This window comes from Burkholderia cepacia, from assembly GCF_001718835.1.
Classification (GTDB): domain Bacteria; phylum Pseudomonadota; class Gammaproteobacteria; order Burkholderiales; family Burkholderiaceae; genus Burkholderia; species Burkholderia cepacia_F.
Genome location: NZ_CP013444.1, coordinates 1611897 through 1669567, shown reverse-complemented (window position 1 = coordinate 1669567; position 57671 = coordinate 1611897). Strand labels below are relative to the sequence as shown.

38 protein-coding genes and 4 pseudogenes (2 of these 42 cut by a window edge) are annotated in these 57671 nt (G+C 66.7%); 19 read left to right on the top strand and 23 right to left on the bottom strand.

Going from position 1 to position 57671, the window contains the following annotated elements:
• From WT26_RS27540 to WT26_RS27530, 3 genes are all read left to right on the top strand, one after another.
• A protein-coding gene (locus tag WT26_RS27540) for a hypothetical protein (protein WP_069274398.1) crosses the window boundary here: on the top strand, nucleotides 1–905 show its 3' end. Its footprint begins 1357 nt before the window's first position; 905 of the gene's 2262 nt are visible here — the last part of the coding sequence; its start codon lies beyond the left edge, outside the window; the stop codon is at nucleotides 903–905.
• Nucleotides 906–1001: 96 nt separating this feature from the next.
• Nucleotides 1002–5306 carry a WGR and DUF4132 domain-containing protein gene (locus WT26_RS27535; protein WP_231130526.1) on the top strand — a complete coding sequence of 1435 codons (4305 nt, stop codon included), beginning with the start codon at nucleotides 1002–1004 and terminating at the stop codon, nucleotides 5304–5306.
• A gap of 171 nt (nucleotides 5307–5477) precedes the next feature.
• On the top strand, nucleotides 5478–6323 hold the full coding sequence (locus WT26_RS27530; protein ID WP_059490433.1) for a lysophospholipid acyltransferase family protein: 846 nt from the start codon (nucleotides 5478–5480) through the stop codon (nucleotides 6321–6323).
• Nucleotides 6324–6391: 68 nt separating this feature from the next.
• Here WT26_RS27530 and WT26_RS27525 read toward each other — a convergent pair whose 3' ends face one another.
• The 3 genes and pseudogenes from WT26_RS27525 to WT26_RS36500 all read right to left on the bottom strand — a co-directional run.
• A complete protein-coding gene (locus WT26_RS27525; protein WP_063901390.1) occupies nucleotides 6392–7786 on the bottom strand; it encodes a cytochrome P450 in 1395 nt (464 codons plus the stop codon).
• Between the two features lie 19 nt (nucleotides 7787–7805).
• Nucleotides 7806–8930: a sterol desaturase family protein gene (locus tag WT26_RS27520; RefSeq protein ID WP_069271257.1), complete on the bottom strand. Its 1125-nt coding sequence runs from the start codon at nucleotides 8928–8930 to the stop codon at nucleotides 7806–7808.
• 257 nt (nucleotides 8931–9187) lie between these two features.
• A pseudogene (locus WT26_RS36500) lies at nucleotides 9188–9346 on the bottom strand (IS5/IS1182 family transposase); the annotation flags it as partial.
• Nucleotides 9347–9650: 304 nt separating this feature from the next.
• Here WT26_RS36500 and WT26_RS27515 point away from each other — a divergent pair.
• The 15 genes and pseudogenes from WT26_RS27515 to WT26_RS38630 form a co-directional block, all read left to right on the top strand.
• On the top strand, nucleotides 9651–10178 hold the full coding sequence (locus WT26_RS27515; protein ID WP_059953764.1) for a sigma-70 family RNA polymerase sigma factor: 528 nt from the start codon (nucleotides 9651–9653) through the stop codon (nucleotides 10176–10178).
• An 11-nt stretch (nucleotides 10179–10189) separates the two neighbouring features.
• Nucleotides 10190–11200, top strand: a complete 1011-nt coding sequence (locus WT26_RS27510; protein ID WP_069271256.1) for a FecR domain-containing protein — start codon at nucleotides 10190–10192, stop codon at nucleotides 11198–11200.
• A gap of 324 nt (nucleotides 11201–11524) precedes the next feature.
• The gene (locus tag WT26_RS27505) at nucleotides 11525–13900 is read left to right on the top strand and encodes a TonB-dependent receptor (protein WP_069271255.1); all 2376 of its coding nucleotides are present in this window, start codon (nucleotides 11525–11527) and stop codon (nucleotides 13898–13900) included.
• A gap of 410 nt (nucleotides 13901–14310) precedes the next feature.
• Entirely contained in the window at nucleotides 14311–16473 is a 2163-nt protein-coding gene (locus WT26_RS27500; RefSeq protein WP_230461760.1) for a TonB-dependent siderophore receptor, read from the top strand.
• A gap of 143 nt (nucleotides 16474–16616) precedes the next feature.
• Nucleotides 16617–17687: a TauD/TfdA family dioxygenase gene (locus WT26_RS27495; protein WP_060215530.1), complete on the top strand. Its 1071-nt coding sequence runs from the start codon at nucleotides 16617–16619 to the stop codon at nucleotides 17685–17687.
• 7 nt (nucleotides 17688–17694) lie between these two features.
• The gene (locus WT26_RS27490) at nucleotides 17695–18741 is read left to right on the top strand and encodes an ornithine cyclodeaminase (protein ID WP_080419562.1); all 1047 of its coding nucleotides are present in this window, start codon (nucleotides 17695–17697) and stop codon (nucleotides 18739–18741) included.
• Complete coding sequence (locus WT26_RS27485) at nucleotides 18735–20117, top strand: alanine racemase (protein WP_069271253.1); 1383 nt, start codon at nucleotides 18735–18737, stop codon at nucleotides 20115–20117. The genes WT26_RS27490 and WT26_RS27485 overlap by 7 nt, the downstream gene beginning before the upstream one ends.
• A 2-nt stretch (nucleotides 20118–20119) precedes the next feature.
• A complete protein-coding gene (locus WT26_RS27480) occupies nucleotides 20120–21157 on the top strand; it encodes a cysteine synthase family protein (RefSeq protein WP_230461759.1) in 1038 nt (345 codons plus the stop codon).
• A complete protein-coding gene (locus WT26_RS27475) occupies nucleotides 21154–22530 on the top strand; it encodes an MATE family efflux transporter (protein ID WP_059800977.1) in 1377 nt (458 codons plus the stop codon). The genes WT26_RS27480 and WT26_RS27475 overlap by 4 nt, the downstream gene beginning before the upstream one ends.
• The gene (locus tag WT26_RS27470; protein ID WP_230461758.1) at nucleotides 22527–23612 is read left to right on the top strand and encodes a FecCD family ABC transporter permease; all 1086 of its coding nucleotides are present in this window, start codon (nucleotides 22527–22529) and stop codon (nucleotides 23610–23612) included. Before WT26_RS27475 ends, WT26_RS27470 begins: the two co-directional genes overlap by 4 nt.
• Nucleotides 23609–24676, top strand: a complete 1068-nt coding sequence (locus tag WT26_RS27465) for a FecCD family ABC transporter permease (RefSeq protein WP_230461757.1) — start codon at nucleotides 23609–23611, stop codon at nucleotides 24674–24676. The genes WT26_RS27470 and WT26_RS27465 overlap by 4 nt, the downstream gene beginning before the upstream one ends.
• Nucleotides 24673–25536: an ABC transporter ATP-binding protein gene (locus WT26_RS27460; RefSeq protein WP_060153652.1), complete on the top strand. Its 864-nt coding sequence runs from the start codon at nucleotides 24673–24675 to the stop codon at nucleotides 25534–25536. The genes WT26_RS27465 and WT26_RS27460 overlap by 4 nt, the downstream gene beginning before the upstream one ends.
• Complete coding sequence (locus WT26_RS27455) at nucleotides 25523–26506, top strand: ABC transporter substrate-binding protein (protein ID WP_059957375.1); 984 nt, start codon at nucleotides 25523–25525, stop codon at nucleotides 26504–26506. The genes WT26_RS27460 and WT26_RS27455 overlap by 14 nt, the downstream gene beginning before the upstream one ends.
• 32 nt (nucleotides 26507–26538) lie before the next feature.
• A complete protein-coding gene (locus tag WT26_RS27450; protein WP_069271252.1) occupies nucleotides 26539–26937 on the top strand; it encodes a ParB N-terminal domain-containing protein in 399 nt (132 codons plus the stop codon).
• 111 nt (nucleotides 26938–27048) lie between these two features.
• Nucleotides 27049–27144, top strand: a pseudogene (locus WT26_RS38630) (plasmid pRiA4b ORF-3 family protein); the annotation flags it as partial.
• Between the two features lie 52 nt (nucleotides 27145–27196).
• Here the strand turns inward: WT26_RS38630 and WT26_RS38625 are convergent.
• From WT26_RS38625 to WT26_RS27415, 7 genes and pseudogenes are all read right to left on the bottom strand, one after another.
• Nucleotides 27197–28059, bottom strand: a pseudogene (locus WT26_RS38625) (ISNCY family transposase); the annotation flags it as partial.
• 201 nt (nucleotides 28060–28260) lie between these two features.
• Nucleotides 28261–29670 carry an ISNCY family transposase gene (locus tag WT26_RS27440; RefSeq protein ID WP_059918601.1) on the bottom strand — a complete coding sequence of 470 codons (1410 nt, stop codon included), beginning with the start codon at nucleotides 29668–29670 and terminating at the stop codon, nucleotides 28261–28263.
• Nucleotides 29671–29903: 233 nt separating this feature from the next.
• Nucleotides 29904–31388: an ISNCY family transposase gene (locus WT26_RS27435; protein ID WP_069275159.1), complete on the bottom strand. Its 1485-nt coding sequence runs from the start codon at nucleotides 31386–31388 to the stop codon at nucleotides 29904–29906.
• A gap of 201 nt (nucleotides 31389–31589) precedes the next feature.
• Nucleotides 31590–31871: pseudogene (locus tag WT26_RS27430) on the bottom strand (GNAT family N-acetyltransferase); the annotation flags it as partial.
• Nucleotides 31872–32297: 426 nt separating this feature from the next.
• On the bottom strand, nucleotides 32298–32915 hold the full coding sequence (locus WT26_RS27425; RefSeq protein WP_059953880.1) for a GAD-like domain-containing protein: 618 nt from the start codon (nucleotides 32913–32915) through the stop codon (nucleotides 32298–32300).
• Nucleotides 32912–37492, bottom strand: a complete 4581-nt coding sequence (locus tag WT26_RS27420; protein ID WP_069274397.1) for a polymorphic toxin type 15 domain-containing protein — start codon at nucleotides 37490–37492, stop codon at nucleotides 32912–32914. The genes WT26_RS27425 and WT26_RS27420 overlap by 4 nt, the downstream gene beginning before the upstream one ends.
• On the bottom strand, nucleotides 37489–38445 hold the full coding sequence (locus WT26_RS27415) for a hypothetical protein (RefSeq protein ID WP_155774700.1): 957 nt from the start codon (nucleotides 38443–38445) through the stop codon (nucleotides 37489–37491). Before WT26_RS27415 ends, WT26_RS27420 begins: the two co-directional genes overlap by 4 nt.
• Between WT26_RS27415 and WT26_RS37670 the strand changes: the two genes are divergently transcribed.
• Nucleotides 38444–38737: a hypothetical protein gene (locus tag WT26_RS37670; protein ID WP_155774699.1), complete on the top strand. Its 294-nt coding sequence runs from the start codon at nucleotides 38444–38446 to the stop codon at nucleotides 38735–38737. The genes WT26_RS27415 and WT26_RS37670 overlap by 2 nt on opposite strands.
• Nucleotides 38738–38803: 66 nt before the next feature.
• Here the strand turns inward: WT26_RS37670 and WT26_RS27410 are convergent, their stop codons facing one another.
• The 13 genes from WT26_RS27410 to tssM form a co-directional block, all read right to left on the bottom strand.
• Entirely contained in the window at nucleotides 38804–39427 is a 624-nt protein-coding gene (locus tag WT26_RS27410; RefSeq protein WP_069274395.1) for a hypothetical protein, read from the bottom strand.
• Between the two features lie 74 nt (nucleotides 39428–39501).
• Entirely contained in the window at nucleotides 39502–41775 is a 2274-nt protein-coding gene (tssI, locus tag WT26_RS27405) for a type VI secretion system tip protein VgrG (RefSeq protein ID WP_069274394.1), read from the bottom strand.
• The gene (gene tssH, locus WT26_RS27400; protein WP_069274393.1) at nucleotides 41772–44432 is read right to left on the bottom strand and encodes a type VI secretion system ATPase TssH; all 2661 of its coding nucleotides are present in this window, start codon (nucleotides 44430–44432) and stop codon (nucleotides 41772–41774) included. Before tssH ends, tssI begins: the two co-directional genes overlap by 4 nt.
• 12 nt (nucleotides 44433–44444) lie before the next feature.
• Nucleotides 44445–45533 (bottom strand): type VI secretion system baseplate subunit TssG, encoded by a 1089-nt coding sequence (gene tssG / locus WT26_RS27395; RefSeq protein ID WP_069274392.1) that lies wholly within the window; start codon nucleotides 45531–45533, stop codon nucleotides 44445–44447.
• Nucleotides 45530–47401, bottom strand: coding sequence for a type VI secretion system baseplate subunit TssF (tssF, locus tag WT26_RS27390; protein ID WP_069274391.1), 1872 nt, complete (start codon nucleotides 47399–47401; stop codon nucleotides 45530–45532). Before tssF ends, tssG begins: the two co-directional genes overlap by 4 nt.
• 4 nt (nucleotides 47402–47405) lie before the next feature.
• Nucleotides 47406–47954, bottom strand: a complete 549-nt coding sequence (gene tssE, locus WT26_RS27385) for a type VI secretion system baseplate subunit TssE (protein WP_059732615.1) — start codon at nucleotides 47952–47954, stop codon at nucleotides 47406–47408.
• A gap of 16 nt (nucleotides 47955–47970) precedes the next feature.
• Nucleotides 47971–48462 carry an Hcp family type VI secretion system effector gene (locus tag WT26_RS27380; protein WP_027791618.1) on the bottom strand — a complete coding sequence of 164 codons (492 nt, stop codon included), beginning with the start codon at nucleotides 48460–48462 and terminating at the stop codon, nucleotides 47971–47973.
• Nucleotides 48463–48533: 71 nt separating this feature from the next.
• Complete coding sequence (gene tssC / locus WT26_RS27375) at nucleotides 48534–50042, bottom strand: type VI secretion system contractile sheath large subunit (RefSeq protein ID WP_059522066.1); 1509 nt, start codon at nucleotides 50040–50042, stop codon at nucleotides 48534–48536.
• Nucleotides 50035–50589 (bottom strand): type VI secretion system contractile sheath small subunit, encoded by a 555-nt coding sequence (gene tssB, locus WT26_RS27370; protein ID WP_059522067.1) that lies wholly within the window; start codon nucleotides 50587–50589, stop codon nucleotides 50035–50037. Before tssB ends, tssC begins: the two co-directional genes overlap by 8 nt.
• A 55-nt stretch (nucleotides 50590–50644) precedes the next feature.
• A complete protein-coding gene (tssA, locus tag WT26_RS27365; RefSeq protein WP_069275158.1) occupies nucleotides 50645–51691 on the bottom strand; it encodes a type VI secretion system protein TssA in 1047 nt (348 codons plus the stop codon).
• A 55-nt stretch (nucleotides 51692–51746) separates the two neighbouring features.
• The gene (locus WT26_RS27360) at nucleotides 51747–53837 is read right to left on the bottom strand and encodes a serine/threonine protein kinase (RefSeq protein WP_069274390.1); all 2091 of its coding nucleotides are present in this window, start codon (nucleotides 53835–53837) and stop codon (nucleotides 51747–51749) included.
• Nucleotides 53838–53857: 20 nt separating this feature from the next.
• Nucleotides 53858–54574 (bottom strand): type VI secretion system-associated protein TagF, encoded by a 717-nt coding sequence (tagF, locus tag WT26_RS27355; protein ID WP_081333770.1) that lies wholly within the window; start codon nucleotides 54572–54574, stop codon nucleotides 53858–53860.
• Nucleotides 54556–57671 carry the 3' portion of a type VI secretion system membrane subunit TssM gene (tssM, locus tag WT26_RS27350; protein ID WP_059522070.1) on the bottom strand. 514 nt of this gene lie beyond the right edge of the window, so 3116 of the gene's 3630 nt are visible here — the last part of the coding sequence; its start codon lies beyond the right edge, outside the window; it ends in the stop codon at nucleotides 54556–54558. The genes tagF and tssM overlap by 19 nt, the downstream gene beginning before the upstream one ends.

Genomic DNA, 57671 nt, shown 5'->3' with positions numbered 1-57671 from the left:
CGCCGGATCTGGCCGGCCGCCGCGTCGCGGGTTTGCCGTTGCGGCAGATCGCCGCCGGGCAGGTCGTCACGAAGACCGCGAAGCGGCGCGCGAACGGTGCGGTCGACATCGCGGCCGGCGTACGGCAGACAGGCGTGCTGCCGCTGTCGCCGACATCCTGGGACGATCTCGTCGCACCGATCCGCCAGCCGGGCATCGCGGCGCTCGTCGCGCACCTGCGTGACGCGCTGCCCGACTTCGTGCGGCCGAGACAGGCGGCGAACGGCGCGGCGGCAGGCGCGGCCGGGTCGCTGCACGTGGTCGCGTTCGAGCCGATGGTCGTGCGGTCGGTCCATTGGGATGCGGCCGCCCAGGTGCTGCACGCGCGGCTCGCGCAAGGCGAAGGCGGGACGGCCGATGCGGGCGGCAACGATGTGCTGCACCTCGCGCTGCCGCATCGCGCCGTGGCACCCGGCGCGGTCGATGCGCTCGCGCGTGCACTGTCCGGCGAATGGGGCGCGTTGCGCGCGCTGGCGGGCACCGTCCGGCTGCATGCGGGCACGGCCGTGATGCGGCCGCTGGCCGTGTTGACCGCGCAGCGCGCCGTCGTGCTGCAGACCGAAGCGACGGCGCCGCAACCGCTGCCGCTGGCCGGCGGCAGAGCGTCGTTGCCCGCGCTGGTCGCGCTCGCGGAGGACACGCTGGCGCTGCTGGCCGAGTGGCTGCGCCAGGGCATGCGCCATCAGGGCGGCGGCGCGACCGAGCGTGCACTGGCGCAGGCCACGCGGCTGGAGCGGGCCGGCCTCGCGCACGCGGGCCGGCTGCTGCGCGCGCTGGCCGACGGCCTGCGCGGTGCGCAATCGGCGTCGATCCTGGCGCAACTGGGTTCGCTGACGTTGCTGCTGCTGGGCATCGTCGAGCAATGACGGCAGGACCGTCGAACGGGCGAGCAGGCGGCGCCCGACACCGCGAGTCGTCGTGCAGGCTGCACGGACCGCGGGATGAATCAACGAGAGGGCGTCATGGCTGCGTTGCGGCCGTGGCATGCAGGCGCGGCATCGTGCCGCGTCGTCGATCCGAGCGAGAGGGAACGGATGCGTCGTTTTGAACTGATCGAAGGCAATTCCAGCAAGTTCTGGGAAGTGGAGCAGGAAGGCTCCGGGCTCACCATCCGCTGGGGCCGCATCGGCACCGCGGGCCAGAGCCAGACGAAGTCGTTCGCGGACGACGCGAAGGCGCGCGCCGCGCTCGACAAGCTCGTCAAGGAGAAGACCGGCAAGGGCTATGCCGAAGTCGCGGTAGCGGCCGGCGCCAGCATCGGCGTGACTGCCGCCAAGCCGCCGGCCGTCGCGCCGTCGGCAGATGCGGCGGCGGGCGCGCAACCTGCGACGGTGAATGCCGCGAATGGCGCGCCGGCCGCGCCGTCGGCCCAGCCGGCCGCCACGGCTGCCGCATCGGCGCCGGCATCGACGGACTCTTCCGCTCCCGCACCCGTGCCGCCTGCGGCAGCCGAAGGTTTCGACGCGCAGTGCGAGCGTGTCTTCGAGACCGTGCGCGCGCAGATCGCGAACGGCGACATGAAGCCCGGCGAGACGTTGACGGTTGCCGTGATCAAGCGCCGCTACGACGTCGGCGACCAGGGCGCCGCGATGGCGTTCGACCTGCTCAAGTCGCGCCACCTGCTGCGTGGCTGGGGAGCGTCGGCCAGCGTGCACGAGCACGCGCAGGCGGCTGCCGTGGCGCTCGGCGAGTGGGCGGCGTCCGAGGCCGCCGCGCCGGTGCCTGCCGCGCCCGCGGTCGCCGACACCGGCGCACCGCCATGGCTGATGCACGGCGATCCCGTGCGGCTGTCGCCGCAGATCCTGCGCGAAGCCTATGCGTCCCGCCGTTTTCCCGTCGCGGTGACCGTGCTCGACGTGCGCGCGGCGTGGCTGAAGATCGAAGGCAAGGACGGGTACTCGATCGACATCGGCGCGACCGATGCGGCGCTGCGCCCGGCCGCCCAGCGGATGCTCGACCGGCTGGCCGCGCGTACGCCGATCGCCGGGCCGGTGGCGGACGCGCAAGCCGACGCCGTGCTGTTCGCGCTGGCGATGACCCTGGGCGACTATCACGGCGAAACCACGATCGGCCGCCCGGTCGCCGACTACCTGGTCGCGCAATACGGATTGGCGGGCGCGATCGACGTGCTGCTCGACGCGTTGAAAATCCAGGTGCACGCCGATTACGACCGTCAGGCGCAGCGCCGCCTCCATCGTTTCTCGACGACGGTCGAAGGCCCGGTGCGCGGGAACTGGCGCGGGCCGATCGTCGGCGGCGAGGCGGCGCTGCGCGAGCATCTTGCCGCGGCGAGCGAGGCGGACTGGCAGGTCTGCGTCGACAGGATCGAGGCCGCGTTGCCGGCGCTGCACCCGACCCGCCAGCCGATACCCGCACTGCTGTTGCCCGATGCGCCGCAGCTGTCGAATGCACTGGTGCGCCGGCTGGGCGCCGAACGCGACGTGCCCGAGACGCTGCACTGGATGTTGCTGACCGCGACCGATCCCGACGCGATCGCGATGGCGGGGAGAATCCGTCCGAACAGCTATGGCCGCGAGTTCTGGGGAATGTCGCGGATGGTCGCGACCGTGCTGCGCGAGCGCGGCACGGCCGCGTTCGACGTGCTCGAACGCGGCGCCGCCGCCGACGAGGCGGGCGACGGGCTCGCCGCGATCGGCACGCCCGACGCGGTGGCTGCGCTGGCGAAGGTCGCGAGCGGTTCGAAGGGCGCGCTCGCGCGCCTGTCGCTGTCGCTCGATCGCTGGCCGCTGGCGGGCGTGGTCGCGCTGTCGCGGCTCGTGGCCGCGGGCGGCAAGGATGCCGGGCTGCTGACGCCGAGCCTCACGCGCCTGTTGCGCGCGCATACGGTGCACGTCGACGGGCTGCGGCCGTGGCTCGACGCACCGGCCCAGGCCGTGATCGACAAGCTTCTCGCGCTGCTGGCCGGCCCGGCCGAGGTCGCCTCGGCCGAGGAATTGCCGGGTGTGCTGGCCGCGCCGCCCTGGCTGGCCGCGCGGCGGAAGCGGGCGGCTGCGCTGACGCTGGAGCCGCTCGAACTAGCGGCGGTCGAATGTTGGGACGAAGCGAAGCGCAACCAGGCGAAAACGCCCGACCAGTGGGAAGCGAAGCGGCTCGCCGCGGCGTCGAAGGACACAATGATGCTGATCGACGGCCTCGGTTTCGACGCGAGCAAAAAATACTACGGGCCGCTCGGCGAGGCGGCGGCGAAGGCGATCCGGCAAGGCGACGCGCCGGCGTTCGTCGCCGCGTGGCGCGCGATGATCGACGAGCGCAAGCGCGAGCGTTACTTCTGGTACTGGCTGCGCGCCGAGTACCTGACGCTGCTGCCGGCCGCGATGGCCGTCGACATCTGGAACGCGGTGGCGGGCGAACACAGCACGGCGGGCGTGAACCTGATGATGGCGACCTTCGGCCTGCCCGCGTTGCCGGGCCTCATCGCAACCGTGCGCAACAAGCCGACCGAGAATTTCGGCTACGCGCTGAATTACGGCGCCGTCGAATGCGCGCCGATCGCGGCCCGCGCGTTCGCGAAGCTGAAGACCTTGCGCGAGGACGGCCGTGCGTGGCTGCTGAAGTTTCCGGAGCATGCGGCCAGCGGCCTGATCGCACCGTCGCTCGGCAAGCCGGGCGAAGCGCGCGACTGCGCCGGCGCGGCACTGCGTTTGCTGCAGGCGAACGGCCACGAGGCGTTGCTGATCGACGTCGCCTCGCGCTATGCCGACGACGCGGTGCCGCAAGCGGTGCGCGCCGTGCTCGACGAGAGCCCGCTCGACCGTTTTCCGACCAAGCGCGGCAAGCTGCCTGAATTCTGGCAGCCGCGCGGCTGGCGCCGTCCGGTGCTGAAGAACGGCAAGGCGCTGCCGGACGACGCGCTCGACCATCTCGGCCAGATGCTGACGTTCCCGACCGGTGAAGGCGTCTACGGCGGCATCGACGTCGTGAAGGACGCGTGCACGGCGGAGTCGCTGGCCGATTTCGCGTGGGACTGCTTCAACGCATGGCTCGATGCCGGCGCGCCGGGCAAGGAGGGTTGGGCGCTCACCGCGCTGGGCCTGTTCGGCAACGACGACACCGCACGCAAGCTGACGCCGCTGATCCGCACGTGGCCCGGCGAATCGGCGCATGCACGCGCGGCGACCGGCCTCGACGTGCTGGCCGCGATCGGCAGCGACGTCGCGCTGATGCTGCTCAACGGCATCGCGCAGAAGGTCAAGTTCCGCGCGCTGCAGGATCGCGCGCGCGAGAAGATCGAGGCGATCGCGGAAGCGCGCGGGCTGTCGCCCGAGGAACTGGAGGACCGTCTCGCGCCGGATCTCGGGCTCGACGAACAGGGGACGATGCTGCTCGACTTCGGTCCGCGTGCATTCCGGGTCGGCTTCGACGAGACGCTCAAGCCGTATGTGCGCGAGACCGGCGCCGACGGCGTGGCCGGCGCGCGGCTCGCGGATCTGCCGAAGCCGAAGAAGACCGACGATCCCGTGAAGGGCAAGGAAGCGGTCGAGCGCTTCAAGCTGCTGAAGAAGGATGCGCGCACGATCGCGAGCCAGCAGGTCGCGCGGCTCGAGGTGGCGATGTGCGGGCGCCGCCGCTGGACGCCCGAGGTGTTTCGCGCGTTTCTCGCCGAGCATCCGCTCGTGCGCCACCTCGTCCAGCGCCTCGTGTGGGGTGTGTACGAAGTCGACGACGGCGGCAACTTCGGCGGCACGCTGAAGGCTTGCTTCCGCGTGGCCGAGGACGGCACCGCGGCGACGGCCGACGACGATGTGTTCACGTTACCGGAAGGCGAGACGATCCGCATCGGCGTGCCGCATGCACTGGAAATCGCACCGGCCGATGCCGCCGCGTTCGGGCAGGTGTTCGCCGACTACGAGTTGCTGCAGCCGTTCGCGCAGCTCGGCCGCGACGTGTACCGGCTGACCGACGACGAGCGCAACGGGCTTCTGCTCGAACGCTGGAAGGGCGTCAAGGTACCGACCGGCCGCGTGCTCGGGCTCGTCAACAAGGGCTGGCGGCGCGGCGAAGTGCAGGATGCCGGTTGCATCTGGTATTTCACGAAGCCGCTCGGCGCGGGCAAGGTGATCGAGCTGTCGCTCGACCCGGGGATCATCGTCGGTTCGGTCGACATGTATCCGGAGCAGGCGCTCGGCGCGCTGCAGGCCGGTTCGCCGTCGAACTGGGGCGGCGTTCGCGAGCCCGATGCGCTGTCGACGCTCGACGAGATCTCGGCGAGCGAGTTGATCCGCGATCTGGAAGGGATGCGCGAATAGCCCGTGACAGGCCGAACGGAATACCGACCTGGGATTTTACTTTCGTATCCGTGTAATTTTTGCAACGCGATCTGAGCCCGCCGCCGCGTTGTTTCTCGCGAAATCGCGAGGCGTACGGAACAGATTTTTTAACGAGTTTGATTTTTTGTGGATTCGCCGGACTTGAGGAGCATGGACACACTTATCGAACGGGCCTACACGACGCAGCGCGTTCAATTCTCGTATGCGGGGCAAGTCACCACGCCGTTCAGGCGCTTCTTGATCGAAACGATCGAGCGCCTGACAGCGCGTGCGAAGCTCGAACACCTGTACCGGCAGAATCGTTTGAATCCGGTCGAAGGCGAGAGTTTCTGGTCCGCCGCCGCTCGTTTGCTCGATCTCGATATCCGCTTCGACGCCGCCGCGCTCGCGAGTGCGCCCGCGCAAGGTCCGCTGGTGGTTATCGCCAATCATCCCTATGGCGTGCTGGATGGCGTCACACTCTGCTGGCTTGTCGAGCGGTTGCGCCCCGACTTCCGCCTGCTGGCGAGTTCGGTGCTCATGCAGGCGCCCGAGTTGCAGCCCTGGCTGCTTCCGGTCGATCTTTCGACTCGCGAATCCGCGCGCGCCATGAACATCGCCACGCGGCGCAAGGCGCTCGAGCACGTGCGCAACGGCGGCGCGCTGATTGTCTTTCCCGCAGGGCTGATCTCCGTCTCGCCGGATCGCGCCGGTCGGCGGCGCGCGATCGATCCGCCGTGGGGCACCTTTGCCGCGCAGCTTGTGCGCCGCACTGGCGCCACGGTGTTGCCGGTCTATTTCCATGGGCAGAATAGTCGGCTCTTCCAGATCGCGAGTCACATCGACAGGACGCTCAAGCTCGCACTCATTTTCCGCGAGGTGGGCGCACGTATCGGGTCGTCCGTCACGGTGAGCATCGGCGCACCCGTGCCTTTCGCACAACTCGCCAACGGCCGTGGCGATCGCGCATTGATCGACGAATTGCGTGAGCGCACTTACTCGCTTGCCGACGACTGAGCGTGAACGAAAAAAGGGCGTGCAAATGGTGGTGTGCGCGAAGACCCGAGAGCAGGCTGGGTCGGCCATCACGGCCGGCCCGCTTGGCGCGTGCTGATGCGCATCATCATGCCGTGCTGCGGGCGCATGGCCACCCGCACCTGAGGCATGACGCGATGGCCCGGAACCAGATCGAAGCGAAAACGGCCGAGTAGGCAACGCAGGACCACCAGCATTTCGGTCATCGCGAAGCTCATGCCGATGCACACGCGCGCGCCCGCGCCAAACGGAATATACGCATGGCGTTGGATGTTTTCGCGCGCGGTGCCCATGAATCGCTCAGGATCGAATGCGTGCGGGTCGCTCCAGAGCGTCTGATGGCGATGCAGCACGTACGTTGCAACAGTGACGATCGTGCCTGCCGGAATCGCCACGCCGGACAACGTGTCGTCTTCGTGCGCGATTCGGCTCATCATTGGAATGGGTGGATACAGGCGCAGAGTCTCCTCGATCACCGCGCGCGTTACGGGCAGATCGGTGAACGCCGGGCCTTCGTGCGCGTGCGCGTCGATTTCGGCCTCCACGCGCGCACGCCAGGCGGGCGACTGCGAGAGCAGATAGAGAATCCACGTCAGGGCATTGGCGCTCGTTTCGTGGCCCGCGCCGATGAACGACACGATATTGTCGTGCAGTTCGCGCTCGCTCATCGCTTGCCCCTCGGCGTCGTGCGCGCTCAGCAACAGCGTAACCAGATCCTGGGGCGCGGGCGCGCCGCGTTCGAGCAGCGCGCGACGCTGCCCGATCATCTCGTTGACAACGCGCGCGGCGTGCTGCAGTGATTTACGCCCCGTGAGGCGATTCAGGCGCGGTAGCCAGTCCGGCAAGCCGACGAGATCGAAGTAGTCAAGCCGTCCGAGCGTTTCGAGGTAGTGCGCGATGGCCTGCTGGAACATCGAAGGCTCGCACGCGAGTCCCTGGCCGAACAACGTGTGCTCGAGGATTTCAAGCGTGAGGCGGCCCATTTCAGTGGCAACGTCTAGCGTGTGTTCGCCGCAGGCGCGCGAGACTTGAGCGATGCGCTCCGCGCATTGCTGCGCTGCTGCCGCCTGTGCAACGGCGAACGCCTTGACCCGCTGCGGCGTGAAGAGCGAGGCCATCATCTGGCGCTGTCTGCGCCATGCATCGCCATTCGACGTGATGATGCCAACACCCAGTGCCGGGCGCAGCAGACGCAGTTGCAACTCGTTTTTCTCGTAGTTGCGCACGTTGTCAACGAAGATGCGACGGATCGCGGCGGGGTCGTTGACCAGCGCACGTCGATCGACGATGGTCTTGCGAAGCTGCATCGGCAGGCGGAAATCGTCTTCACACCAGATCTCCAAAGGATTGCGGCGAAGCGTGAGCAGCAGCGCGAAGGGGCCGAGCGGTGACTTGTGAGGCGTCGGCGCAGGGGGGTAGAAACGCGTGGGTGAAAGCAGGTTCATCTACGAAGGGCGAAAGCGTTCAGCGCTGCGGCAGTCGGGCGGACGCCGCAGCCTTGCGCGCGAACTGGATCATGCCGAAGACGCCGTGCACGACAAACAGCACGAGGAGCGCGGCGGGCACGGTGTCGCTCATCGTGCGATCGCCGTGTAGCAGCGCGGGCAGCGCGAACGCCAGCGCGCACCAGGCGGGCAGCGCCCAGCGCTTGCCGTCGCAATGCGCGCCGAGCGCAATCGTGCCGGCCAGCGTGCAGCCCATCAGCATCCAATGCAAGTCGGAGTGGGCGTCATGCTGCGTATTGAGCCAGCAAATGAGCATGCCATAAAGGAGCAAGCCCCCGCTGGCCACGAAAACGGCGCTCACACGCGCCGGTGAGCAATGTTCGCTGGCTGGCCACCTCGCGCCCGCGAGCTGCAGTAGCGGTTCGTGACTCGCGCGCAGCGGGTTGCAGCTGTTCGCGATGCCATCGACGCCGTAACGGGCATCGACGTGATCGTCGTCGTTGCGGGTGAAGGTGCCGAAGATTTTGTCCCACAGAAGAAAGGTGCCGCCGAAGTTGCAGTTGAAAAACTGCGGCTCGGCGCGATGGTGCACGCGGTGATGTCGCGGCGTGACCAGAAAGCGGTCCAGTACGCCCGCCGACCGCACGAGGCCGCAATGGTTGAAGAACTGGACAGCATAGTGGAACGACGAAATGGCGACATAAATATCGAGCGGCAAACCCAGAACGGCGAGCACGCCGGTGAACGGAAAATCAGTGAGCGATGCATACCAGGAATTGCGGTTACACAGCGAGAGATTGAAGTTCTTGCCCTGGTGATGAACGACATGCACCGCCCAGAGCAGCCCGAATCGATGGTGCGTGCGATGCCGCCAATAAAAGCAGAGATCCCACGCGAACAGCGCAAAAGTCCACTGCGCTGCGCGCGGCAGGCGGTCGATCCAGTGCAGGTTTAGATGGGCGAGAACGGCTGCGTAGGCCGCGATTTCGACACCACGGAAGGCCCACATCAGGATATGGCCAGAATTGAGGTTGAAGACGAGTTCCGGCCAGACCGTGTGTTCGCGGCGCATCATTCTCAGCAGGAGTGCTTCCGCGAGAATCAGGCCGCCGCCCACGGCACAAGCGATGGCGGATGGACTCATGCTGGACAATACCCCGGTGTTGCAAATGTCATGGCTTCACGAATCTTGCAGCAGCGAATGTACGCAGAGAGGAGCGGCGCGATGCATGTTTTCGTGACTACGGCGCGCAAAGGCGAACATGCGATTATAAGCAACGAAGCTGTTGAAAATGCAGGACTTCATGTAGGCCACGCTTGAATCGCTCCTTCCGCATCGCTTCAGCCTTTGTTGCAAAAAAGGCCGCTGCTTCCTGGTGTACGTAAATGTCCGAATCTTGACGGATTCTCCAGCCATTGCCAGAGCACGTCTTCGTCCGACAGGTCGAATGCTTGCTGCAAGTACGGCGGCCGCGGCGACGTTGCCCGCCGACCTCAGTGCGGCACGAATCTCGTGCTCATCGCCGCGCCAAGCCGATTCCAGTCAATCAGATCGAGCAGAATCTACGAACTTCTACACACGCTGCGCGTTGTACCGCGTGCGCGGGCAGCGCGGCGACTGCCGGAGACGAGGTGTGCCGCATCGAGCGGCTGACGGGCGAGAGTTTCGTATCGGTCACTCCACATCGGACCCTAAAAGGCCTGCTTGCGCTTCGAACAGCGCACGCCGACGAACGACTAAGGCATCGATACGGTCTCGTCAGATTGCCAAGGAGTTGCAAGAAATATGGAAAGTGGTTTATAAATGCAAATGATTCGCATTTTCCTTACGATCTACAACCGTTGATGTTGAAAGGGTTGTTACATGACCGCCGCCCAGCTCGCCTTGCATCAGGATGTGCACACCCTTTACCGTGACCACCACGGCTGGTTGCAGGGCTGGCTGCGAAGACGGCTGGGTAACGCCGTCGATGCCGCCGACCTTGCTCATGACGCGTTTCTCCGCCTGATCCTCAAACCGGCCCCCAAAGGCTTCGACGGCCCTGCCGAAGCGCGTGCCTATCTGCGCACGATGGCGCAGGGGATGTGCATCGACCTGTTTCGCCGCCGTCAAGTCGAGCAGGCGTGGCTGGATTCATTGGCTGCGCTCCCCGAGCCCTGCGAGCCGTCTCCCGAGTACCGCGCGATCATCATCGAAACGCTGATGGAAGTGGGCGAGTTCATCAGCCGGTTGCCCGAGAAGGCGAGGAAGGCGTTCATCATGGCGCAGATCCATGGCTTGCCGAGCCGCGAGATCGCCGGCGAACTGGCTGTCTCGGAGCGCATGGTGCAAAAGTACCTCGCACAGGCCATGCTGCATCTGGCGCTGCTCGACGCCGGACTGACTCACTGACTCACTGACGCATGGCGACGCCTTCCCCGTCCGCCGCAGAGAGCGGCGTCCAGACGGATTACGAGAGCCTTGAGCAGGCCGCCCACTGGTATGCCGCGCTTTATGCCGACGGCGCAGCGGCCGAACACCGTGAAGCGTGGGAGCGATGGCTGGCGGAACGTCCCGAGCATCGTCGCGCGTGGGCGCATATCGAGGCGGTGAGCCGCCGGTTCGAGCCATTGCGACGCGAGGGCGACGGCGAGCGCGAGGCGCTCGCCGCTGCCGTTCAGGTTTCTGCCAGGCGCACGATAGGCCGCCGCAAGGTGCTGAGTTGTCTGGCGGCGCTGGGCGGGACGGGCATCGCAGGATGGTTGGGAGGGCGCTTCATGGCCCTGCCTGATCGGTTGGCCGCATGGCGATCGGACTACCGCACGGGTGTCGGCGAACGGCGAGACGTTCTGCTGGCCGACGGCACGCGCGTCTGGTTGAACACGAACAGTGCGTTCGACGTCGACTACGACGGCGCACGACGTCTGGTGACGCTGACGATGGGCGAAATCCTCATCGATACCGGCAAGGACGGCCAAGGCCGGCCGTTCTTCGTCGACACCCCGAACGGCCGGATGCAGGCATTGGGCACCCGCTTCACCGTGCGGCAAACGGACCGGTGTACGCTGCTGGCCGTTTTCGAAGGGAGGGTCCAGATTCGGAACCTCTCAGGGCGCGTCGAGGTAGTTGCGGCCGGCCAGCAACGGCACTTCGCAACGGACGTCATTTCCGGCGCGGCGTTCGCCGATCCTGCTCGCGAAGCATGGTCGCGTGGCGTGATTCTGGCCGAGGACGTCACGCTCGACGCGTTGATCGCGGAGTTGAGCCGCTATCAGCATGGTCGCATCGGCGTCGACCCGCAAGTTGCGGGGATCCGGGTTGTCGGCCGCTTCCCGGCAAACAATCCGGACCAAACGCTCGCGATGCTCGAACGCGATCTGCCGATCCGCGTGCGGCGCACGCTGCCGTGGTGGATCTCGATCGAAGCCAAATAACGCGCGGGGCCATGTCCGGCGCCCGCGCTCGGCGGGTTGATCGGCCGGATCGCAAATTATTTTTCGATTTCGGTTCGCATTTCCCGTCCTCATCCGATTAACCAATAAAGAGGACGATTCGGAGATCGAGCCGCATCCTGCCTGGCTCTGCTTGACGCGGACAGACCTCTTCTTGCCCATTTCCACCTCGAGGAAAGCTGTCTTATGCGTCGCCTGCCGTTTCCTTCGAACCAAGACGCTCCCGTGCACGCGTGCTGCGTCGAAGGAAAAACCCACGCCTCTCGGGCCGTACATCGTCACGCAGCCCGGGCAGGGCAATTTGCCATGCTCGGCATCGCGCTTGCCGCGAGCGGCGCTTGCTCGCAGGCATTCGCGCAGACGCCCGCCGGCACGGCAACCCAGGCTGTCGCCCGACGCTATGACATCCCGGCCGGGCCGCTGTCCTCGACCTTGAGCCGGCTTGCCGATCAAGCGGACATCCTGCTCAGCGTGCCGGGCGACCTGACGGCTGGAAAGACCAGCCCGGGCGTACATGGCTCGTATTCCATCGATCGTGCATTCCAGGCCATTCTGGGCGGCACCGGCCTCGAGGCAGTGCGGCAAGGCGACGGCAGCTACTCGCTCCGTCCCGCACCGGCCGCAGGCGCACAAGGCGTGCTGCCTGCCGTGACGGTGATCGGCAAACGCATCGGCGATTCGGTCGCCGCGCCTTATGCAGGCGGGCAGGTCGCGCAAGGCGCAACAGTCGGCCTGCTGGGTAATCGCGACTATATGGACACGCCGTTCAGCCTGACGAGCTATACGGAAAAACTCATCCGCGACGAGCAGTCGACCAGCGTGGCCGAACTCCTGACCACGACCGATCCTTCGGTCCGGGCGGCGATCGACAGCGGCAATCGCTACGACGCGATCACGATCCGGGGGCTTCGTGTCGAAAACAGCGAAATCGCACTGAACGGGCTCTTTGGGCTCGTGCCGGCCTATCGCGTCAGCCCCGATCCGCTCGAGCGCATCGAAATTCTCAAGGGGCCGGGCGCATTGCTCAACGGCATGCTTCCGCATGGCAGCGTCGGCGGCAGCGTCAACGTCGTGACGAAGCGCGCCGACGACATGCCGCTTACCCGCCTGACGACCGAATACTTGTCCAACTCCGTATTCGGCGGCCATGCGGATATCGGCCGGCGTTTCGGGAGGAGCGGGGAATTCGGCATCCGCATCAACGCGGCCCGTCGTGAGGGCCATACGCCGATCGACGACCAGTCGAGACGGAACAGCGCGCTTTCGGTCGGGCTCGACTATCGCGGCGAGCGCCTGCGCCTGTCCGGCGACGTCGTCTACCAGGACGACTACATGCGCGGGGCCGCGCGCGGCTATACCCCGATCGCCGGCATCACGGTGCCGGAGGCGCCCGATCCCCGGATCAATCTCGCACAGTCCTTCGCCTATTCGAGCTCGCACAGCCTGACGGCGCTGGGGCGCGCTGAGTACGACCTGACGTCCGGCGTGACGCTGTTCGGTGCGGTGGGCATGAATCGCTTTGGCTACGACAAGCTGGAAGACCCCGGCGCGACCATTACCGACGTGCAGGGCAATGCAACGTCTTCGTCGAAATACCAGGAGGGGCGATCGCATGCGCTGTCGGCCGAAGCCGGGGCCAGGGCTCGCTTCAAGACCGGGCCGATCGATCATCGGCTCGTCGTCGGCGGCAACCATCTGCAGCAGACGACATGGTTCGGACAGACCGTCTACGGCAGCTATCAGACGAACATCTATACGCCGACCCGGCTATCGGGCCCCGGCGCGCCGCTGTCGCATTTGCCAGAATCCAAGGATAGTGAGCAGATCCTGCGCAGCATCGCCATTGCCGATACCCTGTCTGCCGCGGGCGGGCTCGTGCAGCTCACGCTCGGCGTGCGCCACCAGCAGGTCGCCAGCAGCAACTACGCCGCCTCCGGCGCCGAAACTGCTCACTACGACCAGGGCGCAACGACACCCTCCGTCGCGCTGGTGATTCGTCCGCTCGACCAGCTTTCGTTCTACGCCAACTACATCGAGGCGCTAACGCCCGGCTCCTTGCCACCCGCCGACGCGGCCAACCCCAACCAGGTGTTTGCGCCTTTCAAGTCGAAGCAATACGAGGTCGGGACCAAGCTCGATCTCGGCCGCTTCGGCGCGACGCTGGGGCTGTTCCAGATCGACGTGCCGAGCGGGATCGTCGACCCCGCCACCAGGATCTACAGCCTCAACGGCCTGCAGCGCAATCGCGGCGTCGAGCTTTCCGGTTTCGGGGAACTCGGGCGTGGCGTCCGGGTGCTGGGCGGCGTGAGCTGGCTCGACGCGAGGCTGCGTCGCACTCAGGGCGGGATCAACGACGGCAATCACGCCGTCGGCGCGCCGTCGCTCCAGGCCAATCTCGGTGCGGAGTGGGACATGCCCTTCATCCCCGGGTTCACGTTGGCCGGGCGCGTCATCTATACGGGCAAGGCCTACATGAGCCAGGACAACACCCAGCACGTTCCGAGCTGGACGCGATGCGATCTCGGGGGACGCTTGACGACCCGGGTCGTGGGCCGGGACGTCACGCTCCGCGCGAGCGTCACCAATCTCTTCAACAAGGACTATTGGCAAGCGAATCCAACCGGATATCTGATCAGCGGCATGCCGCGCACTTTCTGGCTGTCGATGTCGACCGACTTGTAGCGCGCACCATGACGGCAACTTTCCTGCGGACGTGCAGCACGCTCGCGACACTGGAGTTCCACCGCCGGAACCATTCGGAACCTGGAGGCCTGTTCGACTTCCGAAGCCTGGTGGACCTCGAATCGATTTGATCATTTACATCGGATTGCGAAATTGTTTGACATCGCATCTCAAAAATGAATAATTCTCATTTCCGATTTTGTGTGGCCTGGCTTTCCCCGGATGGTGAACACCGGAACAAGAGGTTGCGCGGCAGGAGACACGCTATTGCGTACCAGAGCGTCGTGCTGACGTTGCTTGGGTACAGCGGGTAGTGATCGATTTTCACAACAAGGCAAAACGGAAGCGGAACAATGCGGCTGATCAGTAGTGCAAATGGTTTGGGGAAGAAGGCCCGCGCCGCACAGCGAGTGCCGGCGCGTCGCCAGGACAGGTTGATTCTCGCGGGTGCGCTGGCGCTCGCATCGTGGCACCTGCATGCTCAGGAGGTTGCGGGCAAGGGTGTACAAATCGCGCAGGACAAGGCCTCGGCAGGCGCCGCGAGCGCCGTGCCTCAGGATGCGGCGGCCGCCGGCACGGCGACGCTCGATACCATCTCCGTGCGGAGCAGCCGTCCGTCGCTGTACGCTGTGCCCGACGTCAACGTTGGCGCGCTCGGCTCGAAGGATCCGAAGGATCTTCCGCTGTCGGTGGCGTACTATTCGGCCGAACTGATCGAGGCCCAGCGCGCGCGCACGCTGATGGACGTGCTGAAGAACGACCCGTCGGTGCAGAACACGGCGGTCGGCGGCGCGATGGACAACATCAGCATCCGCGGCTTTCCGGTCGACTGGACCAATACGATGCGGCGCGACGGGATGCCGGTCGCGCCGTACTACGACCTGCCGCTCGAGAACGTCGAGCGCGTCGACGTGCTGAAAGGGCCGTCGGGTTTCCTGTACGGCGTGAACTCGCCGGGCGGCACGGTCAACTACGTGCTCAAGCGCCCGACCCGCGACCGCTTCACGACCGTCACCGGCGAAGTGCGCAGCTACGATGGCTACTACGGCGCGGTCGACACGGGCGGCCCGATCGGCGACGGCCAGTTCGGCTATCGCTTCAACGTGGCCGGCGAGAAGGTCGGCAACTTCGGCCATTCCGGCGATCTGCGCCGCACGTTCGTGAGCGGCGCGATCGACTGGGCGATCTCGCCGCGCGCGCTGCTGCGCCTGAACTTCGACTACCAGAACAAGCATCTCGCCGCGCAGCCCGTGATCGGCACGCAGCCGGACGGCTCGCTGCCGCCGCAGTTCGACCCGCGCACGCTGCTCGGGCAGCCGTGGCTGCAGTACCGCACCAACACGTTCAATATCGGCGGCCAGTTCGACTTCAGGCTGACCGACAACTGGACTTTCACGACGCAGATCGCGCAGTCGTACAACAACCGCGACGCGGCGTTTCCCGACATCTATTCGGTCGCGGCGAACGGCGACATCCTGAGCGGCGACATCTACCTGTCGCCGAATCAGAGCTTCCGCGTACTGTCGACGAACACGTTCGTGACCGGCAAGTTCAACACGGGGCCGCTCGCGCACCAGTTCGTCACGGGCGTGTCGACGCGCAACTACGATTCGCAGCAGGGCGGCTTCGGCGTGATGCCGATCACGGTCGGCAACATCTTCAATCCGGTCTATTCGCCCGCGCAAACGTCTACGTTCCCCGGCAAGACAGCCACGAAGAACTTCCAGCCGAGCGTGTTCATCAGCGACCTGATCGACATCGGCTCGCACTGGAGCGTGATGCTCGGCCTGCGCCACGTGCGCTACCGCGACGACTCGTACGCGGCGTCCGGCGCTCAATCGCACTACGAGACGAGCGTGAACGTGCCGTCGGCAGGGCTGATCTTCAAGCCGCTGCCGTCGCTGTCGACCTACGTCAGCTACTCGGAAGGCTTCGAGCAGGGCGGCGTCGCGCCGTACAACACGCGCAACGCGGGCCAGAATCTCGCGCCGGTGAAGAGCAAGCAATACGAAGCTGGCGTGAAGGCCGACGTCGGCAGCGACCTGACCGTCAACGCAGCGGTGTTCCGCATCGAGAAGACGCTGCAGTACGTGAACGCGGCGAACTACTTCGTGCAGGCCGGCAAGCAGCGCCATACGGGCGTCGAGCTGACCGCGAACGGCCGTGTGACGCGCGACCTGTCGATCGTCGCGGGCGCTGCATACCTGCATACGCAGCAAGACGATACGGGCGACCCTGCGACGAACGGCAAGCGCGCCGCGAACGTGCCGACCTTTCAGGCGAGCGCGTTCCTCGATTACAGGATCGCGGCCGTGCACGGGCTCAACGTCGACGCGGGCGTCTACTACGTCGGCCGCCGGCCGCTCGATGCGGCGAACACCGTATCGCTGCCGGGTTACGTGCGCTTCGATGCGGGCGCGCGCTACCAGACGCGTATCGGCGACCACACGACGATCTTCCGCGCCGGCGTGCAGAACCTGACCGACAGGCGCTACTGGGCCGCGGCGAACTACAACTCGGTGTGGCCTGGCCAGCCGCGCACGTTCTTCCTGTCCGCGCAGGTCGACATGTAACACGAAGCATCGGCAGCACGAGATACGACGGCCATCGAACGCGCCGCAGAGCGCACCGGCCGTCTCCCCACGAAAACAGCTTATCCGCAGGGCATCCGCCGCGCCGCCGGCGCGGGGCACCCGTTTTCACACGAGGGAATCGCATGAATCTTGCTGAAGGCATCGATCCATCCGGTCTGAGGCCGGTTTCGAAGTCGCTCGCGATCTACGAATTGCGCGACGACGAAGTTGCCGGGCTCACGCACGTCGCGCGCGGCCTGATCGCGCATCACGACAGTGTTGAAAGCCCGTCGTTCGCGCACGACTGCATGCTCGCCGCCCAGGAACTGCCGCGTACGCTGCGTGCGCTCGCGCACCGCTACCGGCAACTCGAGCTGCCGTGCAGCGTCCTGCTGCTGCGCGGAATGCCGGTCGACGACACGCGCATCGGCGCGTCGCCGTCGCACTGGGACGCGCCCTGGCGCAATCCGCCGTCGCTGCTCGAAGAGGCGATGCAGTGCCTGATGACGTCGCTGCTTGGCGACATGTTCGGCTGGCGCACCCAGGAGAACGGCCGGTTTCTGCGCCACATCGTGCCGATCAGGAAGGACCATGCAGAGCAGCTCGGCGGCGGCAGCAGCGTGACGCTGGTGTGGCATAACGAGGAGGCGTTTCACGAGCATCGCGCCGATTTCCTGTCGATTCTCTGCTACCGCAACGACGAGCACGCGCAGACGATTTTCTGCGGCATCGACGAGATCGAGATCTCGGACGAGATGTGGCGCGTGTTGAGCGCGCCGCGCTTCACGATCCTGCCGGACAAGTCGCACCTGCCCGAGCAGAACGTCAGCGACCAGTGGCGGCTCGACGACCACGTGTTCGAGCGGATTCGCCGCATGCACGAAAATCCGGAGCCCGTGCCCGCGCTGTCGGGGCTGCGCGCGAAGCCGTGGGTGCGCGTCGACGAGGCGTTCATGGCGGCGCTGCCGGGCGACGACGAGGCCGAGCGCGCGCTGCGCTGGCTGATCGACGCGTGCTATGCGCACCAGACCAGCGTCGTCATGCAGCCGGGCGACATGGTCTGGGTCGACAACAAGCGCGCGGTGCACGGGCGCACGGTCTATCGCCCGAACTACGGGCCGCGCCAGCGCTGGCTGCGGCGGGTCAACGTTCACGTCAACCTGCGCGAGACGCTGCCGTTCCGGCAAGCGCCGACGACGCGCGAAATCCTGTGAGGCGCAGATGAATACGATGACATTCGACCCGGCCGCGACGGCCGAAACCGGCGCCGACGTGCGCCCGCGGCCCGCGACGCAGCCGTCGCAGCTGCTCGTGCTCGGCAAGCGCGTGATCGACGAGCTCGACTACGACCCGGCGATGGTGCTCGATGCGGTCGAGCGCGCGTATCACGGTCTTGCGACCGGCGAATCCGACAATCCGCGCAAGCTGATGAGCCAGCCCGCGGACAAGCACTCGGTCGCGTATTCGATGCTCGGCCGCGACGGCGGTCGCCGGACGGTCGGCTTCAAGACCTCGTACAAGCATGACCCCGAGCACAGCCGCGAGCTGCAGAAGTACTACACGACGCTGCTGCTGTTCGACGACGAGACCGGCATGCCGGTCGCCATGATGGACGGCAGCCTCGTCGGCTCGCTGCGTACGCCGGCCGTTTCGGCGTTGATCGCGCGCGCGGCCGCGCCGCACGCGCGCACGGCGCTCGTCGTCGGCACGGGCACGCAAGGACGGATGGCTGCGCCATTCCTGCTGACCGCGCTGCCGGGCGTCGAGCGCGTAATCGTGCACGGCCATTACGATGCCGGCATCGAAGCGGTCCGCCACACGCTGAAGCGCTTTCACCCTGACCGCGACATCGAGGTGTCGACCGATCTCGGCGTGTCCGCGCGGCAGGCGGACATCGTGCTCGGCGTAGCCGGCGCGGGCGCGCCGGAAGCGGTGCGTCACGCCGAGCTGAAGCCCGGCGCGCTCGCGCTGCTGGTCGGCTACGGCATTCACGCCGACGCGCTCCACCACGCCGACTACCGGGTCGCGACGAGTGAAGCGCAAATGCAGGTGACGGGGATGGATCTCGTCGACGAGACCGGCAAGCTGCCGCCTGTCGATGCGGAGCTGCCGGACATCCTGCTCGGCCGCAAGCCGGCGCGCCGCGCGGACGACGAGATCGTGTTCGCGTTCAACAGCGGGATGATCGTGACCGACATCGCGCTCGGGCGCGTGCTGGCCGACGCGGCGCGCGCGAAGGGGCTCGGGAAGGAGGTCGAGCTATGGTGAACCGTATTCCGCGGTTGCCCGCGTTGTGGGATCCCGCGCAGCGCGAGTTCGTGGATGAACATGAGGCGATGATCCACGAACTCGCGCACGGCTTCGATGCGCCCCTTCATCTGCTGTTTCCGGAGCGATTCGCGCGCAATGTCGCGGCGTTTCAACACGTGCTCGACGAGCGTCGCGTGGCGGGGCGCGTGTACTACGCGAAGAAGGCGAACAAGGCGCGCTGCTTCGTGCGCGCCGCTGCCGACGCCGAAATCGGCGTCGACGTCGCGAGCGTTGGCGAATTCGCTGATGCATTGGCCGCGGGGGTCTGCGGCGCAGACATCGGGGTCTCCGGCCCCGCGAAGGCGGGCGACTTGCTGCGGCTCGCGGTGCTGCACGATGCGCTGATCGCCGTCGACAGCCTCGACGAGCTCGACCGTCTCGCCACGATCGCGCGGCAATGCGGGGGTGTCGCGCGCGTGCTGCTGCGCATGGAGCCGGTCGCGCAGACGAAAAGCCGATTCGGTCTGAGCGCCGCTGCGCTCGATGCGGCGCTGTCGGTCTGCGCGTCGAATCGAGAGTCGCTGATGCTCGAGGGCTTTTCGTTTCACCTGTCGGGCTACAGCGCGGAGGCGCGCTGCGTGCAGGCGGGGATCGCGGTGCGCGCATGCGTGCAGGCGCGTGCGCTCGAACTTTCGCCGCACACCATCAACATCGGCGGGGGCTTCGCGATGTCGTACGCGAGTGAGGACGACTGGCGTGCGTTCCAGGCAGCCCACGGTCCGGACGACTACCACGCGAAGAAGGTATTCGACGGCTTCTACCCGTATCACCAGGCGTGCAGCGGCGCGCAGATGCTCGACGCGATACTGGGCGGGATACCGGACGGCGAATCGAAGCCGCTCGCCGATCTGTTGCGCGAGCACGGCCTGCAGATGATGCTGGAGCCGGGGCGCGCGCTGCTCGATCAGGCCGGGTTCACGGTCTTCACCGTCCAGGGCGTGAAGGATCGCGGCGACCATGGCATCGCGACCGTGAACGGCACGAGCTTCAGCGTCTCCGAACAATGGTTCGCGAGCGAGTTCCTGCCCGATCCCGAACTGCTGACGGCCGCGCGCACGTCTCGGCAACTACCACGCGCGTCCGGACCGTACCGCGCCTGCGTCGGCGGCGCGAGCTGCCTCGACTCGGACATGCTCACGTGGCGCAAGGTCGCGTTCGCGCAGCGTCCGGAGCCCGGCGACCTGCTGCTGTACCCGAACACGGCCGGCTACCAGATGGATTCGAACGAATCGCCGTTTCATGAATTGCCGCTGCCCCCGAAGCTTGTCGTAACCCTCGATGGCGCGCGCCCGCGTTGGCGCGTCGACCGCCTTTCCCCGTTTTCCGGAGCCTGACGATGAATATGCGTTTCCTGGGTGAACAACCGACGATCACCGTGCCGGCGATCGTATCCAAAGTGTCGGACCTCGTCGGCCGCACGCCATTGTTCGAGCTGATTCGCGGCGCCAACGGCGCACGCATCCTGCTCAAGCTCGAATCGACGAATCCGACCGGCAGCGCCAAGATCCGGATGGCGCGGCAGATGCTCGACGAAGCCGAGCAGGACGGCAGCCTGCGGCCCGCAGGCCGTGTGATCGAATCGACGTCCGGCAACACCGGCATGGGGCTCGCGTTGCTGTCCGCCGAGCGCGGCTACCGATTTACCGCGGTGGTCGACTGCCACGCGTCGAAAGACAAACTGCGCGCGATGCAGGCGTTCGGCGCGGAGCTCGTCTATGTGAGCGAGGGCGATGCGCTCGCGACGGCGGATCGTGAGGCGCTGGCCGAGCGGATGGCGGCTGACGATCCCGACAGCATCTGGACCGAGCAGCACAACAATCCGGCGAACGGCAACGGCTATCGCGGACTCGCGCGCGAACTGCGCGACGTGCTCGGCGAGCGGATCGACTATCTGGTCGGCTCGGTCGGCACCGGCGGCTCGCTGTTCGGCACCGCGCGCGAACTGCGCGCGACCGGCGCCGCGCCGCGCGTGGTGGGTGTCGAGCCGGTCGGCTCGATCGCGTTCGGCGGCGAAGGCGGCTCGTACTACCAGTCGGGCACGGGTACGCCGCCCGGCGCGGAGATCGGCGCACTCGTCGACTACGCGCTGCTCGATGAAGGCGTCAAGGTGACGGACGCAGCCGCGTTCAACACCGCGCGCTACATCGCGCGCAAGCGGGCGCTGCTCGTCGGCGGTTCGGCGGGCGGCGTGATCTGGCACGCGCTGAAGATGCTCGGCACGCTGCCGCCGGATTCGACGCTCGTCGTGCTGGTCTGCGACGGCGGCGAAAAATATCTCGACACCGTATTCAACGACGACTGGATGAACGAGCGCGATCTGCTCGACGATTCCATTGCCCGTGAACTCGATCCCATCTTTGCCGACGCCGCATGAAGCTTCATCGACAGTTCTGGCTCGACGCCAGAAACATCGGCGCGCTTGCCGCGCCGCTCATCCTCACGCAGCTCGCGCAGGTCGCGCTGACCACGACCGACATCGTGATGATGGGGATGCTCGGCCCGCGCGAGATCGCCGCCGGCGGTCTCGCGCTGACGATCTTCAACCAGCTGCGGACGATGGGTACGGGGCTCGTGACGGGCACCGGCAACCTTGTCGCGTTCGCGAACGGCCAGCACGACCATTCGGAGATCATGCGTCTCGTGCGCGCGAGTTTCGCGTTGTCGACGCTTGCGGCGCTTGTGTTCGCGCTGTTGATGCTGTTCGTCGAGCAGCCGCTCGTGTGGCTCGGCCAGGATCCGGCCGTGGCGCGGCAGGCCGCGTTCTATCTGGCGGCGGCTGCGCCCGGGATGCTGCCATGTCTCTGGTTTCAGTCGCTGCGCCAGTACACGGTCGGACTGCGCATGCCGGGGCCGCTGCTCGCGATCACGGTCGCGTCGATCGCCGTCAACGCGGCCCTCGACTACGCGTTGATGTTCGGCCGCTTCGGCCTGCCCGAACTGGGTTTGACCGGCGTGGCGTGCGCGACGAGCGGCGTGTACCTGCTTTCGTTCGTCGCGTTTCTCGCGATCGCGAAACGCCGGGCGGAACTGGCCGAGCACCTGTCGCTGGCAGCCTGGCGCACCGATGCGCAGGCGCTCGCACGTACATGGAAGATGGGGCTGCCGATCGCGGCCACCTATGGCTCCGAGGCGGCATTCTTCACCGTGCTCACGCTCGTGATCGGCACGCTCGGCACCGACGCGCTCGCCGCACAGACGATCGTCAACCAGGTGATCTACATCGTGTTCATGATCTCCGTCGGCTTGTCGCATGCGTCGTCGATCAGCATCAGCCATGCATGCGCGCAGCACGACTATCGCGGCGCGCGGCGTCTCGGCTATACGGGGCTCGCGCTCGGCGTCGGCGCGATGCTGATCGTCGCGCTGCCGTATCTCGTCGCGCCGACGCGCGTGCTCGCGCCGTTCCTCGACCACGGCGCGGCCGCGAACACCGACGTGCTACGGCTCGCGACCGGCCTGCTGACGATTGCCGCGTTGCTGCAGATCTTCGATTGCAGCCAGAACATCGGCGTCGGCATCCTGCGTGGGCTTGGCGACGTGAAGAGCTCGTTCCGGATTTCGATCGTCGGTTACTGGATGATTGGCCTGCCGGTTGCCTGGGCGGCCGGCGTGACGCTCGGCTACGGGATCTACGGAATCTGGATCGGACTCGCGATCGGGCTCGCCGCCACGGCGACGATGCTGCTGCGCAAGTTCGAATACCGCCTCGGCACGCTTGCCAAACAGGCCGGCGCGAATCATTCATGAACGAACGGCATGGGGTGAGACGGCAGGGGGCCGGCGGGCAGTCGCCGGGCGGGCATCGCGTACAAGCGTCGCCGCCCGGTTCGGCGCGCAAGCCGCGTGCAAGCATTGGCGTAATCGTGCTCGCGCTGATCGTCGCGCTGGGTGTCGTCGCGCTCGCGAGCCTGTGCGCAGGCAACCTCGTGCTCGGCCCTGCCGCCGCGCTCGATGCACTGGCCAGCGGCGGCGACACGCCCGCCGCGCAGATTGTCCACGCATTGCGGTTGCCGCGCTTCATCGCGGCGCTGCTGGTCGGCGCCAGCCTCGCGGTGGCCGGCGCACTGATGCAAGGCATCACGCGCAACCCGCTCGCCGATCCGACGCTGACCGGCGTCGTCAGCGGCGCGGCGCTTGCGGTCGTCGGGGCGACCGTGCTGGCGCCGGCCTTGCCGGCCGGCGCGCTGCCATTCGTCGCGCTGATCGGCGGCGGCGGGGCGGCAACGCTCACGTTTGCGCTTGCGTGGCGCGCACGCCTGTCGCCGCTGCGCCTGTCGCTGGCCGGGACGACGATCGCCGCGCTCGGCAGCGCGGGCATCATCTCGCTGATGATCGCGGCTGGCCCGCAGGCGGGGCCGCTGTTCTATTGGCTGGCGGGCGGACTCTCGGGCGTCGGCTGGCAGCAGGTCGCGATGGTGGCGCCGTGGACCGTCGCCGGGCTCACCGCCGCATTCGCCGGCGCGCGCGTGCTCGACACGCTCGCGCTCGGCGACGAAGCGGCGCAGAGCGTCGGCCTCGACTTGCTGCGCTGGCGTGTGATATTTGGCGGCATCGCGGTAGCGCTGTCAGCATCGGTCGTCGCGATGGCGGGGCCGGTCGGCTTCGTCGGGCTGTGCGTGCCGCATCTGGCGCGCCTCGCGCTTGGCGGCGGGTATCGGCGCACGCTCGTTGCGACCTCGCTGGCCGGCGCGCTGCTCGTCGCTGCCGCCGATCTCGTCGCGCGCACGGTCGCTGCGCCGCGCGAATTGCCGGTCGGCTTCCTGACCGCGCTGGTTGCGACGCCGCTGTTGATCGCGATGATCCGGCGCGACGAAGGGGCGTCGTCATGACCGGCACGGCGAATCCGTCGGTATGCGCGTCAAGCGTGCAACACAAGTGGCTGCGCACGATCGCGCGCGGCGCGGGCGGGGCGGCGGCGCTGGCACTCACGATCGTGCTCGCGGTGCGGTTCGGCGCGGCCGACTTCCCATGGACGGCGGCTGTTCAGGCTTTGATTCATCGCGACGGCGCGCGCGACGCCGCGTTCGTGCTGTGGGAGCTGCGCATGCCGCGCGTGCTGCTCGCGCTGATGATCGGCGCGCAGCTCGCGGCGAGCGGGCTCGTGCTGCAGGCGGCACTGCGCAACCCGCTCGCGGAGCCGGGCGTGATCGGTGTGTCGTCTGGCGCGACGCTCGGCGTGATGGCGCTGCTGCTCGTCGCGAATTTCGCCGGCTCGCTCGACAGCAGCCGGCTCGACGCGTACGACGCGACGTGGATGACGCTCGTCGCGCAATTCGGCGGTGTCGGCGCGGCGCTCGGCGTTTATGCGCTCGCGTGGCGCAACGGCACCGCGCCGTTCCGGCTGATCCTGATGGGCGTAGCGGTCAGCGCCGCCCTGTATGCCGTCGCGATGACGATCCTTGCGGGCTGGGGTTCGAGCCGCATCGAGGTGCTGCTCACATGGCTGTCCGGCAACCTGTACGCGCGCGGCTGGCAACATGTGCTGCTGCTCGCGCCGTGGAGCGCCGCGACGATCGCGCTGATGCCGGCGATCCTGCCCACGGTGCAGGTGCTGTCTCTCGGCGACGATGCGGCGGCGAGCGTCGGCCTCGACGTCGAGCGCTGGCGTCTCGTCGCGATCGCATACGCGAGCTTCGCAGCCGCGTGCGCGGTGGCGATCGCCGGTCCCGTCGCATTCGTCGGCCTGGCGGCGCCGCATCTCGCGCGGCTCGCGATCGGCGGGCCGCTTGCACGGCAGGCGCCGTTCGCGCTGCTGACCGGCGCGCTGATTACGGCGCTCGCCGATCTGGCCGGGCGTGTCGTCGTCGCGCCGGCCGAAATTCCGGTGGGCGCCGTCACCGCGCTGTTCGGCGCGCCACTGTTTCTCTATCTGCTCTCACGATCTTCCCGATGACACTCGTTGCCCGCGATCTCTCGCTTGGATACGGCGCGCGCCGTATCGTCGACAACCTGTCGCTGTCGATCGAGCCCGGCCGGACCACCGTGCTGCTCGGTCCGAACGGTTCCGGCAAGAGCACGCTGCTGCGTGCGCTCGCCGGGCTGCTCGCGCCTCGCGAAGGCGCAGCGCTGCTCGACGGCGTGCCGCTGCAGCAGTGGCCGCGCCGCAAGCTCGCGCGCCGCATCGCCTTTCTCGCGCAGACCCAGGACGTTCCGGCTGGCCTGACCGTGCGGGAGCTCGTGCGTCACGGGCGATTCGCGCATCGCACCTGGATGCGCGGCGAAACGGACGACGATCACGACGCGGTTGATTGGGCGCTTGAAATGACCGGTCTCGCCGCCATGCGCGAGCGTCCGATCATCGCGCTGTCGGGCGGGCAACGGCAGCGCGTATGGATCGCGATGGCGCTCGCGCAGCGGGCGGACATCCTGTTGCTCGACGAGCCGACGACCTATCTCGACCTTGGACATCAGCTCGACGTGATGACGACGCTGCGGCGCCTCAACGAGGCGTTCGGCCTGACGATCGTGATGTCGTTGCACGACTTGAACCAGGCGATGCGTTTCGCGGACCGCGCGGTCGTGATGCGCGACGGTCGGCTGATCGCCGACGGCATGCCGGTCGAGGTGCTGAAGCCGGCCTTGGTCGCCGACGTGTTCCATGTCCATAGCGAGCGGCTGCACGGCGCGAGCGACGGCGTGCCGGTGTGCCATCCGCTGAGCTATGTGGCGCCGGGAAGTGGAGCGTCCGATACGCAACGGTTTCCCGGCAACGTCGTGCCTTTCGTTTGGCGGGTCTCCAATGATCGACCGTAAGCGCCGCGCACTCGCACTCGCGTTGCCCGCATCGCTCGCATCCGTGCTGGCGCGGCCCGTTCGCGCAGCCGCACCGGCCGCACCGTACAGCGTGGTCGACGATCGCGGTGTGACGCTGCGCTTCGACACGGCGCCATGCCGGATTGCGACGATTTCGTACTTCGGCGCCGATACCGCGCTAGCGCTTGGCGTGCAGCCTGTCGCTTCGACGTTCCTTGTGCGCAGCCGCCGCCCCGCGTATCTGCTCGATCGGATGGATCGCGTGATCGATCTCGGTCAGCGCGCCAGCCCGAGCCTGGAGTTGCTGGCGAGCACGCATGCCGATCTGATCGTCGCGATCCGGCGCTACACGGAGGCGAACGCGGCGAGGCTGCGGCAGATCGCGCCGTATCTCGCGCTCGATCTCGAGGTCCGCGCCGACAGCGACCGCAGCATCGCGCTCGTCGGCGCGGCGCTAGGGCGCGCCGAGGCCGCCGCCGCGCTGAACCGGCGCTTCGCCGGCGTGTGTGCGGAGTTCCTTGCGCGTGTCGCGTCGCGCCGTGCGCCGCGCTACCTGTTCGTCTGGGGCGCCGGCGTCGCGCCGTGGGCGTTCTACGACGAGAACATGACCTGCTCGCTGCTGAATGCGTTGGGCGGCGTCAACATCGCGGGACGCAATCCGCTGCCGTCGCGACGCGACAACACTGCGTTCCAGATAAGCCTCGAGACCCTGCTGATTGCGGAGCCCGACATGATCTTCGTGTACAACGACGGCGGGCCGCGCGGCTTCGAGACGAATCCGGTGTGGCGGCACCTGACCACCGTGCGCCGCGTACGGATCGTGCGCGTCGGCGATCACTGGATCGAATCGTTCGGCCCGATCGCACGTCACGCAGTGCTGGCCGAAGCTGCTTCGCATTTGCATCCGGACCGGTTCGCACGGCCGGACCTGCGTGAGATCGCTTCGTCGTATCTGAGCCGCGCAGGTTGATTTCACTTTCATCCATTTCAAAGGATCACGCCATGCAGTACGGCACCTGGACCATCGAGCTGATTCAGATCGAACGGATCCTGCCAAACGAAGAACATGACGAAACGCGCCTGCTCGAAGTGCTCGACAGCATCGCGCGTAGCGGCCGCTGGACCGCGCCGATCGTGCTCGAGCGCGAGAGCCTCGCGGTGATGGACGGGCATCACCGGCTGGCGGCTGCGCGCTGTCTCTCGCTGCCGCTCGTGCCGTGCGTGCTGCTCGATTACGCGCAGGTCGGCGTCGAGACGCGTCGCCCGGACTTCAGCGTCGACGGCGACCAGATCGTTGCGCGCTCCCGGGCACGTGTGCTGTATCCGCCGAAGACGACACGACACATCTTTCCGCAGCCGCTGCCGGTATGCAATATCGACATCGCCACGCTATCCGCGTGATTCGGCTGCGAGCAGGTACGGCGATCGGTTTTCAAACGGGAAACGCGCCGCGGATATCGATCGATATGGCGTCCTGCAGAAATCACGTTCTCAGTTGACGTACCGGACCATATGCACCCGCAACCGTGGGGAGAGGCCCAAGTCATTGACAGCGCTCGTGCTTGTCCGCCGCAGGACGTTGGCGGTCCATCGCGTTATGAAGCGTTCCTGAATACGCTATCCAACGATCCCAACAGTGAAAAGGCGGAACGTTACCGAAACGCTGCGCCTGAATCGCTTGCGCGACTTGAAGCACGTGACTCAGCCGTTTTTGTTCAATCACCGCGCCTTGGCCCACTCCGCCAGCTTGTCGTAAAGGCGGCGAGACAACACGTTGCCATCGGCGCGAATCTCGATCCGTCCATCCGGGTACTCCCACACGTCGAAGTAGCGGTGAATCAGTTTCCGGTGCTCCGGCGTGTCGTCCAGCAGGTACATCACCCGGTCGTACTGTACCGTCAGCGACTTCGTCACGCGGCGGGTCTCGCGCCACGTCAGCAGCATATCGAGATCTTCATCGTCTCGCAGCGGCCGGTGTGCATTGAAGTCGCTCTTCGGCGGCTTCGCGAAGCGTGTGTTGTAGGCGGCCATGAAGGAGGGCGCATACACATTGGCGTCGGCCATCGTACTGATGCCACGTAATCTCAGCTCCTTGACCAGCCGATCCTGCAACGTCAGGTGCGCTCGCTCGACGCGTCCCTTGGCCGAGCTGCTGTTCGCGCAGAACGTGTCGATGTTCAGCTCGTACATGGCACGGCCGAATGGCGTCACGCGGTTGCCAGTCTTGCCCGGGTTGACGTTGCGAAACACGCTGGCCTTGTCGCTGTAGAACGCCCCAGGCTTACCGTGGCGCTCGATGTATGCTCGCGTCGCCTCGAGATCTGGATCAGCTCACCCAGGCATGCGCGACGTGCCCGTGGCTGGGTAGACCTTCGGCGGTCGTTGCCGACGCGGAATCCATAACCCAGCCTCCGTCATCAGCTTCCTGACCGTCTCCTTGGCCAGCCGAATGCCGTGACACTCCCAGAGCTTCTCGCAGGCCAGCGTCGGGCCAAAATCGGCGTAGCGATCACGAATGATCGAGGGCTGGTCAGCTTACTGGTCACCAAAGCGGACATTTCTATGTAGCCAAAAGCGGACATTACTACTTGGTTTCTACAGATTCTGTCAAAGCCAGATTCAAATGTCGTAGCGCCAGCTAAATAGAGATGTCGCATCTTTCATTGGTTTGCCGTCACTCAGCGTAGAAGGTCAGGGGTGAAGCAGCAGGGCGCTGGTGCCCGTTCAGATCGGGCTAGCAGACCGACGACCTGGTTTGCGAGGTTGCGGTGGCGCCTGCCTGCGCTCGGCCAACTCCACGATCACCTGTTCAACGTCCGCCTGCGTGAACTCGCGCGGTTTCTTCGTTCCCGGCCGGCGTTCCGATTGGCGAGCCTCGATGCCTCGGTTCGTGCGTGACGGGGAACCCGACGCCCGCCGGTTGTCACGCTGCGCCTGGATCGCTTCGGCCACTTGCAGCGCATGGCTCAGGCGCTTGTGGTCGATCACCGCGCCTTGATCGACCTCCGCCAGCTTGTCGTACTGCCGGCAGGACAGCACGGCGCCGTCGGCGCGAATCTCGATGCGCCCGTCCGGGTACTCCCACACGTCGATGTAGCGGTGAATCAGCTTGCGGTTCGCCGGCGTGTCGTCCAGCAAGTAGAGCACCCGGTCATACAGCACCGTCAGTGACTTCGTCACGCGACGCGTCTCGCGCCAGGTCAGCAACTGGTCCAGATCCTCGTCGTCCCGCAGCGGCCGGTGCGCGTCGAAGCCGGTGCGCGGCGGCTTCGCAAACCGCGCATTGTAGGCCGCGATGAAGGTGGGCGCGTACGCATTGGCGTCCTCGATGGTGTTGATGCCTCGCAGCCGCATCTCCTTCACCAGCCGGTCCTGCAAGGTCAGATGGGCACGCTCGACACGCCCCTTGGCCGGGCTGCTGTTCGCGCAGAACGTGTCGATGTTCAGCTCGTACATCGCCCGGCCAAAGTGCGTCACGCTGCGGCCGGTCTTGCTCGCAGTCGTGCTGCGGAACACGCTCGCCTTGTCGCTGTAGAGCGCCACCGGCTTGCCGTAGCGTTCCAGATACGCGCGCGTCGCCTCGAAATAGCTGAAGGTCGATTCCGTCGCCGTGAAGTGCAGCATCATCAGCCGGCTGGTCGCGTCGTCGACGTACACCAGCAGTGTGCACTGCGGCGCCCGCGCCTCGAACCAGCGATGCTCGCTGCCGTCGATCTGCACCAACTCGCCCAGGCATGCGCGCCGCGCTCGCGGCTGGTAGACCTTCGGCGGGCGCTGCCGGCGCGGAATCCATAAGCCGGCGTCCGTCATCAGCCGGCGAACTGTCTCTGCTGCAAGTCGGATGCCGTGGCATTCGTGGAGCTTCTCGCAAGCCAAGGTCGGCCCGAAATCCGCGTAGCGCTCGCGGATGATCGCCAAGGCTCGATCAGCCAATCCGGCCGGCAACTGATGATTGCTCGATTGACCTCGCTTGCGCGACACCAGGCCAGCCGCGCCCTGGCTTCGATAGCGGTTCGCCAGCCGTTCCACTTGACGTCGGCTGATGCCGAGCCGTTCCGCGGCCCGCCACGGCATCAGCCGTCCGTCAACGACCGCTTCGACAACTTTGAGTCGATCCAGCTCGCGCATGCTCATCGTGATCGTGTTGGTGTTATTGGCCACGACGGACTCCCGTTTGAGCGTCAGGAGCCGCCGAGCATGAACCAATCAGGCGCCAACTACGACATTTCTATTTGGCTCAGCTACGACATTACTACTTGGTTTCTACATCCGATGTCATGGCCATTTCAAGATGTCGTGGCGCCAGCTAAATAGAAATGTCCGGTTTTACGGTCGGTTTGGCTGCCTGTTGTTCCTCGGTTTGAGCGTTACGCAGTGTCGAAGGTCGGCGCCTGAACGGGCAGGGCGCTTGCGTCGGATCCGCTGTCCTTTGCAGACCGACGACCCGGTTTGCGAGGTGACTGTGACGTTTGCCTGCGTTGCGCCAGTTCCACGATCACGCCATCCACATCGGCCTGCGTAAATTCGCGCTGCTTCTTCGTGCCGGGCTGGCGGTCGGGTTTGCGGACCGCGACACCCTGATTGGTACGCGACGGTGATCCTGACGCACGCCGATTGTCGCGCTGTTCCTGCAGTACCTGTGCCACCTGCAGCACATGACTCAGGCGTTTGTGTTCGACGATCGCACCTTGATCGATTTCGCTCAGCCGGTCGTATTGCCGGCATGGCAACACGCGGCCCTCGGCTCGAATCTCGATGCGCCCATCCGGGTACTCCCATACGTCGATGTAGCGATGAATCAGCTTCCTGTTCTCCGGCGTGTCGTCCAGCAGGTACATCACCCGGTCGTACTGTACCGTCAGCGACTTCGTCACACGGCGGGTCTCGCGCCAGGTCAGCAGCGTGTCGAGATCCTCGTCGTCCCGCAGCGGCCGGTGTGCATTGAAGTCGCTCTTCGGCGGCTTCGCGAAGCGTGTGTTGTAGGCGGCCATGAAGGAGGGCGCGTATGCGTTGGCGTCGGCCACCGTGTTGATCCCGCGTAAGCGCATTTCCTTGACCAGCCGATCCTGCAACGTCAGGTGCGCTCGCTCGACGCGTCCCTTGGCCGAGCTGCTGTTCGCGCAGAACGTGTCGATGTTCAGCTCGTACATGGCACGGCCGAATGGCGTCACGCGGTTGCCAGTCTTGCCGGCTGACGTGCCACGGAACACGCTCGCCTTGTCGCTGTACAACGCCGCCGGCTTGCCGTAACGCTCCAGATACGCGCGCGTCGCCTCGAAGTAGCTGAACGTCGACTCCGTCTGCGTGAAGTGCAGCATCATCAACCGGCTCGTCGCGTCGTCCACATACACCAGCAGCGTGCAGGCCGGCGCCCGGTTCTCGAACCATCGATGATCGCTGCCGTCGATCTGGATCAGTTCGCCCAGACACGCCCGGCGCGCACGCGGCTGATAGACCTTCGGCGGTCGTTGCCGACGCGGCACCCACAAGCCGGCGTCCGTCATCAGCTTCCTGACCGTCTCCTTGGCCAGCCGAATGCCGTGACACTCCCAGAGCTTCTCGCAGGCCAGTGTCGGCCCGAAATCGGCATAGCGGTCACGGATGATCGTCAGCGCCAGTCGAGCCAGGTCCTCATCCAGCCGCCGATTACCGGGACGCCCACGTTTGCGCGAAGCCAGTCCGGCGGCGCCAGACTCGCGGTAACGATCCACCAGACGCTGGACCTGACGCACGGTCACGCCCAGTCGTTCGGCCGCGCGTCCGGGCTTGAGTCCCATGTCCACCACGGCCTGGATTACCTTCAGACGGTCGAGTTCTCGCATGTTCAGTGTCACCAGTGCACCTGGATACATGGCCGGCTCCATGGTCCCGCAAGGAACCGGCAAGCATACCGAGGTCAAAACACGACATTTCTAAATGGCCAGAACACGACATTTCTAAAAAGCTACTACATCCGATTTGTTGATAATTCACGTTATGTAAACTTATGGCCGTATGCTTAGCCGTGCAAGTGCGACGGCAGTGACGGCGCTATGTGGATCGATCGATGACGGTCACTCCCTGTCGTCACCGCTCGACTCCAGCAGCCGGTACTCGCCGTCTTCCGGGGCGCCGACGCCGATTTCGGTGAAGCGGCTCGCGCGATAGAACGCCAGCGCCGGCGCGTTGGCACACAGGCACTTGAGCCGGTAGCGCGTTGCCGGCCAACCCGGCAGCGCGCGTAGCAGTTCCCGGCCGATGCCGCGCCGGTGGTGCAACCGGTCCACGTACAGGTGATGGATGAAATAGTCCGGCTCCCAGACCGACACGAAGCCGGCCAGTCCCTCGGTCACGGCGTCGCGTACGGTGATGCTCATGAAGCGGTTACCTCGCAGTGTAATGGTCGCCGGGCCCTACGGCCGCGACGGTCTCTCACACGCGGTCGATCCTGCGAGTAACGAAGGCGAACGGCGTCGCGGTTCAATTTCTTTTCCTTGAATGGCGCGCTTCTGAAAGATATTCAGACCAGCATTGACGCATTACAGCTCACGTTGAACGGCTCGTGCCGAATTGGAGATGTCCTTGCCGAGTCCGGCCACCGCGTTACAGCCCGTCAGCAAAAACTCGCTCACATGATGGCACTGTTTACTGAAAGCCGCACCATATCCCAATCGCTCGGAGGTGTAGACGAGTCACGACCAGGCATACAAAAACGCAGCATTTTCTCGGAATCACTCTATTCCTGCTTACCCCAAGTGGAGTCCGAACATTCGGAGCTTCCATCAAAATGGGCCGACTTCAGGCGGGGCAAGTTGTCGAAGTATCGAAAGATGGACGTCCAGGTTCACCTTCTTGAGATGATCGATAGATATTTCTCCGCCAGCAATCAGGGCGGGCTCGAATCCATACATATCTTCCGGTCCCAATGGCCCTAGTTGCTTGAGCGCAAGCTCGAACAAATTGCCCTTGTCGCAGCCCGCTCGCGAGAGCGTCGCGAAGAAAATACTCAATGCCTGATCGGCGTTTTCGACCTTCTCCTCGATGGTTTCCGGTACGAAAACCAGCACGTGCAGAGGACATGAAAGCGTGATAGTGGGGCCCGTGACCTCGCCCCAAAGAAAGAGATCACCAAACGCTGTCCTGACAATTGCATGATATTTGTCGATACCTTCAACCGGCGTATCGCGCAGCCACATCTCGACGATATCCTCGTACTCTTCCGGGTTGACGATCCAGACGAGACCATCGCCGTACGCGGACCACCCTTCTTCGCGCCAAATTTCCAGCAAACGGTCGGGAAGGACGTCGCGGTACCTCGCTATTGCCGACTCCGGAACATCCTGGCGGAATGTCCGTCGACCAAACTTCCTGACAAATGTGTCGAATAATATGTCTGTCATAGCCTTCGCTTTCCCTTGCCGCGACAAACCGACAACGCAACGCGCATTACACCATCACTTTCCGGATCCGCAAGCACCTCATCCGCCGCTTTGTCGAGTGCGTGTACACGACTCTTCCAGCTTGCCCCAATCGACTTGTTGACCTTGTCGGATCCCATACCTTCCGGATCAGGATGTTTCCATCCTCCGGCCACCATATCAGGCTCATGTAGCGCTGCAAGCGTGTTCAATATTTCATCGGCTCGTGTTCCAGACTCCGCCAAGGCGTTATTCAACGCCTTCTCGTGATCGGGATCTGTGCTCTTTTTCATCAAGTCTCCAAGAATTTTTGCCTGGATCTTGTCCCTGAACATTTCGCGGTAAAGCTCCTGCTTCTTGTCCGCATCAGGATTTCTTCCGCTTGGGTCTTTGACCCCCGCCTTCTTGGCGGCCTCGAACGTATCCCGGTAGAGCTTGCGTGCAGCCTTGAACTCTTGCGCCGTCATCGAGTTGATCGCCGCTTCCTGCCCACGTAGCTGCTTTGCGTATTCTTCGAGATACTTGCGTTTTTCTCGAGCGGACAACGGCTTGTAATTCTTCTTGTCGTAGGGATGGAAGCACGGTATTTTCCGTTTCTCCTCGGGCTTCTTCCTGCGTGGGCGCTTTGGCAGCTTGGGCTCTCCCCCCGCTCCCGCGTGTCCCGGATCCTCATGCCCTGGCCCCGTCCCGTCGCAATCTTCCGGATGATCCGCTTTAGGGCAACGCAGTCCCAGCACATCCACATAGACCAGCGGATTCGCCACATAGGCATAAAGATTGATTCCACCGGACTGCCCGGCCGGATCGGACTGCAGGTACCGTCCCAGCCCTGGATGGTAAGAGCGGAACCGATTGTAATGAAGCCCAGTTTCCCGATCGAAGTAATGTCCGGGCCATCGCGGAGCATACTCAATGGCATTGCCTTGCGCAACCCGGATCATGCCGTAGGGATCGATGTCCTCCGTTTCCCATACGGTTTGGCCGTCCCGATCCACGACCCGTTCCGGCAATCCCGCCTGATTGCATAGCACGAAGTACGGCCGCCCCGACTTCGGGTCAGCTTCCAGCCCGGCATAGTCGACAAACATGAATGGCAGGAGCGCTGATTCGTTCACGTAGATGTAGACGCGAATTCGCCCGTCAGGCCCTACCTCCGCCGCTAGCCTGTCACCGTCCCAGTAATACTGCGTACACGCGTCACCCATGCGCGTTGTGGTACGCCGGCTCAGGCCGTCGTACCCGGCAGTCCACACTTCCGGACGGTCGCTCCATTCGACTTGCACCAATAGGTCCAGACTGTTATAGCGCCAGGTCGTGCCACGGCCGTCTACAGAGATCTCTTGCGCAAGGTGATTGCGCTCGTTATAGCGAAATACGCCAGACGATGTGGCCGAAAGCCGGTTGCCCTCTGCGTAGCGCAACCATGTATGGCCAGGGGCTGAGAGAAGGTTACCAGCGGCGTCATACTGAAAGCGACGCACCGGCCACCCCTCGCGCGTCTCTCCAACTAGACGATGCGCCGCGTCATACTGATACTCGGTCGTCCCTGCTGCGCTATCGATCACGCGTCGCAACTCGCCCATCGCACTGTACTGATAACCCACGCTATGCACCGGCATGGCCACGCCTTCGCGCCACGCGAGCCGCCCGGTGCAACGACCGTCCTTATCGAAGCTGCACAACAGGTTCAACCCGTTCCCAAAGCGCAGAAGAACGCGGCCATCGGATGAACGCATGAGCCGGTGACTGCCGCCCTCCGGCGTGCGGATCAGCGTTTCGCCTAGAGAGACTAGGTCGTAGCGGACCACGAAGCGCTCAAAGTACGTCGTGCTGGCCAACCGTCCATCGAAATAACTGTGATCGACACCCGACCCGTCGCGTTTGTCCGCGATGCGTCGCCCATCTTCGTCGTAATCCAGGCGGACATCGAATCGATCTGTCGATGCCTTCGTGAAATTGCCTCGCGAATCGTACGCGTAGAAATGCATTTCACCGCTTGCAAGTATGCGCTTGCTGTGCAGGCCGTTCTCGCCAGCCTCGAACTGAAGAAGCAGATTGCCTCCCCCGTCGCACTTTTCGATTAAGCGGTCGCCCGAGTCGTATTTGTACGTTTCGCGTAGCCGGCCATGTCGCGTCACACTTGCGATCCGGTCTTTGAGGTCGAAGGTATAGGAGCTTTCATTGCCATTGGCGTCGATGATGGCTGCAATCTGCTCCTTGGCTGTATACCGATACCGGACGGTATGGCCCGTCGGGTCCATCGCACTTGCACGTAAATTCCAGGACGTGATGTTGTAGTGATAGTCACAGCCGTCCTTGTCGCGCAGCCGCACCAGGTTGCCGATCGCGTCCACTTCACGTTGCTCATCCTGAGACAATGCCGCGGCGTCTGGCGCAACGACGGCAGCCGCGACTGCCTCGATTTCCGGCGGCAGCAGCATCCGATCCGTCATGTCCTCGGGGTTGTCGTCTCCCCACTGCTGATCCAAGGGCGTCGCCGCAACTCCATTTGCCCGGGCATTGGGCAGCACTGGCACCTCGTCCTTCACCGGCCACCGGTTTCCCCACTGATCCAGGCGCCCGGTGTTACGCCCGCTTGCGCTGTATAGCCAGCGTGTGGCACGTCCGCCAGAGTCGATTTCGCTCTCGATGCGGCCGTCCGCGCCAAGCACGTACTCCGTCGTGCCGCCATACGGATCGATGACGCGCGTAATCGTTCCGGCGTCGTTATAGAGCACCATCCATTTCCCACCGTCGCTTTCGGTGACGATCGTTCGCCCCGGGTGGTACTGCAGCTGCACGTGCCACAGGCCGTCCTGTCCCTTGCTTTCTATGCAGCGACCTCTGGCGTCGTAGCGGTAGAAAAAGGAGTAGCCGTTCGCATCGGTGAGGCGCGCCATACGGCGCTGACCGTCGTAGGCGCAACTTGCCGTCGCATCAAGCGCATTGCGATGGGCGGTCAGACAGCCGATTGCATCGTAGGCGTACCGGGCAATGCGCTTGCTGTAGCCATCGACGTCCGTCAGGGCAACTTGGACGATCCGCCCGAACCCGTCGTACCAGAATCCGATTACACGCCGGGTCTGACCTTGCTCGTCGGCTTGCGTAATCCTCTCGAGACGCCCGTCTTCGTTCCAGTGCAGGACACTACGCGCCCCATCGCGAACATGCCCCATGCAGCGGGCGGACCGGTCCGTTGTTAAGGCCCGCTCAAACTCCAGGTCACCATCCAGTTCATGCCGGACAACGAAGCGCCGGCCGTCAAGCTGTTCGACCTCGTAGCCCTGACTACAGCCACCATATGTGCCATCCGCCCTTCTGCTGAACGTGTATTCCGTACCACGCGGATCGATATACACGGCGCGTGTCCGCAACAGCCGCAACTCATGCTGCCATGCATGCCGAAATCCATATCCCAGCACGCCGTCTCGCTCGTGCCAACCGCTACAGTAGTGACGTCCCCATTTGAACGGAACCACCTCATCGGTCTCGTAATCCGTGAAGTCATTCTTGACCTCGCCTGTGACCGCACTAACTGGTTCGCCCCAGAACTCACACGCCAGTTCCTGCGCCCATTTCGGCAACTTCGGCCGCACCTTCTTCCCGATCCCATGCTTGGCCCCATGCCACATCATCTGCGAGTCAGGCAGCGGAAACCCGCCGACCAGCACGGTCGGATTGCCCGCGAGCAGCGTCCCCATACTCGGCTCGACGCCAGGGTCCTTGCCCATCAGATTGCCAAGCAGCATCATCGCGGCATCCGCAGCCGTCTGCGCGGCCACCATCGCGGCCGCCAGTTCCTCGCCATGCGCCGCGTCGGCGGCAGCGCCCGCTGCACCCGACGCAGGCCCAACCGCCGCATTGCCAACCTTCCAAGCCTTGCCTGCGCGCCCCATCCACTTCGCCCGGCCAGTCACCTGCGCCGCCTCGCTCGCGACCTCCTCGCTTTTCTCTGCAGCGCTCGCCGCCTCACCACCGGACTTCCCGACATGCCCCATCGGGTTGCAGTGCCGTGTCATGTCAATGCCCATGCGCGCGGCACGCATTCCGCCGATGAACGTATTGCTCGATCCCGTCTGAATGTCGAAGTACGGCGTCAGTCCGCCACAGGTAGGCGCAATGCCGATGTCCAGCACGCGGGCAGCAGGAATACCGCCGATCAACACGCTCAAACAACCGCTGCCGATCGTCAGGCCGACACTCGGTAACGGAAAACCGTTGCTCGGCGGATGAGCATGGGCATGCGGCGTGCCGAGATGAGGAACGCCAATCGTCGCTGCGGGCATCCCCGGCATCTTGTCGAGCAGCGGGATTTGCGCGATGCCGGTATTGAGCAACTGCGACGGCGCGCTTTGCAGGGACGCCAGCGCATTCACTGCTTCACTGACGTGATGGAATGCGCCGCCTTCCGACGAGAACGTCTCCTTGAACGGATCGAAGGTCGATTTGACCGTACCGAGCAGCGAATCGCACGCGGTGTCGGTCTTCGATTCCGATTGCGCCGCATGGCTCTCGGACGGCTCGGATGCGCGCGTCAACCGGTTTGCCGGTTCACTCATTGCCGTGCCCGTTCATATCCGGCCACCGGATCATGCGTGACCTGTGCCGCGGCTCCACGCAGGCGAGCCACGTACTGCGGATCCTTTTCCAGCTCATACGCCCTCGCCTCGGTTTTCAGCCCGGCGTTTCCATAAAGCGATACGAGGCGATCCAGGAGGTTGATGCGCTGCCGTTCGCAGCCGAATTGCTCGCACAATCCCTTCGCGGCGATCCAGCTCTTCGCGGCTTCCGCCGCCTGGCCACATGCCAGCAGCGCGACACCACCCTTCTCCATCGCCTCGATCTTCGTGTGCACGAGCATCAGCCTGCCGGCTGCACCGCTCGCCAGATCGAAATAGGTCGCCGCCTTTGCGTGCTCGCCGAGCGCGTTGCAGCAATTGCCCACCGCCATCAGCGCGTTGAGCACAACCAGCAGATTCCGGCCATCGAGCGCTGCCGGCAGTGCGCGTACGTACCAGTCCTTCGCATCACGCGGCGACCCGTGGCGCAACGCCACATCGCCGAGGCCGTGCAATGCCACCGCGCAGCCCGTCGCATCCTTACGCTCGGCGTGGAAGGAAAAGAGCGCGTAATACTTGCGCTGCGCGTCGGGCAGCCGGCCATGCGCAAGGTCGATCCCGGCAATCTGCATCAAGGCCCCCATGCGCTGCTCGATCGGATGGGCCGCATCGTTCGCAATGTCGACCAGATGGCGAATCGCCTTTTCTGACGAGAAATCGACCGGAAGAATCAGCACATGCTCGGCCTTCTTCTCGCGAGCGAGCGGAATCAGGCACGGATGTTTCCGGTCATCGCGGATACAGAATCGATGTCCTTCCATCCATTCCTCAAAGCCGTTCAGCGCCAGGCATTGCAGCACCAGCTTCGCGAAGCCGCCGAAGTCGCCCATCGGCGACGGCAACCATGCCCATACGACCTTGGTGCCTTCCGGCATCAGCGTGCGAACGTGCATGACGGCATCGCGCAGCCGTTGCGCGGGTGTGCGCCTCGGATCGGTACAGGTCAGCGGCAACGGCGGCCAGCCCGCTTCGCCACGCTCGACGCGCGCCGCGCCCTCTTCGTCGATCTGGCGGGCGAGTGTCTCCATGCACGTCTGGAGATACGCGCCGGCCGCGTCGCATGGAAACGGAAAGATCAGGAAAATCGCGTCGCCGACGCGTTCGTCGAGCGATTGCATCATCTTGAGAACCGGCACGACGTCGTTGTCGGTCGCTTCGATCAACAATGTCGGATCGTCGGGTTGATCGATGAACGCTTCGATCGACGACTCGATGGCGGAGAATTCACGATGCATGACGTCAGGTCGCCTCTCAGTTCAGGCGAACGTACCGGCTGCGCACGACGGTGTCCGCTTCGGTCCGGATATCGACACCGCCGCGCCCGCCTTCCAGTTCGAGCGTCTGTGCACTCAACCGCAGCTTGCCGGCGACTTCGATGTTCACGTTCTGGTTCAACAGCGTCACGACAGGCCCGTCAGGCGAGGCCCGGACCTGCAGCAGCGGGCAGCCCGATGCATCCGACACCTGCACGCATTTGTCCGGTTCGAGCGCAAGCGCCACGGCCGGCTCGACGATCGGCTCGACCGGCTCGCCGCGGCCTTTCCGCTTCAACAGGCCAGTGATCAGATGCTCGGACCAGTTCGCCGGCGATTGCAGCAGCACGCGGTCGCCGATGCGAGGTTTCACGCCGTCCACGCATTCGAGCCAGCGTTCGCTGGTCGTGTCGTCCTGTAATGTCCACTTCACGCGAATGAGGCCCATCGCGTCGGGATGGTGCGTATCGATCACTTCGCCGATCATCGTTGCCGATTCGGCGCGCTCGACCGGAGGGGAAGGTTCGGGCGCCATGTCGTTCTCGAACAGCCGCCGCAATGCACTGACGGTATCCGCTTCAAGCGCATCGTCGATCGTCATCTGATCCGATTCGTTTTCCATCGAATGTCTCCTATGCTTCGAGTGCAACCATGGATTCGGCAAGCGGCCGTCGACATCCGGCCGCTCCGTCGAAATCAATTAATGTGAGCGATCGTCCCCTGGATCGTCACGCCCGAACCATCGAGCGTGACGGAGCCGCCTTTCGTCGAGAGGACGATCCTCGTCGCCGTGACGTTGACTTCACAACTGTCCGTACCGTTGTCGATATGGATCTTCGGCGCCTGCAGACTCGCCGTCGCTTTTCCTGAAAGATTGAGATCGTTTTCGCCGTAGATCTTGACGCCTTGCTTAAGGCCGGCAATGTCCACGCCCTTGCCGTCTCCGACGATGCTCACGCCGCCCACGCGCCCAGCGAGACTGACACCGGAGTCGCCGCCGGTCCCGTCGATGGCCACACCGACCTTGTCCTTGTTGATTTCCACAATGCTCGTCGCGACGCTCATCGCGATGCAATCGCGTGCGACCGTCGACGCAATTTTCGCGACGTCGACCGCATAATTTCCCGACTTGACTTGCGCGGCATACGAGCCGGCTTCGACGACATGCGTGCTGTTCCCCTCGACGAAGACGTCATGCTTTCCGCTCACCACCGCAAGGCTGTGATTGCCTTTCGCAACGGTATGCGAACTATCGCCTTCGACCGACACGCTGCGATTCCCCGTCACCCCGTGCGTCTCGTTCGCCCCGATCTGCGCCACCCGGTTCTGCCCGATATTGACTGTCTCGTTCTGCCCCACACTCCGTTGCCGGTTGTTCTTCACCTGCATCGTTTCGTCGTTCCCGACCGTATGCGTGTGGTTGTTCCCGATCGACAGCGAATGATCGAGTTCTGTCTCCGCGTCGAAGTTCCTTTCCGCATGCATCCACAGCTGCTCGGCGCCCTTCTTGTCCTCGAACCGGAACGCGTTCGCATGCTCGGTCGTCCCGCCCGGTGACGAGCGCGACAGCAACCCGCTCTGCGTCGCACTGCCCGGCAGCCCCCACGGCGGCATCTTCTCGCCGTTGTAAACCCGCCCGGTGACGATCGGCTCATCCGGATCGCCGTTCAGGAAATCCACGACAACTTCATCGCCCACCCGTGGAATCTGCACGCCACCGAATCCACCACCGGCCCAAGGACTCGACACCCGCACCCAGCACGACGAATCCTGATTGCTCTGCCCGTACCGATCCCAGCGGAACTGCAGCTTCACGCGCCCATACTGATCGGTCCAGATTTCCTCCCCCGGCGGCCCGACCACGGTGGCCGTCTGCGGCCCGTTGGTCCGTGGCCGCGGCGTGTCGCGCGGCGACCGGTAAGGCAGGCTCGACGGCTGCACGAGCATCATCGTCTGATGCACCACGGCCTCCGCGCCCTGATCGCTCGCATACGCGTTCTCCTGAAACCGGTACTGGCACCGCACGATCAGGTATTCGCGGTTCTGGTCCGCGCGCGGACAATGCGCCAACGTGAACAGGTAACCCGGCGCGACACCGCGCACATCGGTATCGGCGCTCGCCCGCTCATGCTCGGCCTGCTGCTCCTCGAGCCGCACGCGGCTGTAATGCGCGCCTGGCGCATCGTCGCGATAGCCGCCCGGCCATTCGAACGACGCAAAACTGTCGTGATCGTGCCCACGCGGATCGACCTTCTGCGACGAAAGATCGGCACGCGGCTTCGTGTAGTCGTAGTCGGTGGTCTGATGCTTGCCGACGCTCACCGCCTGAGCGGGCAGCCAGCCGTCGATATGCTCCTCGTCGGCGATCGCGGTGCGGTCGCGCGCGATGTACGGAATCGTCCCGTAGCCGGGCAGCACGGTATGCGACGACATCGCGTCGCCCAGCATCAGCGTATGCGTATCCTCGGCGTGCCTGAACCAGAAGTAGATCCCCTCGAACTCCATCAGCCGCGACACGAACGCGGCGTCGGTCTCGTTGTACTGCACGCAGTAGTCGCGCGGCACGTACGTCTCCGCCAGGTGGCTCTCGATCGGAAAGCCGTACGTCGACAGTACCTCCTGCACGATCTCCGGCACGGTCTTGTTCTGGAAGATCCGGCAATCCGATCGGCGCGTCGCGAGCCACAGCCACGGGCGCACGATCAGCTCGTAGCCGTAGTACCGCTCGGCACGCCGGCCGGCGAGCGACGCGCGCGCCACGATGCCGTTCAGGTAGCGCGTCGACAGGTCCTGCTGTTCGATCCGGACCGTCACGGGCTTGCCGAGCATGTCCTTCAGCGACAGGCTGTGACTGTCGGCGAGCGCCTCGATCCGGAATTCGAACAGCCGGCCGAGTTCGTCGCTGCCGTCGAGCGTATGGAACTTGAGGTCGTCGCCGTGCGGGCTGTCGAGTGTGAATACGCGATTCAAGTCGTCTCCTCCTCGTCGAACCGGTATGCGAATTCGCCGTCGGCCGCGCCCAGCTCGATCGACGACAGCGTGCGGCCTTCGAGCGTCGCCTGCAGGATCGCGCGGCCGATGCGCGGCATCACGGTATGCGTGAGGATCGCGTCGACCATCCGGCCGCCGGACTCGATCGTCCGGCAGCGCTCGACGACCAGCGCGGTCGCCGCGTCGGTGCAGCGCAGCCGGATGCCGTGATGCGCGTCGATCCGCTGCCCGATCCGCCGCAACTGCAAGGCGACGATCCGCGCAAGCGTCGCGTCGGTGAGCGGGTAGTACGGCACGACGGTCAGCCGGCCGAGCAGCGCGGCGGGAAACACGTCGAGCAGCGGCGCGCGCAGTGCATCGGCGAGCGTCTGCACGTCGGGCAGGCGCTCGGGATCGCGGCACAGCTGCATCACGCGATCGGCGCCGACGTTCGACGTCAGCAGGATCACCGTATGCCGGAAATCGATGTCGCGCCCCTCGCCGTCCTCCATCCAGCCCTTGTCGAACACCTGGAAGAAAATCTCGTGCACGTCGCGGTGCGCCTTCTCGATCTCGTCGAGCAGCACGACGCTGTACGGGCGCCGGCGCACGGCCTCGGTGAGCACGCCGCCCTGCCCGTAGCCGACATAGCCGGGCGGCGCGCCCTTCAGCGTCGACACGGTATGCGCCTCCTGGAACTCGCTCATGTTGATGGTGATCGCGTTGTGCTCGCCGCCGTACAGCGTGTCGGCCAGCGCGAGCGCGGTCTCGGTCTTGCCGACGCCTGACGGGCCGCACAGCAGGAACACGCCGTGCGGTTTCTTCGGGTCGTCCAGCCTGGCGCGCGCGGTCTGGATGCGCTCGGCGATCAGTTCGACCGCGTGCTTCTGGCCGACGACGCGTTCGCCGAGCGTGTCGGCGAGCTTCAGCACGGCCTGCGTTTCGTCGCGCACCATCCGGCCGAGCGGAATGCCGGTCCAGTCGGCGACGACGGCGGCCACCGCGTGCGTGTCGACGGCGGGCAGCACGAGCGGCGCGTCGCCTTGCAGCGCGGCAAGCGCCGCCTGTGCGCCGGCGAGTTTCGCCTGCAGGTCCGCGCGCGCCGAGGCGTCCGGCGTTTCGTCCGAAGTTGCTTCCTTAAGCAGCGCAGTGCGTGCACCGACGATCGTCTCGAGCGCATCGCGCTCCGCGTGCCAGCGCGCGTCGAGCCGGTCGAGGTCGGCCTGCGCGGCGGCGAGCGCCGTGTCGATCGCGTCGCGCCGCGCGGTATCGCCGGTGCCGAGCGCGCATTCGCGTCCGATCCGCTCCTGTTCGACGCGCAGGCTGTCGATGTGGCGGCGCGCATCCTCGATCGGCGCGGGCACCGCGTGCTGGCTGACGGCGACGCGCGCGCAGGCCGTGTCGAGCAGGCTGATCGCCTTGTCGGGCAACTGGCGGGCCGGAATGTATCGGTGCGACAGCGTGACGGCGGCGTGCAGCGCGTCGTCGAGCACGAGCACGCGGTGATGCGCCTCGAGCTTTCCGGCCAGGCCGCGCAGCATCGTCAGCGCGGCCGCTTCTTCCGGTTCGTGCACGTGCACGAGCTGGAAGCGCCGCGTCAGCGCCGGGTCCTTCTCGATGTACTGCTTGTACTCGGACCACGTGGTCGCGCCGATCGTGCGCAGCAGGCCGCGCGCGAGCGCGGGCTTCAGCAGGTTCGCGGCGTCGCCGGTGCCGGCGGCCCCGCCCGCGCCGACGAGCGTGTGGACTTCATCGACGAACAGGATCGCCGGCCGCTCCGACGACATCGCCTCGTCGATCACACCGCGCAGCCGGCTCTCGAACTCGCCCTTCACGCTCGCGCCGGCCTGCAGCAGCCCGATGTCGAGCAGGTACAGCGCGACGTCGCGCAGCGACGGCGGCACGTCGCCGGCGGCGATCCGCAGTGCGAAGCCTTCCGCCACCGCCGTCTTGCCGACGCCGGCCTCACCGACCAGCAGCGGGTTGTTCTGCCGGCGCCGCAGCAGGATGTCGACGATCTGGCGAATCTCGGCGTCGCGCCCGACGACCGGGTCGATCTCGCCGGCCCGCGCGCGCGCGGTCAGGTCGACGGCGAAGCGCGCGAGCGCCGGGCCGTCCGCGGCGAGCGCAGCGCGCAACGCCGCGTCGCCGCCCAGGCCCGCCCGTGCGGCCGGCGGCGCTTCGGGTGAGCCCTCGACGATCGATTCGAGCGAGTCGGCGAGCACGTCCGGCACGATGCGCTCGAATTCGCGCGTGATCGCCAGCAGCACGTTGCGCAACTGCGGCGTCTTCAGGATGGCGAGCAGCAGCACCGCGCCGCGAATGCGCGTCGCGTCGTACTTCAGCGTCGCGTACACCCACGCACGTTCGACGGCATCGTCGATATGCACGGACAGGTCCGACACCGAGCCCGCGCCGCGCGGCAGTCTGTCGAGCGCGGCCACGAGCCCACGGTCGATCGCGGCGTCATCGATCGCGAAGTGGCGCAGCACGCGCTGCAGATCGCCGTCGGGCCGCTGCAGCATCTGCTTGAACCAGTGCGCGAGTTCGACGTACGGATTGCCGCGCAACCGGCAGAAGCCGGTCGCCTGCTCGAGCGTCTCGTAGAGGAACGGATTCAGTTTTCCGAACAGGTTGACGCGGCCGATATCGGACATGACGGTTCCCGTTTAGGCGGTTTCGCGATGAAGGGATGCGCCGGCGCGCCGCACGTCGTAGCGGACGACGAGGTCGCGCGCGGGGCCCGGCTCGAGCCGCTGCCCGAGCCACGCGGTGCGGCCGATGCCCTGCGGCGCGCCGAGCGCGATCGCCGGCACCGCGTCGGCCGCCAGTTCGAGCTGCACGTCCCAGTCGAACTCGATGCCGACGTATTCGCGCACCCATGACGCGAGCTGCCGCGCATGCGGGCCGCCCGGCAGGAAGCGGCGGTACGCGTCGAGCGACAGCGGGCCGAGCACGATCCGGAAGCGCGACTGCGCATCGCGCACCGCGATGCCGAGCGCGACGGCGCCCAGTCGCAAGGTCGGCCGCGTCGCGCGGATCGTGCAGCGCTGCGACCGCTCGATCGAGACCCACTGCGGCACGTGCTCGACGATGCGGGCCTCGACACCGAAATGCCGGCGCAGGATCTGCACGAGCCCTTCCGGGTTGCGCGTGTGCCGTACGAGATGGCCGGCATGGAAATAGCGCGCATGCGGCGCGAGCGTGTCGGCATCGGTTTGCGTGCCTGCCTTGTCGTCGTGTGCGGCCCGCCCGATCAGGCTCGCGACATAACCATCGAATCGCGCCCGTTCCGGGCGATCGAGGCTCACCGTCGGCTGCGCGTCGGCCCACGCACGGTAGAACAGCAGGATCAGCCGGTGATGAAACAGGTCGGCGAACGCGGCAAACGTCGGATCGTCGTGCTGCGCGGCACGTTCGTGCGCGTATTCGGTCAGGTGCGTCGGCAGCGGCCCGTTCGGGCCGAACAGCCCGAATCCGTGAATGGCCATGCGCGGCGGCATGGTGCCGCCGTCGGTCACGCCGGCGAGCATCGACGCCGCGAACGCCAGCGACGGTTGCTGCCCGAGCCGCACCGGCTCGTCGCGCGGCCGCGTGGCATGACCGAGCGGCGCGCGGCAGGGCGACAGCGCGTCGAGCCAGCGCAGCGCCTGGAACAGGTCGTAGCCGTGCGGCGCGGCACGCAGGCGCGCCCACCACGCGTCGCGGCGTGCAGCTTCGGTGGCCGTTCCGGCACGCGGAGACAAGTCGTGCGTCATATCACGGGCCGCCTGCCGACACGCGCCGGCCAGTGCGCGAGCGTGCCGCGCTGCGCGCTGGTCAGCACGCATTCGGCGAACGCGTTGATCGACACGTGGCGCGCGAAGAACTGTTCGAGCACCGCGCCGAGCAGGAACGGGCTGTCGCCGGAGAACGCATGGTCGTCGACGGTTACGTCGACCTGCACGCCTCGACCGAACATCAAGGGGCCGGACGCCGGCAACCGCCGGAACACCGGCGAAAACGCCACGCGCAGCACGCCGTCGATCTGCCGGCGCATCGCGGCATCGGCCGGGTCGGCATGCAGGCCGAGCAGTTCGCGCAGCGCATGCGCGCCTTCGTCGTCGTCGAGATCGGTCAGCGTGTGACGTGCGAGCCCGAGATGGCGGATCAGCCGCCACGCGGTTTGCGCGTCGGCGATCGGCGGACGCGGCCGCGACGGGCCGCGGATCGCGACGATGCTGTCGACCGGGGCCGACACGCGCAGCGTGAACGTGTTCGCGTCACCGGGCGGCTGCAGCAGCACGAGGTCGCGGTTCGTGCACAGCGTGTCGGCCGCCAGGTAGCGCATCGTCTCGTCGTACGGCGCGCACTGGCTGTCGACGAGCGACACGTAGGTCTCGCTGCCGACGTAGCCGGTACGCGTGCCGTTCGCGCGCGCCTGGGCGGAGACGAGCCGCGGTTCGCGCCGCACCGTGTAGTACGCGCCGTGGTTGCCGTCGTCGCCGGCGAACGATGCGTGAAACGGCCGGAATTCGCGCGACTGGCCGTCGTCGCGCTGCTCGCTCGCGAGGCGCTGCACCGCATAGACCTCGTAGTCGAGCGGCCGGCTGCGATCGACGACGACATGGTGTTCGCGCGCGCCCGGCTGCAACTGAATGCGATCGGCGCGGCGCGCGAACAGGTTCACGGCCGGCGTGCAGTTCAGCGCGAGGTGGCGCGCGCTGACGGCCGCCTCGAGCGCCGCGTCGTGACGGTCGAACAGCACGGTCAGCTCGAACTCGTCGCCGGTCGCGCGGGCGAGCGCGGCACGCAGGCCGCCGATGCTGAAGAACAGGAAGCGCGCCGGGAACGCGAAATACTCGCGCAGCAGCCGGTAGCCGTGGAAGCTGCGGCCGTCGTCGGGCAGGATCGCCTGCGCGGGATCGAAACCCTGGTGGACGAGCGCGTGCGCGCCGAGCGCATGAGCCCAGCGCGGCGGCTGGCCGGGATCGTGAACGACGACGCCGAGCGCATGTGCGGCGATCAGTTCGAGCAGGTGCAGCGCGTCGCGCTCCGGGCCCGCGAGATGGAACGTCAGCCGCTCGAGCGGCAACTGTGCGAGACGCGCGCCGCCGCGCGCCTTCAGCCGGATGCGCAGCGCGCCGCGCACGTCGCGCCGGGCCGGCACGATCCCGCGCGGCAGGTAGGCCGGCGCGCCCGTCACCGCCGCGTCCGTGAGTTCGAGCGGCCACAGCGTCAGGTCGTGCGCGGTACGGAATTCGCACGCGGTCTGCTCGGACGCGGCCGGCCGTGCACGCAGCGCCGTGCCGGCCGGCAGCCGCCAGCCTTGCGCGAGGCTGCCTTCGTTCAGCATCGGCGCGAACCGCACGATCGCCATCGACGGCAGCGGCGCGACATAGCCGGGATACACGGCATCGAGCAGCGCCTGCGTGAAGCGCGGAAACTCGGCGTCCATCTTCAGCTGCACGCGCGCGGTGAGGAAGCTGAAGCCTTCGAGCAGCCGCTCGACGTACGGGTCGGGCGGCCCCGATTCATTGAGCCGCAGCCGCGCGGCCACCTTCGGGAACTGCTGCGCGAATTCGCCGCCGAGCTCGCGCAGGTACGCGAGTTCGCGATTGTAGTAGTCGAGCAGGCGCGTATCCATCGCGTTACGCTCCCGCCACGGATTGCAGCGACATCGCGCCCGTCTCGAGATCGAGGTCGGAGCGCAGCACGAATTCGAGCGGATGCGGGATCGACCACAGCGTGCCGCGAATCTCGAACAGCAGCACGTTGTGGCGCCGTTCGCCGGCGCGGCCGCCTGGCGCGTCGGTCACGCTGCGGACGTCGACGCTGTCGGGCGCGATGCGCGGCTCGAAGCGGACGATCGCGTCGCGGATCGACGCCTCGACCGACATCCGCTCGACGCCCGACATCGGCTTGCCGACGAGCGGCCGCATCCCGTAGTTGAGCACCGACGCCCGCGCGTGCGCGAACGCCGACCAGTCGACGAAACCGTCCTCGGCGTTGCGCGTGTTGAGCAGCCACGCGAGATCGCGCAGCACGGCCGCACGCAGGCGTTCGGTGCCGATCCACTGCGCGCCGGGCGCTTCGCTCGTGCGCTGCGGCGTGTCGTCGGTGAGCCGGTCGAGCAGCGCGGGCTGGAGCCGGTCGCGCAGGCTGCCCTCCCGGCCGTCGCGGGTTCGCGGGTCGTCCATGGTCGTCTCCGCGCCGTCACATCTCGGTGTTTTCCTTGATGTTCCAGCCGACGGTCACCTCCGCGCCCTTGCCGCCGTTGTCGTTCTGCTGCCAGTACTGCTTCTTCACCTTCGCGGCCTGGAAGCCGTAGTGCATCATCAGCCGGTCGGCGACGTCGCCCGGATCGATCCCCGCGACCTGCGCGGACGTGACGAGCACCTCCTGCAGCGTCACGCGCATGAACTCGACCTGCGTGCCGCCGGTCTTGCACGCCGAGATCTCGACCGACGACAGATGCTTGCCGTTCGCGCAGTTCTTGATGATCGCGGGTGCCCCCTTGTCCATGTACGCGGCGACGACCAGATCGTTGAAGCTCGCCTTGCCCGCGTTGCCGCCGCTGCCGCTCGCCATCGCGCCCGGCTGGCTCGCGCCCCACGTGAACGACTGGATGTCGGTCCAGCCCTTGTGCTGCGCGTCCGCCGATTCGCCGGTCACGCCGTCCACCTTCATAAACATTGCCACGCCCATAACCGTCTCCGTTTCAGTGCGATGTCAGGATGAATGCCGCGTTGAATGCCGATCGTTGCGTGCGCCGCCGCTCACTCGTTGGCCGCCTTCGCGGTCGGCAGCCGCGAGATGAGCCGCAGCGACACGGTGAGCCCTTCGAGCTGGTAGTGCGGCCGCAGGAAGAATTTCGACGTGTAGTACCCGGGGTTGTCCTCGACCTCGTCGACGACCACCTGCGCGGCCGCGAGCGGCTTGCGCGCCTTGGTTTCCTGCGACGAGTTGATCGGGTCGCCGTCGACGTAGTTCATGATCCAGTCGTTCAGCCAGCGCTCCATGTCGTCGCGTTCGCGGAACGAGCCGATCTTGTCGCGCACGATGCACTTCAGGTAATGCGCGAAGCGGCAGCACGCGAACAGGTACGGCAGCCGGCCGGACAGGCGCGCGTTCGCGGTCGCGTCGGGATCGTGGTACTCGGCCGGCTGGTACAGCGACTGCGCGCCGATGAATGCCGCGAAATCGGAATTCTTCCGGTGTACGAACGGCATGAAGCCGTTCTTCGCGAGTTCGGCCTCGCGGCGGTCGCTGATCGCGATCTCGGTCGGGCATTTCTGGTCGACGCCGCCGTCGTCGGTCGGGAACGTGTGGCTCGGCAGCCCTTCGACCGCCCCGCCCGATTCGACGCCGCGGATCGACGAACACCAGCCGTACTGCTTGAACGAGCGGTTGATGTTCGCGGCCATCGCGTATGCCGAGTTCGCCCACGTGTAGCGGTCGTGGTTCGCGGCGTCGGTGTCTTCCTCGAAGTCGAATTCGTCGACCGGATTGGTGCGCGCGCCGTACGGCAGCCGTGCGAGAAAGCGCGGCATCGCGAGCCCGATGTAGCGCGAGTCCTCCGACTGCCGCAGGCTGCGCCACGCCGCATATTCGGTGTTCTGGAAGATCTTCGTCAGGTCGCGCGGGTTCGACAGTTCCTGCCACGAATCCATCTGCATCAGCTCCGGCGACGCGCCCGCGATGAACGGCGCGTGCGCCGCCGCCGCGATCTTCGACAGCTCGCCGAGCATCTCGACGTCGGGCGGGCTGTGGTTGAAATGGAAATCGCCGACCAGGCAGCCGAACGGCTCGCCGCCGAACTGCCCGTATTCCTCTTCGTAGATCTTGCGGAACAGCGGGCTCTGGTCCCACGCGACGCCCTTGTAGCGTTTCAGCATCCGCGCGACTTCGTTGCGCGACGCCGGCAGCGCCTTGATCTTCAGCAGCTCGTCGGTCTCGGTATGCGTGACGAGGTAATGCAGCCCGCGCCATGCGCCTTCGAGCGTCTGGAACTCGTTGTGATGCAGGATCTGGTTGATCTGCTCGGACAGCTTGCGGTCGATCTCCGCGATGATCTGCTTCACGCTGCCGTACGCGTCGTTCGTCATGCCGACCGTGTGTTCGAGCGCCTGCTGCGCCAGCGTGCGCACCGCGCGCTCGACCGATTCGCGCGCCTCGGCCGTCTTCGGCTTGAACTCCTTCTGCAGCAGCGCGGCGAATTCGTCGTGCGCGACGGCGGGTTGCGCGGCATCGCGCGCGTCGACGCGGGACTGGACGGGATCATTCATCGCGGGCCTCCGGTTGGGTCGCATCGCCGCCTTGCGCGCTCGCGTGCGGCTCGCGCACGAGCGTCTTCAGCAGGTCGGGGTCGTTGATCGCGCGTTCGATCAGTTGCTCGGCACCGTGCTTGCCGTCCATGTACGACAGCAGGTTCGACAGCTCGGTGCGCGCCTCCAGCAGCCGGCGCAGCGCGTCGACGTTGCGTGCGATCGCGGCCGGCGAGAAATCGTCGATCTGCTCGAACGTCATGTCGACGTTGAGCATCCCTTCGCCCGTCAGCGTGTTCGGCACCTGGAACGCGACGCGCGGCGCGACTGATTTCATCCGCTCGTCGAAGTTGTCGACGTCGATCTCGAGAAACTTGCGCTCCGGCAGGTCCGGCAGCGGCTCGGCGCGCTTGCCCGCCAGGTCCGAAATCACGCCCATCACGAACGGCAGCTGCACCTTGCGTTCGGCGCCGTAGGTCTCGACGTCGTACTCGATCTGCACGCGCGGCGCCCGATTGCGCGCGATGAACTTCTGTCCGCTGCCCGCCGCCTTGGTTCTGTCCGTCATCGTCTGCTCCTTCGCATCAAGTTGCGCCGTTCGCCGCCGCCCGCGCGGCATCGTGTCATTCGCTCCGCTCGCCGCTCAGCAGGTCCAGTTTCGCGAGGCTCTCCGGCGCGAGATCGCGGATGATTTCGTAGAAGTCGAGCGCGAGCAGCCGCTGCGCGCGCCGCAGCAGCAGCGGCGCCGGGTGGCTCGGCTCGTGCTGCTCGAAATAGCGGCACATCTTGTCGAGACCGATGCGCACGTCGTCGCGGCTCGCCACCTCGGCGTCGCGCCAGGCGCGGCCGTCGGGCTGCGCCGGCGCGGTGGCCGCCGCGTGCGGCGCGGCGGCGCCGGATGCGTCGGCCGGTTCGCCGGACGGGGCCGCCTGCTGCGGGCCGGACACCGTGAGCACGTCGAGCGCGATCCGCCGCAGCGCCTTCTCGAAGTCGCTCTCGTCGGGCGCCCATTCGCGGCCCAGCTTGTCCGTCACGCACACGCGGATCGCGTCGAGCGCGTCCAGCACGGCAAGGCCCGCCTGCATGGGCCGCGAGCCGTCGCCGCGCGCATGCGCGAGTTCGGCGATCAGCCGTTCGCGGCCGCCCGGCGCACGCTCCGCGTCGCCGTCGCGGCCGTCGAGCAGCCGTTCGGCGTCGCGCACGCTCGGCCCGCCGTCGAACAGCGGCTGGCGGCGCGCCGCGCGCGCGCAGTCGTGGGCGCCGGCCACGTCGGCGAGCGCGTTCATCCGCGGTGTCGGGTCCGGTTCGCCGTCCGCGTCGAGCCGCGGATGCACGTCGTCCCACCACCGGTCGAGCAGGCCGGCGACGACGGCGAGCCCGTCCGCGTAGCCGGCTACGCCGTGCAACTCGGTCCAGCTGCGCGCGAGGTGCGCGGCGATGCGCAGGTCCTTCGTGCGCGCGGACAGCGCCAGCGCGAGCCGCTCGACCGCGCGCCAGTCGGGCGCTTCGGCCGGGATCACGGTGTCGCCGTATTGCTGCTCGGCGCGCGGCGTCGCACGCTCCTGCAACTGCAGGAACGCGGCGTCGTATTCGAGGTTCGCGCCGCACGGTGCGTCGGGCGCGAGGCCGGCGAGCAGACGGTCGATCAGGTCGGCGCGCGGCGTCTGCATGCGGGCTCCGTTGGCGGGTGCGGGTGCGGCGGCGGCCAGCGCCGCCTGGCTGACGTCATTCGAATGCATAGTCGATGTTGACCGGTTTGCTGCCGAAATCGATCGCGACGGTGCGGTGCAACGGCGGCAGCGAGCCGTTGCGGATCTCGATCACGTAGACGCCCGGCGTCAGCGATACCGAACGCAGCGGCGGGCTCGCGCCGCGCCGCGCGCCGTTTACGTAGACGTCGCCCCACGGCCGCACGTGAAAGCGCACCGCGACGGTTTCCGGCCGGTCGGGCGGACGCTGCTCGTCCGGGGCGGCGGCGACGGTTTCTGCGGCGGACGGGGCCGGCGGGGCGGACGAAGCCGGCGGCGCCGCGGCTTCCGACGGCGGCACGTTGACGACGCGCTCCGACGCGTCGAGGCTGCCGGCCGGCGCGATGCGCGAGCCGGGCGCTGCCGGCGCGGCGCTTGCGGTGTTCTTCGCGATCGGTGACGGGGGCGGCGCGGCGGGTTCGCTGGCGACCGTCGTCGCGACTGCCGGCGTCGGCTCTTGCACGGATGGCGCTGCCGGTTGGCTCGACGGCGGGATGACGATCGGCGTGGGGCCGTGCTGTACGACCGCGATCCCGGTGTCGCGGCCCGGTTCGGGCGGCATCGCCGGCGCCGGCGTGGCGGCCTGCGGCACGCTTGCACCCGATGCCGGCGAGTCGGCCGTGCGCACCGGTTTCGCGAGATAGGCGGCGCCGATGCCGATCGCCAGCAGCACGGCGAGCGCGCCGCCGGCATAGACGCCCGCGCGGCGACCGCCGTGCCACGGGGCGCGCGCGGGGCGCCGGGCGTCCGTTCCCTGCGGGCCGCCGGTCGGAGCCGCGGCTGTCGCGGCGTTGGCCGCCTTCGCGGACACGTTGGCCGTGTCGGCGACAGGCTGCACGCCGGGCGTCGAAGATGCCGGCGCCGCGACGGATTGGCCGGATACGGCGCTTTCATCACGCGCGGGCTGGCGTTGCGTCGACGTCGCAGGCGTGTCACTCGACGCAGGCGGTGCGGCGCTGTCGGCGCCGGACGCGTCAGCCGACGAAGCCGCTGCGGCGTTCCCGGCCCCGGCCGCCTGACGCTTCAACGCCGGTCCAGCATCCGCCGCCGACGAAGCCTGCGCGGACGCCGGCGTGTCGCCGGACGAAGCGGCCACCACGTCGGCCCCATACCCCACCCGACCGAACCCGCTCAGCCCCAGCTCCGCCGCGAACGCCGCGACCGATTCCGGCCGGTCCGCGATCCGCAGTTGCAGCGCGTGATCGACCGCCGCCAGGAACCCCGGGCTGTACCGCTCGCGCGCCGGCAGTTCACGCGACGCGAGCGGCCGGTACGTGTCCTTGATGCTGCGCACGACGGCCGCGGGCGGCAACTCGCCGGTGATCATCGCGTGCATCACCGCGCCGAGCGCATAGAGATCCGTCCACGGCCCCTGGCTGAACGCGGGATCGTCGGTGTATTGCTCGATCGGCGCGTAGCCGGGCTTGATCATCATCGCGCCGTCGTCGACCAGATCGCCGATCCGTTTGCGTGCCGCGCCGAAGTCGAGCAGGATCGCGCTGCCGTTCGGGCGGATCAGCACGTTGTCGAGCGCAACGTCGCGATGGAAGCACTGCGCGCGATGCAGCGTGTCGAGCGCGCCGAGCAGCGCGCCGACGATGTTGCGCAACTGCGTCTCGCTGATCCGCATCCCGCCGTCGAGCAGTTGCTTGAGCGTGCGCCCCTCGTAGAACGGCATCACCATGTACGCGGTGCCGTGGCTTTCCCAGAAATGCAGGACCTTGACGAGCCCCGGATGGTCGAATTGCGCGAGCAGGCGCGCTTCGTTGAGGAACGCGCCGCGCCCTGCGTCGAATGCCTGCGCGAACCGCTCGGAGCGCAGCGACACCGTATAGTCGCCGCCGCGCGTGGCCAGCATCGACGGCATGTACTCCTTGATCGCGACCGCGCGCCGCAACGTGCGGTCGAACGCGCGATAGACGATCCCGAAGCCGCCGATGCCCAGCACCTCGTCGAGCTGCAATTCGCCGAGGCGATGGCCGAGCGGCAGCGGCCGCACCGTGAATTCGGATGCGTCGCCGCGTGTCGCCGTGTCGTGCTCGTTGTCTCTCGCGAATGAATCCTTCATGTCCAACCCTCTCGATGCCGCTACGCGTCGCCGCCGAACAGCGTCAGGAACAGCGCGTTGTCGGGCGTGCCCGTGTGCGCGTGTGTGCGCAGCGGCGATCCGTCCGCGCGGTTGGTCCACCAGAAGCTGGTGCCGCCGTGCGGATCGAAGTAACCGGACAGCCCCGGCCACGCGGGCGCCACCGGCTGCTCAGGCCGCTCCGGCAACGCCTGCGGCGACGGCGCGTCCGGGTCGCCGTCGCGCGCGGCCGGCCCTGCGCCGCCGGGCGCGAGCCGCACGCGTTCGAGCGTCCGCTCGAGATCGCCCGGCGCGCGCGCATGGCGGATCGCGTCGAGCAGCGCCTGGCCGACCTGCCAGTAGAACGCGTCGGCGGCGTCCGGCAGCCCGTTCCAGTAATCGGCCGCACGCAGCGGCAGCGTGACGATCACCGGGTAGTAGCGCCCCACTCGGTCGCAGCTCGGCGCGAGGCAGCCCGGCTGCACGCACGACGCGCCGGCGCCCGCCGGAATCAGGAAATTCCAGACCGGCGCGACCGTGTAATGGCGCTCGATCTCGTCCGCGCCGCGCTGGCGCATCGCGGCCATCCCCTGCTGGAGCCAGCGCTCCCACCACAGCGCGAGCGCATGCGGCAGCCGGCTGTTCACGAAGTCGCCGGCGCCGGGAATCTTCCCGTACCAGGCCGGCGATGCGCCGCCGGTCGTGTGCGCCGGTGTCGGGCTCATGGCTTCGGAGGGCATGTAAAGGACTCCATCTGGGGCAGCCTGAACGGGTTGCGGACACTGCCCGCATTCACTTGCAGCACGATCGGTTTGCCGTCGACCGTGAAGCGCGCAATCATCTGGTCGGAACCGCGCCCGGCGGACACGGCCGCGCGGTCGAACAGCCGGTGCAGCGCCCACGGCCCGTCGGTCGAGAAGCCGTCGGTCGCGCCGGCCTGGCCCGACACCTGCAGCCGCACCTGGTTGCTGCCCCGCGGGCCCGGCCAGTCGACCGCGCTCTGCACGAGCGGGCCGTGCGCGTAGCGGACGATCTGCCCGTCGACGTCGAGCACCATCTCCGTGATCGACGGGTCCATTTCGAGCGGCTGGATCTGTACTTTCAACTGCGCGGTGCGCGCACCGCCGCCGAAATAGGCGTCGCGGATCACCGCCGCCTTCTCGAACGACGCCAGCATCGCGGCGGCCGACGGATCGGCGTCCGCATTGCGGTTCGCAAAGCGCCACGGGTGCGACGTCGTATCGACGATCGACTGCAGGTTCTTCTGGAAGAAGTCGTCCATCAGGCCGCCGGGTGCGAACATCTGCGCGAAATCCGCCGGCGCGACGTCACGCGACGATCCGCGCGCGAACGGATAGCGCCCCGCGATCGCCTGCCGGCAGAAGTCGCCGACATTCGCGCCGGCCCGCGTCGCGACGCTGCGCTGCTCGACGGTCGCCACGCTGCCGTTCGCGACGTTCGACAGGTCGTCGAGCACTTCGCGGAACGGCGTCGGCAGGCGGCCGGCCTGTGCGCGCAGCTTCGCCGGCGCGTCGGACGGCGGCGGCTGCGCGCCGCTCCTCAATGCATCGTCGGTGGCCGTCAGGTACGTGTACAGCGCGTCGATCGACTTCAGCACTTCATTGAACGCCTGGGCCTGGTCGCCGCTGCCCGGCGCGAACGCGCGCAACCCGGCGAAGTGGCTGTCGACGATCTGCTCGGCGCTCGCGGGCGCCGTCGCGGCCGTGTTCGCATCGCTTGCCTGGCTCGCGAAGATCTGCGACAGCGAACTGCGCGCCTCGTCGACCTTGTCCTGCGCGCGCGCGGCGAGATTGCGCGCCCCGCCGCCCGGTGCATCGCCGAGCGCCGTGTCGCGCGCGAGCGCGACCATCAGCCGCGTGAGCGGCGAATCGGCGGACGACAGCGCGCGCGCCACCTGGATGCTCTGAGCGAGCGTCGCGGTGCGCTGCAGCCTGATGTCGGCGAGATAGTCGTCCCAGGTCTTCAGGTAGTCGTTCAGGTACAGCTGGCGTATGTCGCGCGCCCACGCGGCCGCGTCGTTCGGCCCGGGAATCTCGGAGAGCCCGAGGTTCAGCACCCACACTTCCTCGCGCCCGTAGGCCTCGACCTCGCCGGCCAGGCGCGGCGCGAACACGTTGCGATAGCCGTTGCGCGTATAGAGGCCCGGCACGCCTTCCGACAGCGGCTTGCCGCCCTGGCGGCGGAACACCAGCGACGCATCGGGGCCGACCGCCCGCGCGACGCTGAAGTCGAACGCGGAGGTGGCCGGCCGCAGCGTCAGCGTGAGCTGCCGGTACAGCCGCTGCGAGAACGGCACCTGCCGCAACCGGTCGCGCACGTCGGCCACGAGCCGCTCGTTCATCGGATACGGCGACACGGCGACGCGGCCGCCGAACAGCGCGGCGAGATGCGCACGCAGCGCGGTGCGTTCGGCCGGCGAGAAATCGGGCGGCAGCGCGCGTTCCATTTCGAGATCGACGACGGCCTGCACGAACGCAGGATCGTAGTGCGCGCTGTCGTACAGCATCAGGTACGCCTTCAGCGCCGCATACGCGAATTCGGTCTCGTCGGGCCGCGCGTCGCGCAGCGCGGCCTCCATGCGGCTCGCGGCGATCGGCAGCAGTACGTCCTCGAGCGCGCGCCGGTACACGGCGTCGACGGCCTCGTCGATCTTCTCGCCCTGGAACAGCCCCCACCGGTACGCAAGCGGCGGATGCTGCAGGTCGACGCCGCCGGTATTCGCGAGGCCGCCGAGCGCGTCGAGCACGGGCAGCAGGCGGGCGACGTCGGCCGCATCGGAGAATTTCGCGCCGGCGATCTGCGCATCGACGGCGGGCACGCGCGCGCCGATCTGGTCGAGATACGCGCGATTGTTCGAATAGCTGCGCAGCCAGGCGACCAGCACGGCCACGCACGCCAGCGCGAGCAGCACGTAGCCGGCGATCTGCAGCACGCGCCGCTTCTGATGCCAGCGCAGGTCGCTGCCGGCGAGCGCGGCTTCGCGGAAGATGTGCTCCTGGAGCAGCGACTTCAGGAAGAAGCTGCGGCCGGTCGAGCCGACCTGCGCGACCGGCGGCACGCCCTCGATCTTCAGGAAGCGCTTGATGCCGCTCATCACGCGATCGAACGCGGTGCCCTCCTGCGTGCCGCTCGTCAGGTAGACGCCGCGCAGCATCGGCATCGGTTCGTAGCTCGACACGGAAAACACCTCGGCGACGAACTGGCCGAGCATGTCCTGCAGGTCGGCGATCTGCTGCGGCAGCAGGTACGTCATCTCGCGCTGGCGCGCGTCGGTCTGCGCGGCGAGCAGTTCGGGCAGACCGTCGTTCAGCCGCTGGTGCAGCAGCCGGTATTCGCGGTCGAATGCCGCGCGCAGGTCGAAACCCGGCGCCTCGCTTTGCGCGAGCGGGAACGTGAAACCCCACACCTGCGCGCACTCCGTGCGGCCGTAGCTGCTGAAATACTCGGCGAAGCCCGCGAGCAGGTCGGCCTTCGTCACCAGCAGGTACACGGGAAAGCGAATGCCGAGCTGCGCACGCAGTTCGAGCAGCCGCTTGCGCAGCACCATCGCGTGCTGCGTGCGTTCGGCCTCCGACGCGCCGAGCAGGTCGGCGACGCTGATCGTCAGCATCGCGCCGTTCAGCGGCTGGCGCGTGCGGTACTTCTTCAGCAGGTCGACGAAGCCTTTCCACTCGGCCTCGTCGAGCGCACGGTTGCCTTCGTGCGTCGTATAGCGGCCGGCCGTGTCGATCAGCACGGCATCGTTCGTGAACCACCAGTCGCAATGCCGCGTGCCGCCCACGCCGCGAATCGCCGCGCGGCCGAACTGCTCGGCGA

Excerpts from the sequence above, each read along its gene's own strand:
- WT26_RS27535 (WP_231130526.1), top strand. The coding sequence starts at position 1,002 with ATGGCTGCGTTGCGGCCGTGGCATGCAGGCGCGGCATCGTGCCGCGTC.
- WT26_RS27530 (WP_059490433.1), top strand. The coding sequence starts at position 5,478 with ATGGACACACTTATCGAACGGGCCTACACGACGCAGCGCGTTCAATTC.
- WT26_RS27525 (WP_063901390.1), bottom strand. The coding sequence starts at position 7,786 with ATGAACCTGCTTTCACCCACGCGTTTCTACCCCCCTGCGCCGACGCCT.
- WT26_RS27520 (WP_069271257.1), bottom strand. The coding sequence starts at position 8,930 with ATGAGTCCATCCGCCATCGCTTGTGCCGTGGGCGGCGGCCTGATTCTC.
- WT26_RS27515 (WP_059953764.1), top strand. The coding sequence starts at position 9,651 with ATGACCGCCGCCCAGCTCGCCTTGCATCAGGATGTGCACACCCTTTAC.
- WT26_RS27510 (WP_069271256.1), top strand. The coding sequence starts at position 10,190 with ATGGCGACGCCTTCCCCGTCCGCCGCAGAGAGCGGCGTCCAGACGGAT.
- WT26_RS27505 (WP_069271255.1), top strand. The coding sequence starts at position 11,525 with ATGCTCGGCATCGCGCTTGCCGCGAGCGGCGCTTGCTCGCAGGCATTC.
- WT26_RS27495 (WP_060215530.1), top strand. The coding sequence starts at position 16,617 with ATGAATCTTGCTGAAGGCATCGATCCATCCGGTCTGAGGCCGGTTTCG.
- WT26_RS27490 (WP_080419562.1), top strand. The coding sequence starts at position 17,695 with ATGAATACGATGACATTCGACCCGGCCGCGACGGCCGAAACCGGCGCC.
- WT26_RS27485 (WP_069271253.1), top strand. The coding sequence starts at position 18,735 with ATGGTGAACCGTATTCCGCGGTTGCCCGCGTTGTGGGATCCCGCGCAG.
- WT26_RS27480 (WP_230461759.1), top strand. The coding sequence starts at position 20,120 with ATGAATATGCGTTTCCTGGGTGAACAACCGACGATCACCGTGCCGGCG.
- WT26_RS27475 (WP_059800977.1), top strand. The coding sequence starts at position 21,154 with ATGAAGCTTCATCGACAGTTCTGGCTCGACGCCAGAAACATCGGCGCG.
- WT26_RS27470 (WP_230461758.1), top strand. The coding sequence starts at position 22,527 with ATGAACGAACGGCATGGGGTGAGACGGCAGGGGGCCGGCGGGCAGTCG.
- WT26_RS27465 (WP_230461757.1), top strand. The coding sequence starts at position 23,609 with ATGACCGGCACGGCGAATCCGTCGGTATGCGCGTCAAGCGTGCAACAC.
- WT26_RS27460 (WP_060153652.1), top strand. The coding sequence starts at position 24,673 with ATGACACTCGTTGCCCGCGATCTCTCGCTTGGATACGGCGCGCGCCGT.
- WT26_RS27455 (WP_059957375.1), top strand. The coding sequence starts at position 25,523 with ATGATCGACCGTAAGCGCCGCGCACTCGCACTCGCGTTGCCCGCATCG.
- WT26_RS27450 (WP_069271252.1), top strand. The coding sequence starts at position 26,539 with ATGCAGTACGGCACCTGGACCATCGAGCTGATTCAGATCGAACGGATC.
- WT26_RS27440 (WP_059918601.1), bottom strand. The coding sequence starts at position 29,670 with ATGAGCATGCGCGAGCTGGATCGACTCAAAGTTGTCGAAGCGGTCGTT.
- WT26_RS27435 (WP_069275159.1), bottom strand. The coding sequence starts at position 31,388 with ATGTATCCAGGTGCACTGGTGACACTGAACATGCGAGAACTCGACCGT.
- WT26_RS27425 (WP_059953880.1), bottom strand. The coding sequence starts at position 32,915 with ATGACAGACATATTATTCGACACATTTGTCAGGAAGTTTGGTCGACGG.
- WT26_RS27420 (WP_069274397.1), bottom strand. The coding sequence starts at position 37,492 with ATGAGTGAACCGGCAAACCGGTTGACGCGCGCATCCGAGCCGTCCGAG.
- WT26_RS37670 (WP_155774699.1), top strand. The coding sequence starts at position 38,444 with ATGACGGCATCGCGCAGCCGTTGCGCGGGTGTGCGCCTCGGATCGGTA.
- WT26_RS27415 (WP_155774700.1), bottom strand. The coding sequence starts at position 38,445 with ATGCACGTTCGCACGCTGATGCCGGAAGGCACCAAGGTCGTATGGGCA.
- WT26_RS27410 (WP_069274395.1), bottom strand. The coding sequence starts at position 39,427 with ATGGAAAACGAATCGGATCAGATGACGATCGACGATGCGCTTGAAGCG.
- tssH (WP_069274393.1), bottom strand. The coding sequence starts at position 44,432 with ATGTCCGATATCGGCCGCGTCAACCTGTTCGGAAAACTGAATCCGTTC.
- tssG (WP_069274392.1), bottom strand. The coding sequence starts at position 45,533 with ATGACGCACGACTTGTCTCCGCGTGCCGGAACGGCCACCGAAGCTGCA.
- tssF (WP_069274391.1), bottom strand. The coding sequence starts at position 47,401 with ATGGATACGCGCCTGCTCGACTACTACAATCGCGAACTCGCGTACCTG.
- tssE (WP_059732615.1), bottom strand. The coding sequence starts at position 47,954 with ATGGACGACCCGCGAACCCGCGACGGCCGGGAGGGCAGCCTGCGCGAC.
- WT26_RS27380 (WP_027791618.1), bottom strand. The coding sequence starts at position 48,462 with ATGGGCGTGGCAATGTTTATGAAGGTGGACGGCGTGACCGGCGAATCG.
- tssC (WP_059522066.1), bottom strand. The coding sequence starts at position 50,042 with ATGAATGATCCCGTCCAGTCCCGCGTCGACGCGCGCGATGCCGCGCAA.
- tssB (WP_059522067.1), bottom strand. The coding sequence starts at position 50,589 with ATGACGGACAGAACCAAGGCGGCGGGCAGCGGACAGAAGTTCATCGCG.
- tssA (WP_069275158.1), bottom strand. The coding sequence starts at position 51,691 with ATGCAGACGCCGCGCGCCGACCTGATCGACCGTCTGCTCGCCGGCCTC.
- WT26_RS27360 (WP_069274390.1), bottom strand. The coding sequence starts at position 53,837 with ATGAAGGATTCATTCGCGAGAGACAACGAGCACGACACGGCGACACGC.
- tagF (WP_081333770.1), bottom strand. The coding sequence starts at position 54,574 with ATGCCCTCCGAAGCCATGAGCCCGACACCGGCGCACACGACCGGCGGC.